The organism is Alloacidobacterium sp. (assembly GCF_035631355.1).
In the GTDB taxonomy this organism is placed as follows: Bacteria; Acidobacteriota; Terriglobia; order Terriglobales; family Acidobacteriaceae; genus Alloacidobacterium.
On record NZ_DASQIX010000003.1, the window covers coordinates 115,343 to 164,271 of the forward strand.

Annotated in this window: 45 protein-coding genes and 1 pseudogene (1 of these 46 cut by a window edge); 18 read left to right on the top strand and 28 right to left on the bottom strand. The window is 55.1% G+C overall.

Features of this window, described 5'->3' with window-relative positions:
* Positions 1–634 carry the 3' end of a hypothetical protein gene (locus VEV40_RS01040; RefSeq protein WP_324829514.1) on the top strand. The gene continues 1,001 nt to the left of window position 1, outside the view, so only the last 634 of its 1,635 coding nucleotides appear in the window; its start codon lies off the left edge, out of view; it ends in the stop codon at positions 632–634.
* 54 nt (positions 635–688) lie between these two features.
* On the opposite strand, the gene VEV40_RS01045 is transcribed toward VEV40_RS01040, so the two are convergent.
* The 5 genes from VEV40_RS01045 to lnt form a co-directional block, all read right to left on the bottom strand.
* Positions 689–4,234, bottom strand: coding sequence for a TonB-dependent receptor (locus tag VEV40_RS01045; RefSeq protein WP_324829515.1), 3,546 nt, complete (start codon positions 4,232–4,234; stop codon positions 689–691).
* Between the two features lie 345 nt (positions 4,235–4,579).
* The gene (locus VEV40_RS01050) at positions 4,580–6,634 is read right to left on the bottom strand and encodes a protein-disulfide reductase DsbD family protein (RefSeq protein WP_324829516.1); all 2,055 of its coding nucleotides are present in this window, start codon (positions 6,632–6,634) and stop codon (positions 4,580–4,582) included.
* A 148-nt stretch (positions 6,635–6,782) separates the two neighbouring features.
* Positions 6,783–7,199, bottom strand: a complete 417-nt coding sequence (locus tag VEV40_RS01055; RefSeq protein WP_324829517.1) for a CoA-binding protein — start codon at positions 7,197–7,199, stop codon at positions 6,783–6,785.
* A gap of 16 nt (positions 7,200–7,215) precedes the next feature.
* A protein-coding gene (gene prfB / locus VEV40_RS01060) for a peptide chain release factor 2 (protein WP_324829518.1) occupies positions 7,216–8,350 on the bottom strand; the annotation gives its coding sequence in 2 pieces (ribosomal slippage) (positions 7,216–8,280 and positions 8,282–8,350; 1,134 coding nt in all).
* The gene (lnt, locus tag VEV40_RS01065) at positions 8,351–9,982 is read right to left on the bottom strand and encodes an apolipoprotein N-acyltransferase (protein WP_324829519.1); all 1,632 of its coding nucleotides are present in this window, start codon (positions 9,980–9,982) and stop codon (positions 8,351–8,353) included.
* A gap of 55 nt (positions 9,983–10,037) precedes the next feature.
* On the opposite strand from lnt, the gene VEV40_RS01070 reads away from it, so the two are divergent.
* The 3 genes from VEV40_RS01070 (at position 10,038) to VEV40_RS01080 (ending at position 13,138) form a co-directional block, all read left to right on the top strand.
* Positions 10,038–10,163: a hypothetical protein gene (locus VEV40_RS01070; RefSeq protein WP_324829520.1), complete on the top strand. Its 126-nt coding sequence runs from the start codon at positions 10,038–10,040 to the stop codon at positions 10,161–10,163.
* Positions 10,164–10,283: 120 nt separating this feature from the next.
* On the top strand, positions 10,284–12,659 hold the full coding sequence (locus tag VEV40_RS01075) for an APC family permease (protein ID WP_324829521.1): 2,376 nt from the start codon (positions 10,284–10,286) through the stop codon (positions 12,657–12,659).
* Between the two features lie 251 nt (positions 12,660–12,910).
* Positions 12,911–13,138, top strand: coding sequence for a hypothetical protein (locus VEV40_RS01080; RefSeq protein ID WP_324829522.1), 228 nt, complete (start codon positions 12,911–12,913; stop codon positions 13,136–13,138).
* A 46-nt stretch (positions 13,139–13,184) separates the two neighbouring features.
* Here VEV40_RS01080 and VEV40_RS01085 read toward each other — a convergent pair whose 3' ends face one another.
* Complete coding sequence (locus tag VEV40_RS01085) at positions 13,185–13,895, bottom strand: metal-dependent hydrolase (RefSeq protein WP_324829523.1); 711 nt, start codon at positions 13,893–13,895, stop codon at positions 13,185–13,187.
* 144 nt (positions 13,896–14,039) lie between these two features.
* Here VEV40_RS01085 and VEV40_RS01090 point away from each other — a divergent pair, with 144 nt between their 5' ends.
* Entirely contained in the window at positions 14,040–15,110 is a 1,071-nt protein-coding gene (locus tag VEV40_RS01090) for an SPL family radical SAM protein (protein WP_324829524.1), read from the top strand.
* On the opposite strand, the gene VEV40_RS01095 is transcribed toward VEV40_RS01090, so the two are convergent.
* Positions 15,100–15,762 carry a methyltransferase domain-containing protein gene (locus VEV40_RS01095; protein WP_324829525.1) on the bottom strand — a complete coding sequence of 221 codons (663 nt, stop codon included), beginning with the start codon at positions 15,760–15,762 and terminating at the stop codon, positions 15,100–15,102. The two genes, VEV40_RS01090 and VEV40_RS01095, sit on opposite strands and share 11 nt — an antisense overlap.
* 57 nt (positions 15,763–15,819) lie before the next feature.
* Complete coding sequence (locus VEV40_RS01100) at positions 15,820–16,239, bottom strand: polymer-forming cytoskeletal protein (RefSeq protein WP_324829526.1); 420 nt, start codon at positions 16,237–16,239, stop codon at positions 15,820–15,822.
* Between the two features lie 391 nt (positions 16,240–16,630).
* Between VEV40_RS01100 and VEV40_RS01105 the strand changes: the two genes are divergently transcribed.
* A complete protein-coding gene (locus VEV40_RS01105) occupies positions 16,631–17,512 on the top strand; it encodes a hypothetical protein (protein ID WP_324829527.1) in 882 nt (293 codons plus the stop codon).
* A gap of 246 nt (positions 17,513–17,758) precedes the next feature.
* On the top strand, positions 17,759–18,574 hold the full coding sequence (locus VEV40_RS01110) for an FkbM family methyltransferase (RefSeq protein WP_324829528.1): 816 nt from the start codon (positions 17,759–17,761) through the stop codon (positions 18,572–18,574).
* 383 nt (positions 18,575–18,957) lie between these two features.
* Here VEV40_RS01110 and menC read toward each other — a convergent pair whose 3' ends face one another.
* From menC to mazG, 3 genes are read right to left on the bottom strand one after another with little or no spacing between them, the layout of a single operon-like run.
* Complete coding sequence (gene menC, locus VEV40_RS01115; RefSeq protein ID WP_324829529.1) at positions 18,958–20,079, bottom strand: o-succinylbenzoate synthase; 1,122 nt, start codon at positions 20,077–20,079, stop codon at positions 18,958–18,960.
* Between the two features lie 3 nt (positions 20,080–20,082).
* Positions 20,083–20,919 carry a GNAT family N-acetyltransferase gene (locus VEV40_RS01120; protein ID WP_324829530.1) on the bottom strand — a complete coding sequence of 279 codons (837 nt, stop codon included), beginning with the start codon at positions 20,917–20,919 and terminating at the stop codon, positions 20,083–20,085.
* On the bottom strand, positions 20,916–21,770 hold the full coding sequence (gene mazG / locus VEV40_RS01125; RefSeq protein WP_324829531.1) for a nucleoside triphosphate pyrophosphohydrolase: 855 nt from the start codon (positions 21,768–21,770) through the stop codon (positions 20,916–20,918). The genes VEV40_RS01120 and mazG overlap by 4 nt, the downstream gene beginning before the upstream one ends.
* A gap of 125 nt (positions 21,771–21,895) precedes the next feature.
* Between mazG and VEV40_RS01130 the strand changes: the two genes are divergently transcribed.
* Positions 21,896–22,339, top strand: a complete 444-nt coding sequence (locus VEV40_RS01130; RefSeq protein ID WP_324829532.1) for a RidA family protein — start codon at positions 21,896–21,898, stop codon at positions 22,337–22,339.
* A gap of 79 nt (positions 22,340–22,418) precedes the next feature.
* Here the strand turns inward: VEV40_RS01130 and VEV40_RS01135 are convergent, their stop codons facing one another.
* From VEV40_RS01135 to VEV40_RS01150, 4 genes are all read right to left on the bottom strand, one after another.
* A complete protein-coding gene (locus VEV40_RS01135) occupies positions 22,419–24,842 on the bottom strand; it encodes an ABC transporter permease (RefSeq protein WP_324829533.1) in 2,424 nt (807 codons plus the stop codon).
* 322 nt (positions 24,843–25,164) lie between these two features.
* Positions 25,165–26,133, bottom strand: coding sequence for an oxygenase MpaB family protein (locus tag VEV40_RS01140; RefSeq protein ID WP_324829534.1), 969 nt, complete (start codon positions 26,131–26,133; stop codon positions 25,165–25,167).
* Between the two features lie 408 nt (positions 26,134–26,541).
* Complete coding sequence (locus VEV40_RS01145; RefSeq protein ID WP_324829535.1) at positions 26,542–27,480, bottom strand: hypothetical protein; 939 nt, start codon at positions 27,478–27,480, stop codon at positions 26,542–26,544.
* A 424-nt stretch (positions 27,481–27,904) separates the two neighbouring features.
* Positions 27,905–30,001, bottom strand: coding sequence for a S9 family peptidase (locus VEV40_RS01150; RefSeq protein WP_324829536.1), 2,097 nt, complete (start codon positions 29,999–30,001; stop codon positions 27,905–27,907).
* Positions 30,002–30,197: 196 nt separating this feature from the next.
* Between VEV40_RS01150 and VEV40_RS01155 the strand changes: the two genes are divergently transcribed.
* The 3 genes from VEV40_RS01155 to VEV40_RS01165 all read left to right on the top strand — a co-directional run bounded on the left by VEV40_RS01155 (position 30,198) and on the right by VEV40_RS01165 (position 32,096).
* Complete coding sequence (locus VEV40_RS01155) at positions 30,198–31,184, top strand: UDP-glucuronic acid decarboxylase family protein (protein ID WP_324829537.1); 987 nt, start codon at positions 30,198–30,200, stop codon at positions 31,182–31,184.
* Positions 31,185–31,287: 103 nt separating this feature from the next.
* On the top strand, positions 31,288–31,671 hold the full coding sequence (locus VEV40_RS01160) for a response regulator (RefSeq protein ID WP_324829538.1): 384 nt from the start codon (positions 31,288–31,290) through the stop codon (positions 31,669–31,671).
* A 221-nt stretch (positions 31,672–31,892) separates the two neighbouring features.
* Entirely contained in the window at positions 31,893–32,096 is a 204-nt protein-coding gene (locus tag VEV40_RS01165) for a hypothetical protein (RefSeq protein ID WP_324829539.1), read from the top strand.
* Positions 32,097–32,115: 19 nt separating this feature from the next.
* Here VEV40_RS01165 and VEV40_RS01170 read toward each other — a convergent pair whose 3' ends face one another.
* From VEV40_RS01170 to VEV40_RS01205, 7 genes and pseudogenes are all read right to left on the bottom strand, one after another.
* Positions 32,116–32,616 carry a hypothetical protein gene (locus VEV40_RS01170; RefSeq protein ID WP_324829540.1) on the bottom strand — a complete coding sequence of 167 codons (501 nt, stop codon included), beginning with the start codon at positions 32,614–32,616 and terminating at the stop codon, positions 32,116–32,118.
* The gene (locus VEV40_RS01175) at positions 32,546–32,761 is read right to left on the bottom strand and encodes a hypothetical protein (protein ID WP_324829541.1); all 216 of its coding nucleotides are present in this window, start codon (positions 32,759–32,761) and stop codon (positions 32,546–32,548) included. The genes VEV40_RS01170 and VEV40_RS01175 overlap by 71 nt, the downstream gene beginning before the upstream one ends.
* A gap of 32 nt (positions 32,762–32,793) precedes the next feature.
* Complete coding sequence (locus VEV40_RS01180) at positions 32,794–33,033, bottom strand: hypothetical protein (RefSeq protein WP_324829542.1); 240 nt, start codon at positions 33,031–33,033, stop codon at positions 32,794–32,796.
* Positions 33,026–33,187 carry a hypothetical protein gene (locus tag VEV40_RS01185; protein WP_324829543.1) on the bottom strand — a complete coding sequence of 54 codons (162 nt, stop codon included), beginning with the start codon at positions 33,185–33,187 and terminating at the stop codon, positions 33,026–33,028. The genes VEV40_RS01180 and VEV40_RS01185 overlap by 8 nt, the downstream gene beginning before the upstream one ends.
* Positions 33,188–33,441: 254 nt before the next feature.
* Positions 33,442–34,245: pseudogene (locus VEV40_RS20625) on the bottom strand (FlgK family flagellar hook-associated protein).
* A 291-nt stretch (positions 34,246–34,536) separates the two neighbouring features.
* The gene (locus VEV40_RS01200; RefSeq protein WP_324829546.1) at positions 34,537–35,268 is read right to left on the bottom strand and encodes a sigma-54 dependent transcriptional regulator; all 732 of its coding nucleotides are present in this window, start codon (positions 35,266–35,268) and stop codon (positions 34,537–34,539) included.
* Between the two features lie 504 nt (positions 35,269–35,772).
* The gene (locus VEV40_RS01205; RefSeq protein WP_324829547.1) at positions 35,773–36,471 is read right to left on the bottom strand and encodes a response regulator transcription factor; all 699 of its coding nucleotides are present in this window, start codon (positions 36,469–36,471) and stop codon (positions 35,773–35,775) included.
* Positions 36,472–36,736: 265 nt separating this feature from the next.
* Here VEV40_RS01205 and lexA point away from each other — a divergent pair, with 265 nt between their 5' ends.
* The gene (lexA, locus tag VEV40_RS01210) at positions 36,737–37,336 is read left to right on the top strand and encodes a transcriptional repressor LexA (protein WP_324829548.1); all 600 of its coding nucleotides are present in this window, start codon (positions 36,737–36,739) and stop codon (positions 37,334–37,336) included.
* A gap of 47 nt (positions 37,337–37,383) precedes the next feature.
* On the opposite strand, the gene trxA is transcribed toward lexA, so the two are convergent.
* The 3 genes from trxA to thrC form a co-directional block, all read right to left on the bottom strand.
* On the bottom strand, positions 37,384–37,716 hold the full coding sequence (gene trxA / locus VEV40_RS01215) for a thioredoxin (protein ID WP_324829549.1): 333 nt from the start codon (positions 37,714–37,716) through the stop codon (positions 37,384–37,386).
* 262 nt (positions 37,717–37,978) lie between these two features.
* Positions 37,979–38,899 (bottom strand): homoserine kinase, encoded by a 921-nt coding sequence (gene thrB, locus VEV40_RS01220; protein WP_324829550.1) that lies wholly within the window; start codon positions 38,897–38,899, stop codon positions 37,979–37,981.
* On the bottom strand, positions 38,896–40,122 hold the full coding sequence (gene thrC, locus VEV40_RS01225; protein WP_324829551.1) for a threonine synthase: 1,227 nt from the start codon (positions 40,120–40,122) through the stop codon (positions 38,896–38,898). The genes thrB and thrC overlap by 4 nt, the downstream gene beginning before the upstream one ends.
* Before the next feature lie 618 nt (positions 40,123–40,740).
* Between thrC and VEV40_RS01230 the strand changes: the two genes are divergently transcribed.
* Genes VEV40_RS01230 through VEV40_RS01245 form a run of 4 tightly spaced genes read left to right on the top strand, consistent with a single transcriptional unit; the run spans position 40,741 to position 43,306 of the window.
* Positions 40,741–41,142 (top strand): helix-turn-helix transcriptional regulator, encoded by a 402-nt coding sequence (locus VEV40_RS01230; protein ID WP_324829552.1) that lies wholly within the window; start codon positions 40,741–40,743, stop codon positions 41,140–41,142.
* Positions 41,135–41,878, top strand: a complete 744-nt coding sequence (gene modA, locus VEV40_RS01235; RefSeq protein ID WP_324829553.1) for a molybdate ABC transporter substrate-binding protein — start codon at positions 41,135–41,137, stop codon at positions 41,876–41,878. Before VEV40_RS01230 ends, modA begins: the two co-directional genes overlap by 8 nt.
* Positions 41,878–42,540 carry a molybdate ABC transporter permease subunit gene (modB, locus tag VEV40_RS01240; RefSeq protein ID WP_324829554.1) on the top strand — a complete coding sequence of 221 codons (663 nt, stop codon included), beginning with the start codon at positions 41,878–41,880 and terminating at the stop codon, positions 42,538–42,540. The genes modA and modB overlap by 1 nt, the downstream gene beginning before the upstream one ends.
* Positions 42,533–43,306 carry an ATP-binding cassette domain-containing protein gene (locus tag VEV40_RS01245; protein WP_324829555.1) on the top strand — a complete coding sequence of 258 codons (774 nt, stop codon included), beginning with the start codon at positions 42,533–42,535 and terminating at the stop codon, positions 43,304–43,306. The genes modB and VEV40_RS01245 overlap by 8 nt, the downstream gene beginning before the upstream one ends.
* Here the strand turns inward: VEV40_RS01245 and VEV40_RS01250 are convergent.
* A complete protein-coding gene (locus VEV40_RS01250; RefSeq protein WP_324829556.1) occupies positions 43,248–44,285 on the bottom strand; it encodes a UDP-N-acetylmuramate dehydrogenase in 1,038 nt (345 codons plus the stop codon). The genes VEV40_RS01245 and VEV40_RS01250 overlap by 59 nt on opposite strands.
* A 104-nt stretch (positions 44,286–44,389) precedes the next feature.
* On the opposite strand from VEV40_RS01250, the gene VEV40_RS01255 reads away from it, so the two are divergent.
* Positions 44,390–44,815 (top strand): BrxA/BrxB family bacilliredoxin, encoded by a 426-nt coding sequence (locus VEV40_RS01255; protein WP_324829557.1) that lies wholly within the window; start codon positions 44,390–44,392, stop codon positions 44,813–44,815.
* 65 nt (positions 44,816–44,880) lie between these two features.
* On the opposite strand, the gene VEV40_RS01260 is transcribed toward VEV40_RS01255, so the two are convergent.
* Entirely contained in the window at positions 44,881–45,645 is a 765-nt protein-coding gene (locus VEV40_RS01260) for a hypothetical protein (protein ID WP_324829558.1), read from the bottom strand.
* An 83-nt stretch (positions 45,646–45,728) separates the two neighbouring features.
* On the bottom strand, positions 45,729–48,428 hold the full coding sequence (ligD, locus tag VEV40_RS01265) for a DNA ligase D (protein WP_324829559.1): 2,700 nt from the start codon (positions 48,426–48,428) through the stop codon (positions 45,729–45,731).
* 93 nt (positions 48,429–48,521) lie between these two features.
* On the opposite strand from ligD, the gene VEV40_RS01270 reads away from it, so the two are divergent.
* On the top strand, positions 48,522–48,929 hold a 408-nt coding region (locus VEV40_RS01270; protein WP_324829560.1), incomplete at its 3' end, for an FGGY family carbohydrate kinase.

Consider the following 48,929-nt stretch of genomic DNA (forward strand, 5'->3'; position numbering starts at 1 on the left):
GATAGATTTTCGCGGATACACGACAATCAATCTCTACGATGATGCAAACGCATTCTACACGCAGGGTGCGCACAAGCGCGTGCCGCAGCCTTCGATGCGGAATTATCTCGGGAAAACTCTCGCCTTGCAGCGAGACAACAGCGCATACGAACTGGCGCTGGGTGACCACGGACGCTCAGGCGAACAATACGACATCTGGCAGGCGGTCTTCGGTCCGGTAGGCGCGGACGGCTATCCGCAGCCAATCTTCGACAAGGAGACAGGCGTGATTGACTACAAAGTCGCCGAATACTGGAAGGAGCACTATGATCTGCGCGCCATCATGGAGAAGAACTGGCCGACTCTCGGCCCGAAGCTACAGGGCAAGATTCACATCTATGTGGGTAGCGCGGACACTTACTTCCTGAACAACGCTGTCTACTATATGGAGGATTTTCTGAAGTCGACGAAGAACCCTCCCTATGACGGCGAGGTGAAGTATGGCGACCGCGCGGAGCACTGCTGGAATGGCGATCCGACGGAGCCGAACTATCTGTCGCGGTTGCACTACAACACGATGTATCTACCAAAGATAATCGACCGGATTGAGAAGACGGCACCGAAGGACGCGGATTTGACGAGCTGGCGATACTAAAACCAAAAGCGCGGACCAGAAAGGCCCACGCTTTTAGAAGTTGCTCTCAAGCGATCAGAAATCCAGCCGCATCGAGACTTGCCCAGACCTCGCGCCGCCAAAGTCTGAACCGATAGCGCTTGAGATCAAGCCGAAGCTCGGAGAGCTGACATTCATATTCGGATCGCTCAGGTTAGTGTGGTTGAGCACGTTAGTGAACGTACCCTCCGCCTTCAGCTTCAGCCGCTCAGTTATGGAGAATGTCTTGCTAAGTCCGGCGGAAAGGTTGACGGTGCCTGGGCCAATGACGGAGCCGGGTCCTGCATTTCCAAAACGGCCAATCGGGTTCGGAAAAGGGCCGGAGCCACTGCCGGTGGTGCAGGCCGTTCCCGGCTGCCAACTGGCATAGCCGGGGCATGTAAAAGCGCCGGGATTGATCCAGGTCAAACGCGTTCTACTGGTTGGCTTGATGCTCGCGCTTTGCACTCGATCGGGATACTGATTCCGATGGCCGCCGTCGAAGCCTGAATCTGTTCCATTCAGCCCCGAGCCTGTGCCGGAGGGATCGCCCTGGCCGTTCGGGAAATAGGGCGATTCATACGGTCCACCTTGCCAGAGGAAGATGCTCGAAAGCCTCCACCCGCCGACAGCCGCGTCCGCAATGCGGGACATGCTAGATCCAAACATGCGTCCGCGTCCGAAGGGAAGGTCGTAGACCGCGGTGGTGTTCCAGCGATGACGGCGCGTGCCGAAGACGTTTCCGTAATCCACGTAGCGGGCAATGATTGAGGTGGCGCGCGAGCCTCCTGTTTCGCCGGCGAAGCCGGTGTTAGCCGGGCCCTGGTTATCCGAAAGCGCCTTGGCGTAGGTCCAGGATGAGTTCAGCTCGAGCCCATGCTGATATCGATGGTCAAACTCAACTTGAAGTGAATTGTAATTTGAATTGGCGCCAGTGGCGCGCGTGTTGATTCGTCCCCAGTTGGGGAAGAGCCGCGCGCTTAATGGCTGGAAGTTGGCTGAGGTCGTGTTTGAGAAAGGCAGGGTATTTTCATCCGGCGCCCAGACCAGTTCGTGCGTCACCGATCCAATGTAAGATAAGCGCGCGCCATAGCCTCTGCCAAAATCGCGGTCGATGCTCAAAGACCACTGCTCGGTATAGGGGTCCTTCCAGTTGGTGCTGTTGGCGGTCCCAAAGTAGTCCTGCCCATAGCACGTGGAGCAGCCGCCGCTGCCAGCCCCCGCATAGATATTTGGCCACTGATAGCCGACGGTGTGCGTGTTCGTGTCGAGCGTGTTCGTGTATTGCGTAGTCTGCGCCTGCAACGTGCCTGTCAGAGAGTAAAAGTTTCCACCGAGCACGGTGATGTTGTACATGCCGAAACCGGCGCGGACTGCTGTTTTGTCATCATGAAACGGACGCCACGCAAAACCGAAGCGCGGCATGAAGCGCCAATGGGGATATTTCTTCAGTCCCGAGGGGAAGCCTGCCTGACTATTGGTGAGAACAGGCATGCAGGGAGCGCCGTTGATGATGGCTGAGTTAGTGTTGTTTATTCCGTCGGGATTGCAGGCATTGGCGCTGGCCAGGAAGCCCTGCGCCAAAAGACTGGATTTGCCGTCAGGATAAATGGAGCGACCGGCGAGCGGGAGGCTGGGATCAAAGTTCCCAATGTCTCCGCCCTTGTCATAGTAGCCCGGGTGCAGTTCGTAACGAATGCCATAGCTGAGCGTCAGGTCCGGGCTGACCTTCCACTGGTCCTGGCCATAGAAGTGGTAGTGGATCGAAGTGCCGTCATTGTCCTGCTCTACGACATCGTAGAACGTCTGATAAGGAAGGCCCGAGAGGAAGTCGGCAAAATCCACCCCGGTAAAGAGGCCTGCGCTGCCCTGCGTGTTGTACCCGAAGGTGCCATAGTTGTCAGAGCCGTTGAAGCCTAGCGGGGTAATGGCTTCGAGCGTCCGGATATCAGCGCCGAATTTGAACTCGTGATTCCCCTTCGACCAACTCAATGCATCGGTATAGACATAGGTGCGAGACTTGTTGAGAGAAGTCAACCGGTCCGCGTTCAGCGCACTGATGTTGTTGAAGTCAAGCTCGGGGATACCGTTGTAGAAGAGATTTTCTAATCCGTTCAGCCCCAGTCCCTGCGTAAAGGACTTGCCGTCGAAGGTGTTTGATTGCCCCGAACTGTAAAGCGTAAAGCCAAATCCAGCTTCATTAATCACATGCGGAGTAATGGTCCAGTTTGCACTTACTTTCAGAACGCGTGATTGATTGGTATTTAAAGAAGATGGAACAGCGAGAGGCTCGGGGCTGCTGATCGGAAAGTTCTTCCATGTAAACCTGCCCCACAGAAGAAATTTCTGGTTTGCGCCGAAATACTGGTCTCCACGTATGTCGAATTGGTCAGAGTGGCCGCTGCTGTCTTTATTAACGATATAGTTGGCCGTTCCGTCATCAACATAAACGGTCGGATCGCCGACGTTCGGGTCAGGATAAAACGAGAGCAGCTTTTGCGCGGATGTATTGATGGAAGGCAGCTTGGTCCCATAACTTCCCCCAGTAAATGGATTGGTGAGCCCCGTAAAGCCTTCGGAGGAGTACTTCGAAAAATCCCCTTGTTTCATCAACGTACTGGGAACCTTGAAGCTTTCTGTTGACTGCGAGGGATGCCGCCACCCTTCATACGCGCCATAGATAAATGTTCTGTTGTGCCCGTTGTATAGGTGCGGGATAACAACCGGGCCACCGAAGCTGCCACCATAGGTGTTGCCGATGAGCTTCGCCTTGTGGAGGGTAGTTGGATAGGTGTACGGGATCGCGTCGAATGCTGCGTTCTGCTGATACCAGAATGCCGAGCCGTGGATCGTATTTGTTCCGGCCTTCGTCGTCACCGTCACCTCGCCAGGCTGACCAAACTCAGCATTGTTCTGCGCGCCATCGGCACGCAGTTCGGAAATCGACTCGCTTGAAGGAAATGCATCAGCTATCGGTGAATTCCCCGTCGCACTCTGGACTGTAATGCCGTCTACGGAAACTTCTGTCTGAAACGGCAAACCGCCTTGCAAAGAAAAGCTGCCGTGATCTGCCTGCACACCGGGCAAAGTGCCGACAATGCCCAGGGCGCTGGTGCCGCTGGCGCTGGCACGCGTATTCACTGGTAGGTTGGCGACATCTGCAGCGCTGTATACAGCGTTGATGGAAGGTGTCTCGGTGTCGATTGTGCTGATGGTATCACCGGAGACAGTAATCACCTGCTGGATGCTGCCCACTACGAGAGAGGCGTCCACGCGAAGTTGCTGGCGGACGGCAAGCGTAATGCCGATTGCCGACCATTTCTGGAATCCGCTCTGCGCGATCTCCACGGTGTAGACGCCGGCCTTCACGTCGGCGAAGACATAATCTCCTGTTTCATTGGTTTTGGTGGTGCGGACTGATCCTTCTTCGGTGTTCGTCAGGGAAACGTCGGCCCCGGCAACCACAGCGCCGCCGGCGTCTTTTACGTTGCCGAGAATGCTTCCTTGAATAGACTGCGCCCTGCTGCTTGCGCTGACAAGCAGGCAAACGGCAAGGATGATGACGGAGTTCAAGCTTCGTTGCAACAATCGCTGACTTTTCATGTGGGTCTACGGCCTCCTGTTTACAGCAACGCGTTCAAATGGACTGAGTTTGATACCGGACGGCATAAGAAACAACCGTCTGCGCGGTTGTGGGGAAGTTGCCGTCGTCAGTTCTCCAGAAAATCAGGGGCAGTGATTCAGGTTGCCGCTCATTGTGCACCAGAACCTTTTGCCCTGTCGAGCGCTTTATCAATGTAGAGAAGTCTCTGAGACAACATGCCAGAGATATGTGACGCGACAGTTACAAAATGCGGCCTGCCTCTGCATGGCCGGCATTTTCACCGGATCTTCATGGTTTCGTTGTGGAAAAACAGACTTGAATTGTGAGGAATATGCAGTAGAAAATCAGCGGGCGAGGCTTGCCTGTTTCTGCTGCGCCCGGTCAATCGCGTTGAGCACTATGCCCGGCGTCAATACTTCAGGGAGGACCTGTGGCGCGTCCTGTGCGGTACCTGAGTAGATGGCGTAAGTGGGCACGCCGCTGCGTCCGAGTGAATTGAGAGCCTGCGTGATGGTGGGATCAGCGTTTGTCCAGTCGGCGCGGACGAGAGCGAATCCGCCATCGCGCAGTTTCTGCTGCACATCAGTTCTGTTGAGAATGACGCGCTCATTTACCTGGCAACTGAGGCACCAGTCAGCTGTGAAGTCAATGAATACTGGACGCCCCTGCGCTCGATATTTTTCCACCAGTGCAGGCGAGAATGGCTCCCACTGCGACTTTGCTATTGTTGTGTTGGCATGCGCGGACGCCACGCTGCCCTTGCGCGCGCCGAGAACAGGAAGCGCGATTGCCAGAATCAGCACAAAAGTAGCAGCCGTGGTTGCAATTAGCCGGGCTGGCCAGCGTCCGAGTATCCAACCGGCGATGGCCAGCAACAGAAATGCGGACAGCAGATAAAAGAGCGCATTCGTTCCGGCAGACTGGACGAAGAGCCACACCAGCCAGATCACTGTAGCAAAGATAGGGATTGACGTGGCCTGTTTGAGAATTTCCATCCACGCGCCGGGGCGCGGCAGGAGCTTCGTCCATGCAGGATTGAAGGTCAGGAACAGATAAGGCGCAGCCAGCCCCAATGCCAGCGCCGTGAAAACCACAAGGCTGACAAGGGCCGAATGAGCGAGTGCATAGCCCAACGCCGCCCCCATAAATGGCGCAGTACAGGGAGTGGCGACGACCATCGCCAGCACTCCGGTAAAGAAACTGCCCGCGTATCCATGCTGCGCCGCAAGCCCGGAGCCTTTGCTGGTGAGAGAGAGACCAATCTCAAACTGTCCCGCAAGCGAGAGCCCGAGGAAAAAGAGCAGCAGTGCGATGATGCCAATAAAAATCGGCGACTGGAATTGAAAGCCCCATCCAAGCTGACGTCCGCCCGCACGCAAAATCAGCAGCAGCGCGACGACGATCCAGAACGAGACGAGGATGCCGAGCGTATACACCCATCCGTGTGCGCGCAGCCTGTGGCGCTCCTGTTGCGAGGACTGCAAGAGCGATAGGCCTTTAATGAAGAGCACAGGAAAGACACACGGCATGAGGTTGAGAATCATGCCGCCGATGAACGCAAGCCCGGCGATTTTGGCGAGGCCCGCCGTATCACTGCTTGAAGAGGATTTCGCGGCGGCAAGTGTTCCCTGCTCTGCGTTGATCTCGAAGGCATTGCCATCACCCAGAACAATTAGCCCATGCAGCCGACCTGGATTCTGCTTGAGGTTCTCGTCTTTCTTCAGGCTGATCTCGAATCCGTTGCCGAGCGGCGTTACCGGCTGTGGCGCGGCGTTGGCGAGCTGGTTCTGATCGAAGGGAAAGAACTGCGCCGCTGTCTCTTGCCTGCCGGTAATCACCGTCAGATTGAAGCCTGTGGCCGTCGGCATGAACTTCGCTTCCATGCTCGCGGGCGACGGCTGCGGCATGGTGTGTTGCAGACGCGCGATCAACTGCTGGTCCGCGCTGACAAAAGTAGGCGACGACGGAGGCGATGACAGCGCTGTGCGCTCAACGTCAAGAGTCGCTTTGCCGGGAATGCAAACTTCACGGCAGACGATCCAGTCTACCTTTGCACTTAACGTTGCCTCATTGCCTGTGGGCTTAAATGCCGGACTGACGTGCACCGGGACCGGAAACAGGACTTCATTCTCATAGCCGAAGTCCATTAAAGGGCCGAGCGGCAAACGCTTCGGCGCGGGAAACTGCATCCCGTCGGCGGTAACACCTTCGGGCAGCGTCCACCTGACGCGCGGCGGCTCACCGGAATCGCCAGCATTGATCCAGTAAACGTGCCAGCCGGGATCGAGCTTGAAATAAAGGCCCGCAGTAAAGTTCTGCCCCGGATAGATTTCCGCAGGCGGCACAACCAGTTGCACGGTCAGGTGCGGCGCCGTTGCTGTCGGCGCAGACCACGCCACAGACGTGAAAATCAAGATGCAAAGAATCGGAATTAGAGTGCGGACGCGCATTTTGCCGGTAACTCTATTGTAGGACGCACTGCAGAATGTTCCGGTTACAAGGTTGCCGAAGACACGCAGTGAAGTAGCACAGCGAAGGATCTGCTTTTTAGCCCCAGCCGGCAGCCATGCGCTCTTTCAGAATGCAGCGGTCCATCACCACCTTAATTCCAGCAGCCTCGGCCTGGGCAGCGGCTTCCTCGTGCACAACGCCTTCCTGCAGCCAGAGATACGGAATCTTCAGACGGATCGTGTCCTTCACGATATCGAGAACATATTTCGGCTGGCGAAAAACATTGACAACGTCGATCCTGCCCACTGATTCAAGCGTCGCATCGAGTGTAGAGTAAGCCTTCTCACCAAGCGAGCTTTCTATCAGCGGATTGACCGGGACAATGCGATATCCACGACTCTGCATAAAACGCGAAACACCCAGGCTGGCGCGGCCTTCCTTATCGGTGAGGCCAACGACAGCGATGATCTTCGCGTTATCGAGAATTTCGCGGATGGTGGCAGGTTCGTTCATATCAAAGGCCACGGCCTTATTCCAAATCGTCTCCCGCATCCACAGCCACAGACACTCCGCCATTCCGCCGCATCATCAGATATCCACGAATAAACGGTTCTAAGTAGCCATCGAGCACGCGATCCACATCGCCAACCTCGACTTTTGTGCGGTGGTCTTTGGCCATGCGATAGGGTTGCAGAACATAGGAGCGAATCTGCGAGCCGAAGTTAATGTCCAGCTTTGAGTCTTCGAGCTTCTTTGTCTCGGCTTTCTTCTTTTCCAGTTCGAATTCGTAGAGACGCGAGCGCAGCATCTTCATCGCCTTCTCGCGGTTCTTGTGCTGCGAGCGCTCGTTCTGGCATTGCACTACTATGTTGGTAGGAATATGCGTGATACGTACGGCGGAGTCAGTCGTGTTGACATGCTGGCCGCCTTTGCCGCCCGAGCGGTACGTATCTGTACGGATGTCTTCCGGTTTGATGTCGATTTCTATCGAATCGTCGATTCCCGGCGAGACAAAGACCGACGCAAATGAAGTATGGCGGCGCTTGGCTGCGTCAAACGGCGAAATGCGCACGAGGCGGTGCACGCCGGTTTCGCCCGAGAGCAGGCCGAAGGCATAGTCGCCGGAGACGGTGAAGGTCGCCGACTTGATGCCGGCTTCTTCGCCGTCCTGATAGTCGTTCATCTCCGTCTTGAAGCCCTGCTGCTCAGCCCAGCGCAGATACATGCGCATCAGCATCTCGGCCCAGTCCTGGCTCTCGGTGCCGCCCGCTCCCGGATGCACGGTCACAATTGCATTCAGCGCGTCAGTCTCACCTGAGAGCATGGTGCGCTCTTCGAGCTTCTCGACGTATTCGCTCAACGACTGAATCTCGCGTTCGAGGTCCGGCTCGACAGGCTCGCCTTCACGCGCGAGATCGAAATACGCCTCGATGTCTCCTGTGCGGCTTACAAGCTCATCATCTGAAGCAAGCCGCTCCTCGATGCGCTTACGATCACGCATCAGCGGCTGCGACAGCGCGGCATTCGACCACAGACCTGGATCAGAAAGTTTAGTTTCTATTTCAGCTAATTGTTTGCGAAGACGGGCAGAGTCAAAGATACTCCCGCAGGTCGCGGACTTTGTCCCGGACGGGCGTGTAGGCGAATTCGAGATCGTTCAACACTTAGGAGACCTGTCTTTTACGTGAAGATTGGCGGGCAAGAAGGCGCGCTGCCTTCACTGCGGCCGCTAATGTGATTATCCCACAGAGGATGGCGAAGAGGTCGCCGTAGCGTGCGTAGAAGGTGAGATCGTCGTTGTAGCTGAACCGCGCCACCAGCGAAGTCCGCACATTGCGCGGCGCGCTTACCGTCGCGCGGCCTCGCGGATCGATAGCCGTGGTAATTCCATTATTCGTGTCGAGCAGAATCCAGCGGTCGTTCTCAATCGCCCGCATCCGCGCCATATTCAGGTGTTGCCACGGTGCGCTGGTATCGCCATACCAGCCGTCATCAGAGATATTGACGAAGACCTGCGCTCCATTGATGGCAAACTGGCGCACCTCATCCGCAAAGATTGATTCGTAGCAAATAAAGATGCCGAAAGTATGTCCGCCGGCGCTGAAGACCTTACGATAAGTGCCGCGCTGCAAATCGACAAGTTGCTGCGTAAGATGCTTTGCGAAGAAAAAGACATTCCGATAAGGCACATATTCGCCGAAGGGAACGAGGTGGATCTTGTCGTAGCGGCCAAGAATGTTGCCATCCGGAGCAGTAAAGACGCCGGAATTATATGTGCCTGCCTGATCGTGTCCCAGCATACCTGCGACTACAGGAGCGTGCGTACTAGTCGCCATGCTGCGCAACAAAGCAACTGTGCGCGGCTCATCGCTGCGCAAAGAAGACTGCGCTTCCGGCCACACAACAACACCCGGAGGCGATACGTTCCCGCCGCACGACGGCTGCTGCATTTTTGCCGAGTGCCTCGGCAGTCCCATATAAGCAGGAGTGCAGGTGAGACGGCTCTGCTCCAGAATCCACGAAGCATTTTCATCCCACACCGGGCCAACCCATTCGTTGTCCGCACCTACATCGAGGTTTGGCTGCAACAGAACGGCAAAAGTCGAGGTTGGAGACGGCTTCGGCGCAAAAAATGAACCGAACTGAAGCAGCACAATCAGCAGCATGGCCCCTACGCTGATCCGGATGCGCATATGAATGGAGCGCGCAAGCAGCGCAGCCGCGAGCAATGCATTCCCCGCAGCAAGCACGAATGAAATTCCATAAACGCCGGTGAACGGAGCAAGGCGCGTGAGCAGGAAATTATCCACCTGCGAGTAGCCCAGTTGGTCCCAGGGAACGCTGGTGATGTGCGCGGCGGCCAGTTCAATCGCTGCCCAGAAGAACGGCGCCAGCACTAGAGGAAATACATTCGTACCAAACGCCTTGCGGCACAGCGCTACAAGAAATCCGAAGAGCGCGAAATACAGACCCAGCACCATGCTGTAGAGCACCAGAATGCCGACCGCGCCCGGTGGCGGCACATTTCCATAAAGGTGCATAGTGGCGTAAATCCAGTAGCAGTTCAGGATGTACCAGAACACTCCGCAGACATACCCGGCAAGTACGCTGCGGCGCAGGTAGTGTTCTGCTTCGACACTGCATTCCATAAGCAGCCCATAGAGCAGAGGGATAAGGGCAACCCAGGCAAAGGCCGCGCGCCATCGCGGCAGTGGTCCGGCAATGGGAAATGGCAGGTCGAGAAGGATAGCCGAGAGCAACCCGAGAAGAATGGGCCTGCGAATGAAGGAGCGCATTCAGGCTGAGTCTACCATCCAGACCAGCACATCGCGCTCGCGGTAGAATACTGCTGTGAGCGCACTCGTGTATCTCGGAATGCACCTGCTGACCTGGCTTTTTTTCATCGGACTGGCCGGCTCGGCAATTGTCGTTATCATCAGCTTTATAGAAGACTTGCGACAAATCGCCGGGGAATAAAGCCCACCACACGCTTCCTCATTGACTGCCGTTCAAACTAGACATAAACTCAGCGCTGAGCGTCCTTGCCGGGGGCAGTACTTTGCCCGGTGGTGAGAAGCAAGGTTTTCACCTTCATCCATGTCAGTCGGTCAAACGTTTAACGCTCCGCAATCGAACCGGGTGAGGCTGGTAGTTGCCTCCTCGGTCATGCTCACCTTCATATCCTTCTGGCGTGCGGCAGCCGTCGTTCTCAATGATTTGGGCTCCTCAGCTTTCTACGCAGGCGGCATTGCGGAAGAGGCGGTAGGCAAGGCCGCGCCCTGGTTCATCCTCGGCGTCATGGTGTTCGCCTTCGGCGTGCGCGCGGTGTATGTGGAAAGCTGCTCGATGTTCACCCGCGGCGGCGTATACCGCGTGGTGAAGGAGGCTCTGGGCGGCACATTTGCCAAACTGAGCGTATCGGCCCTGATGTTTGACTACATCCTTACAGGACCAATTTCGGGTGTGTCTGCAGGGCAATACATCACGGGCCTGTTGAATGAGTTGACGACCGTCGGCGCGGCTCACGGATGGCTGCCGGTTGCCCTTATCAACGCAGGTCATGCGCGCCAATTGCCGATGGATGCAACATCGGCGGTTTTTTGCATCGTGGTAACCATCTACTATTGGTGGCAGAACACCAAGGGCATTGAGGAATCGACCGACAAGGCTCTGGAAGTAATGAAAATTACCACCGTGATGGTGGTGCTGTTGCTGAGCTGGGGCATCTTCTCCGCCATTCATGTCAGGGCCGCGCTGCCGCCTCTTCCGATTCCTTCAAACCTGCACTTCTCGCATGATGCGCTCGGCTTTCTCGCCGGGACCAAGTTTGCGACCACTCTCGGACTCTTCGGCATCATCATGGCATTCGGCCACTCTGTGCTCGCCATGAGCGGCGAGGAGACGCTGGCACAGGTCAATCGCGAGATCGAGCACCCTAAGCTCAAAAACCTGAAGCGCGCAGCGATCGTCATCGCCATTTACAGCTTCGTATTCACCGGAATCGTCTCGCTGCTGGCGGTAATGCTGATTCCGGATTCGGTGCGTGTGCCCATATATCGCGACAACCTGATCGCAGGTCTAGCGATGTATGTCGTCGGACCGCTCACGCTGAAGATTATCTTCCGTGTCTTTGTCGTTATCGTCGGCTTCCTGATTCTCTCCGGGGCGATCAATACCTCCATCATCGGTTCGACCGGCGTGCTGATGCGCATTGCCGAAGACGGCGTTCTCACCGACTGGTTTCGCAAGCCGCACAAGAAATTCGGCACCAGCTATCGCATCGTCAACCTGGTCACGGCCCTGCAGCTTTTCACCATCATCGCCAGCCGCGGCAACGTCATTACCCTGGGCGAGGCTTATGCCTTCGGCGTGATCTGGAGTTTCACCTTTAACTCGCTGGCCATGCTGGTGCTGCGCTGGAAATACAAAGGCGAACGCGGATGGAAGGTGCCAATCAACATCTGCATCGGCAAAACCGAGCTTCCCATCGGCTTGTTTTCGGTATTCATCGTTCTGCTCTGCACGGCGGTCGTCAACTTATTTACCAAGAGCGTGGCCACGGAAAGCGGTATACTCTTTGCTGCTTCCTTCTACACGATTTTCACCGTTTCCGAAGCGCGCAACAAACGCAAGCATGCTGCGGCGGCGAAGCAGATGAAGGAGCATTTCCAGCTTGAGCAACCGGAGACCATCGGACGCGAGGCGCTGGAACTCCGTCCCGGCAGCATCCTGGTTACAATACGCGATGCTGCGAACCCATTCGCGCTAAAGTGGGCCCTTTCACGCACGAATACCGATGACCAGGACATTGTCGTGCTGACGGCCCGCATGATGGGCGCTGGCGGCCCAGCATATATCAGCGCATCCGAACAGCTCTTCAGCGAGCATGAGCAGATGCTTTTTACCAAAGCTGTGTCAGTAGCAGAGAGCTTTGGCAAACATATCTCATTGCTGGTTGTTCCCGCAGGCGATATCTTCGCGGCCCTGGTGCAGACGGCGAACTCACTTGAAGTTACGGCGCTGGTTTCCGGACTATCTACAAAGATGACCGCGCAGGAGCAGGCCTATCATGTGGGTCAGGCATGGGAGAACCTGCCGGAGCCAAAACGGCAATTTACCTTCTATGTCGTCATGCCGAATGGCGATGCGCAGGGCTTTCACATCGGACCCCATGCTCCTACGCTGCAGGCCGATGACGTACAGCTTGTGCACAGATTGTGGCTTAACTTCCGACGAGATCCTGAGATGCAAGGGTTGCATCATAGCGACATTGTCACCTATGCCCTTACGCGTCTCGCCATTGAGTATGCGCGTGACAAGCAGGAAACTTTGCGCGATATCCGTCGTTACCGCAAAGATGGAAGCAAAGGCGACACGCTGGATTCGCCTCTTGCACCCAGGCCAGGCAAGGGCCTGGACTATTCGATTCCTGCTCCCAGGCCATCTTCCGAACCATCCGACCATGACGCATAAACTGCTCTCTTAGAGACAGTGAACACGACTTAGCCTTCTTTTCTGCACCTCTTTTGACCAGCACATTTGTCAATTACTGATTTGTTCCCGTAGAGTAGGAAAGAGTTAGACGCGCTCTTGCTTTATGCCATTGTTGTTTTCGTACCAGTGCATGCAGCATGTTGGAAAAGTAGCGCACGCAATTGCTCCTGATACTTTGCTTCTCCTAACGCAACATAAAAATTAACTGTGATGTCCAAACGGAGGGAATAGTGGAAGTCAGCAAAATAATAGCTGAGTTGGACAATGAGATTTCACGCCTGAAACAGGCGCGCGCGCTGTTGGCTGGAACATCTTCTTCGCGCACCAGTTCGAGCAGCAGGAAAGTCGTAGTTAAGCGGCGCAAGCGGACGATGACCGCAGAAGGCCGCCGCCGCATTGCTGAAGCCATGAAGAAGCGCTGGGCGGAACGCAAAAAGCAACAGGCTGCCAAGAAATAATTACTTTACAGTTAGGGCAGCTTCAGAACCTTGCAGCTGCCTGCCTTCATCTCAGGCTTTCGCCCGGCGAAATTGCCTTCACTTCAATGCCGCTTCCATCCAGTAATTGCGATAACTCTTCGGGAGTTCCCGTAAGCACGGGAAATGTCCCATAGTGGATCGGCAGCACACTCTTGACTCCCAGATACTTCGCCGCTATCACTGCGCCCTTCGGTCCCATCGTGTAATGGTCGCCAATAGGCAGCATGGCGAGCTGCGGATGATAAAGGTCGCGAATAAGCTGCATGTCAAGGAAGGCGCATGTGTCGCCTGCGTGATACAGCACAGGTCCGTTCTGGATGGTGACAACAAATCCGATTGGCTCGCCCCCATAAACAGTCTGATTTCCATCGCTGATTCCAGAACTGTGTCTTGCCTCAACCATGCTGACAGTCACATCGTCGTGTTTCCACGAGCCACCCAGGTTCATGCCAATTGCGTTCTTCACACCCTTAGATTGCGCCCACCCGATAAGTTCAACCATGCCGACGACAGTGGAGTCGTGCTTCTTTGCTACCTCTAAGAGGTCAGCAATATGGTCGCCGTGACCATGCGTTGCTAGAATCAGGTCAATCTTTGCCGGAAGCTTGTAATTCTTGGGGAATTTCGGGTTCTGTTCGATAAATGGGTCAATGAGTATCGACGTCCCCTTCGCCGTCGCAATGTGGACTGTGGCATGTCCCAGCCAGGTAACAATCGTGCCCTGCAAATCAGCCATATATGCTCCTTTTTTACCTTAGGATGCGCCTAAAACTCGGTTAAATCATTGATTTTTCTGCCAAGAATTTCCACTCTTGACGGCCACTCAGCCCGGGAGTAGCGTAATTGGATGGGCGAATAAAAAGCGAATATATCCAGCTCATTGTCACTATTCGGGGAAGACGGACGGCAGCCCAGATTAGTCGGAATTGCGCGTCTCGCCAGCCATGCGGAGGTTGCCGATACCGGCCATTTGACAGAGTACCGCGCGATTCAGGTGCGGTCGATCCTCAACACGTCGGTATCGAAACGCGCACTTCCCTTCGGAAAAACCATCAACCCATACAGGGGTTGCGAGTTCGGGTGCCGCTACTGCTTTGCGCGCTACACACACGAGTTCATGGAACTGCGCGACCCGCAGCTTTTCGAGCGCCTCATTTTCGTCAAGCAAAACGCCGCATGGCTGCTGCGGCAGGAACTTCGCAAGCTCCGCCCCGGCGAAGAAATCGCGATGGGCACAGCTACCGATCCCTACCAGCCGGTTGAGCGCCGCATGCGCGTCACGCGAAGTCTTCTGGAAGTAATGGCGGAGTGTCGCGGACTGAAACTCGGCATCGTGACTAAGTCCACGCTTATCCTGCGCGATCTCGATTTACTCAAGAAATTCGCCGCGCATAACCAGCTTGCACTGCACCTTAGCATCACTACGCCTGATGCGAAGCTGGCGCGCATTCTTGAGCCGCGAGCGCCGCGTCCTGATTTGCGCTTCAAGACTGTCGCGGCTTTGCGTGAGGAGGGCTTGCGCGCTGGCGTGCTCTGCTGCCCCATCATGCCAGGCATTAACGACACACCTGCCGCATTCGATGCCATAGCGAGACGTGCCAAAGCCGCGCAGGCCAGTTTTCTCGCCGCGAATCCCTTGTTCCTTAAGCCCTGCTCCAAAGGAACGTTTTTGGCCTTTGTGCATGAAAATTTCCCCGCTCTCGAAGCTGCCTATGAAAAGCGCTATGCCGAGAATGCCTTCACCTCAAAGGCATATCATAAGCGCATCGCCGACATGCTGGCAGCGGCCGTAAGAAAATATGGACTGGGAAACCGGCGTGGAGAACTTCAGCCGGTTCGCAAGATGGATCCATCGGATGCAAGCCCGGTGCAACAGTCGTTATGGCCGGAGCAGGCAAAGCTCCCTCAGCCAGTCCAGGCTGAAGAACTCAGGCGAAGATTTAGCGCGTGATGATGATTTCGTAAAGATTGTCTTTGGCCAGGAAGAAGCGGGAGCTGCTGAAGGCTTTAAATAGCTGCTCGATTTTGCGGTTGGTATAGACCCGCTGGATGGGATGCGGTGCGCTTTCCTGCATCTCAATATCTTCGGTTTCTGTCAAATGGTACCGGCAAAAGACTGTCTCAGGGCCAGTCTGTTTGGTGTGAAATAACGCGAGAATCCGTCCGCCGGGAAGCACTGAGTGATAGAGTCGCTCAACCAAAGGTTCAATCAACCCTTCAGGGATGTAGTCGAGGGTCGTCCACAACAGCACAACATCGAACTCGCGCCGATTGAAATTCAGGTTCTGCTCGAAAAAGCCGTCAACGTCAAATCGTGGCTGACCGCCCGGTTCTGCAGGAGATAATATCCATTCGCTCTTCAGCGCTTCGTCGACAACATCAGCCATCCACACGCTATGACCCAAGCTGGTGAGGTAATTAATGTTCGACGGCGAAGTAGGGCCAATGTCGAGCACACGCAAAGATTGCTCCGCCTTCAGATGCTTCTGTAAGGCGGACCAGCCGCTTGAATGTCGCGGCAGTCGCGGTCCGGAGAGGAGAGTGGGCTTGTGACCGTGATCTTCGCTCTGGCCGCGGCTGAATATGCTTCGCAGCACGCTCATTCCATACCTTTGAGCAATTTCATTACCAGTAATCGTATCAGTGGTCCCGTGCCGGACTCAGTTTGCTGCGCCAAAGAGCGCTCCAGGCTTTTCAGTAGTGGTTTGCTGCGACGTAGAAGCGGTGTGCTTTTCCGTCGAACCCGATGCCTGTACTAAGTCTACCTTGCCACAAAAGACGGCGTTCTCCTCAATCGCTAGACGGGCCGCCTTAAGGTCACCTGTAACACGGCAGCCGACGCGCATTTCAACACGTCCCGACGCATTGATATTGCCGTTTAACGTGCCAAGAATCACCACGTCACGCGCCGCCACATTGGCCTGTACACGCGCATTGGAGCCGATCGTAAGCCTACTGTCGGTGAGCGTGATTGTGCCCTCGACAAGACCATCCACAAGAAGATCTTCACTTCCCTTGACTTCACCGCGAATCTGGACGGATTTTCCGATCGTGGCAGTTGCGCTGTCGCCTGCAGCCATGTAATTTTCTCCTGACTATTGAAAACCTGGGACGTTGCCACGAATATACGCAACGAAGAACTACCCTGCAACTACGCGAAGACGCTAAAGCTGTCCCGGCCGGTTCAAAAATAGAACCGAAGTGCTTGATTCAGGAAAACTTCGCTGCGAAACTGAGCGTCTAACTGTTCAGCGTGTTGGAAGATGCGCAGAAATGCTGTCACGATAAAGAATGTACGATGGAAAACAGGCCATGAGGAATGAAAGCGCGGTTCTTTGGCCTTCCCGGTTGCTGGAACGTGTTTCAAAATGTTGCTCGGCAGAAGCCTTGGGCTTTAGGCCAGTAACCCAATGCCCTACATCGGAAGGCTCCTATCCCAGTTCATCTATATCGATATCGATGGATTGGCCTTTGAAACATGTTTTAAGCTTCTCCCTGGTTGCTATTGTCCTATTGCTCCTTGCTAATGCGGCATTTGGTCAGAATGATAACGACGTGGCCCGCGATCCGGTTGCGCTGGTGCGCCGCGCCTCCCAGAACGAACTGAAAGCCTCGAATGGTAATCATCCCTATCGCTATGTCTTGCACAAGATCGACGACAACAAGATCACAACTAAAGAGATTATCGAAACCAAAGACGGAGATGTCGCACGCCTCATTGCAGTAAACGACAAGCCTCTCGCCTCCGATGCACAGCAGACCGAGATCAATCGCCTCAATAATCTTGCCGCGCACCCTGAACTGCAGGCCCACCGCCATAAGAGGGAGCAGGAGGACAGTAATCGCGCTAATGAAATGATTCGCCTGCTACCTGACGCTTTTCTTTACAAATTTGAAGGCATGGTGGATGGCCCGAATGGCCCATGCTATCGTCTCAGTTTCCATCCCAATCCTAACTTCGATCCGCCCGACCGCGAAGCCCAGGTGTACGCGGGCATGGCCGGCGAGTTGTGGATCGACAAGGCGCAGGAGCGCATGGTCAGGCTTGACGCGCATCTCATCGCGGACGTCGAATTCGGCTGGGGAATCCTGGGACGTCTATACAAAGGTGGCAGCATCCTCGTAGAACAAGCCGACGTAGGCGAACATCACTGGGAGACCACACACATGAAGCTGAGCCTCACCGGAAAAGCACTGCTGATCAAGTCCATCAGCTTCCAGACGACAGAGGATGCCTTACGCTTCGAGCCAGTCCCCCCCGAGATGGGCTATCAGAACGCCATCAAGATGCTGCTGAACAGCACTGCCACCAATGCGCAGTTGCGAGAGGGCATTGTGCAATCCGCGAAGTAGGCTTATATACTTTCACCGCAAGTTTGGCGATTATGAGAGCTGTCCGATCAATAGCAGCCGAAATGAATATTCCGCACCAAACGCCGGCTATTTCGCAATTGATGAATCGAAAGATCAAGGCGTACACACGGGATCAGCAAGCCTGTCTCATTGAGAGCTATCGTTATTTGACACAATCACTTGAGGTTATTGGAGCAGCGTCTGATTCAAAGACCAGCGTCTTATTTGCACGCGAAAGGACATTTCATGAACATGAATCGCGTAAATAATTTTGTCCATTATTGCGCCAGAGCCAGCCACACCGTTGGCATCATACCAACCTGCCAATGGATATTCGGCACCGTGCAATACAACCTAAATTTTTCGTCGCCAAGATTTGTGCGGGTGTGGCCGAGATTTCTCGACCATCCAGTAAAACTGCGCGCACGCACAAGCGATCCTTTTGTCTTCCGTCAGATCATGATTGAAAACGAGTATGCTCCGCTTGGCGACTTGAAAATATCGTCGATTCTAGACCTTGGAGCGAACATTGGACTCTCGAGTGCATGGTTTCTCAATCGGTTTCCGAATGTGCGGGTATTTGCCGTAGAAGCGGATGCGGACAACTACACCGTCTGTAGTGAGAACTTGGCCCCTTATCGTGAAAGGGCCCAAGTAGTACGAGGCGCCGCGTGGTCCAGACACGCCACTCTCGTGCTGCGTTGGAAAAGCTGTGCTGCCAATATCCACGTTCATGAACGTGGAACAGAAGATGTAAACGAAGTTTGCGTGGAAGCCTGGGACATCGCGAATCTAATCAGATTAAGCGGTTTCGAGCGTGTCGATCTTGTAAAAATAGATGTCGAGGGAGTTGAGCTGGAGATCTTTCGCTCTAACATTGATAACTGGTTACCGTTCGTGAGGAATCTCTGTATTGAGCTGCATAGCCAGGCTTGCCGCGATACTTTTTTCGCTGCACTGTCATCTTATGAGTACCAGCATCTAAAATCGGGAGAATTGGATATCTGCATGAATTTGCGGCCGAAAAATGATCCGCAAGGAGCGGTCCACCTCGCCAACTAACATGTCCGCCAAGAATCGTTCTCATCCCTTTACCCGATATAAGATCGGATTGCTTAGAGCTTAGGCAAAGTTGTTATCTTTCCGCGAAATCATTATCAAAGTCATCCATCTGCGAGTCATCGAATGAAGTTGGATCAGTGTCGGGCTGATAGCTGGCCGCTTCAAGACCTGCATGAGCTCGAGGCGATCATCGTATGCCGCTTCGTGTTCGCGATGTTCGGTGAAGCCGCCTTGCGCTGCGGACCGTCATAGCAGTTATTGATAATCGCTTCCTCAACTGTAGACACGCCAAAACGCATATGAACACACAACAGTGGCGAATTTTCCCGCCACTTTGTAATACAAATTGCATGCTGTTTTCGTTCCGCCGTTCAGATAGAGGGTCAGGCGAAGGCCAAGGCGCGAATCTCCTCTTTGCGAACAGTAAGCTGTTTGATCAAGTCCTCACGCACCCCGAAGCCTCGTCCTATGCTCTGCGGTACAGTGATTTCGCCTTTTGAAGAGACCGTCACTTCCGGCTCGATGATGTCTTCCTTCCAGTAGCGCTTTGAAGCCGATACGTCCCCGGGCAGCAAGAAATTTTCAAGTGACGAAAGCGCAATGTTGTGCGAGCGACCGATGCCTGTCTCGAGCATTCCCCCGCACCATACTGGAATACCGCGCTCCTCTGCCGCGTTGTGCACTGCTATGGCCTCGCTGAAGCCGCCGACGCGCCCGTTCTTAATGTTTATGATGCGGCACGACTCCATCTCAATCGCCGCCAGCGCATCTCGCCTGTTACGGATCGACTCATCAAGGCATATGGCCGTGTCAAGCCGCTTCTGCAGCAGAGAGTGGAAGTAGAAATCGTCAGACCAGAGCGGTTGCTCGATCATCAGCAGATCGAAATCATCGAAACTGACAAGATGCTCAATGTCGTTCATCCGGTAAGCGGAATTCGCGTCGCAGCTCAATGTGATGTTGGGCCAGCGTGTGCGCACAGCCTCAAACATCTTCACGTCCCAGCCGGGCTTGCATTTAAGCTTGATACGTTGGTAGCCCGCCGCCAACTCTTTCTCAATCTCTGAAAGCTGCTTTTCCATAGTTGACTGGATGCCGATTGAGACCCCGCACGGAATGACCTCGCGTATGCCGCCAAGCAGCTCGGCCAGTGGAATCCCGCGCATCTGCGCCTCAAGATCCCAGATCGCGTTTTCAAGCGCCGCCTTGGCCATGCGATGCCCGCGCACCTGGCGAAAGATGCCCGGGCACTTGCCGCCATGCTCCGGATCAGCGCTGGCAAGCGCAGGTGCAAGCTCCTGTGCCGTGACCAGCCACGCGGTGTCGATGGTTTCATCGCTGAAGTAGGGATGCTCGCCAGCCACGCACTCACCCCAGCCAATAAAACCTTCGGCTTTTATTTCAACCAGCATGATGCGGCGGTCAGTGGTGGTCCCGAAGCTGGTCTGGAAGGGCTGCACCAGCGGCATACGGATTTCGCGAAGAACGATTGCGTCAATTTTCATACGTCAGTCTCTCGGCTCCTGCCACTGTCCAAGTCCGAATATTCCGTTGCCTTCGTCGTCTGTCCTGAAGTCGATCACAGCCAGCCCGCGCGCAAATGCGTTCTCAAACCGTAGACGATTCGCCTCCTGAACAGCAAACGCGCGCTGCTGATCTTCTTCCGATGACTTCCACTTGCTGATTTGATGCGGGACTGTAATCGTCTCTTGAATCGAGTTCGTCTGTTTGACTTCAGAATTGCCTGCCAGAATTGCCTCGACGTCCCCCGACCGCATCCACCACTCGGCATGCAGACGGTCTGTAGGCAGCCCTCCTTGCAGTCGAGATGAGGATACACCATAAAAGTTCGGGGTATAGCGCCGAACGATCGCCCCCAGCCTGTGGATATTCAGGAAAGAATTCTTTATTTCCAACGGATCAAAGGTCCATTCCATCAGCCGGAAACCCCTGGTGATGGCATCGTCCCGCTGGGCCAGCTTCAATCTGCGCCCAATTCCGGAATTGCGGTAATCCGGCCGCACGGCCAGCATGTGCGAATGCAGATATGGCTCTGGGTGCCCCATGTCTCGCAGAGACATGGGATTTCTCACCGCCGGAAGCGCCATAGCAAACCCGACCAGATTCTCTGGAGTGTCTCTCCTGCCATCGGTTACGTCGAACGCTCCTAGCACCTGGCCGCCAATTTTCTGCGTCACCGTAAAGACGCGACGCGGGATCACGTCGCCATCCGAATAGCCCCACACGTCAATCTGCACCTGCACGCAGGCATCTAGTTCCTCAAACCCTTTACATGTACGAATCAGGACCGTGCGTTCTTGCGGAGTAACAAATGTCGCGCTCATCTCGTCCTGCGCTCCTGATCTTTGGCCTCTTCCCACAATTTTTCCAGCGACGCAGGCGGCAGTGATTCCAGCGGCTCCTTGCTGGCCTCTTCCATAGAGGCGAATCGGCGGCGAAACTTCGCATTCGTCTCGCGTAAGGCAAATTCTGGATCGACATGCAGATGACGCGCCAGATTCACCGCAGTAAACAGCAGGTCGCCCACTTCCGATGCTACCGCGGCGGCATCAGGCTTTTCGCCTAATTCCGCCTTAAGCTCTCCGATCTCCTCGTGCAGCTTATCGAAAAGGCCGCTCACATCCGGCCAGTCGAACCCAGCTTTTGCTGCTTTTGACCCAATCTTGGTTGCTTCAGCCAACGCCGGAAGTGCTCGCGGAACAGCGCCTAAACGCCCTTTGCTTTCTTCATGCTTTACTTGAGCACTTTTCTCTAGCTGCTTAATCTGATCCCAATTACGGAGAACTTGCTCTGCATCAATCCCATTCGTCTCCAGCCCTTCAGCGATATTACCTGCGGCCGCAGCCGCCTCGTCCCCAAAAACATGCGGATGACGCCGGATAAGCTTCCGGTTGAGCTCGGAAATTACATCTAAGATGGTGAAATCGCCCGCCTCTGCCGCCATCTCAGAGTAAAAAAGCACCTGCAAGAGCATATCGCCCAACTCTTCTTTCAGGCTGGTCCAGTCACGGCGCTCAATGGCGTCGAAAACCTCATAGGTCTCCTCCAGCGTATATTTGCGGATCGAATCAAAGGTCTGCTCGCGGTCCCAGGGACATCCACCCGGCGCGCGCAGACGCGCCATAATGGCAGCGGCTTCTGCAAACTGACTGCCTGCATCCTGATCTGTGGGCATGCCTTTACTCTAACCGATTCGTTTGTCTCGTTCGCTTATCCCGGAAACCAAAGCTCTTTCATCCGGAAAAGTGCGAACAGGATGAGAGAATTCCCTATCCATGATTTTTAAGGAGACCCATCCGTATGAAGATAAACTACCTGCAGACGGCAGTATGCGCTCTCTCGTTCGGACTCCTGACAGTCCTGACTTCAGGTGCCGCCCACGCACAGGCCGTGGGCTTTACCAAAGGTATGCCTTTCAGCGACGCCTACGTCGCCGGTAACACACTCTACGTGGCTGGCCAGCAGGGCCCCGATGATAACGGCAAGGTCACTGGAACCGACATCACGTTCCAGACCACTCGCGCCATTGCCGCCATCGAAAAAGTTGTAAAGCAGGCAGGTTTTCAGATGGCTGACATTGTCTCAGTCACTGTCTACGTCGCCGATCTGGCCGATGTGCCGGCAATGAACAAGACCTACATCAAGCTCATGCCCGACCCCAAGCCAGCCCGCGCCACCGTCAAAGTAGCCGGTCTCATCGGCGATGCCAAGATCGAAATCTCCGCCATCGCGGTAAAACACTAGAACGATTCAAAGGAACGTCATTCTGAGCGGAGAGAAGAATCCCAGTGATATCGAGCAATGCTGAGATTCTTCTTGCCTCTCAGCTTTCCCTCAGCGCCTCCACTGGATTGAGCTTCGTGGCCCGCCGCGCCGGCAAATAGCTGGCGAGCAACGCAACGACGAGAAAAATCAGTGGGGCCAGTACAAATGTCGTCACATCGCGCGCCCCAACGTCATACAGCAGTCCCGCCATCAACCGCGTCATCAGAAGTGCCGCAATCAGGCCCACAGCAATGCCGGCGACCGCCAGCAGCAGCCCCTGCCGAACCACCAGTCGAAGGATGTCACCGTGCTCCGCCCCTAGAGCCAGACGAATCGCCATCTCGTGCCGCCGCTGCGCCACCGAGTACGCCAGCACCCCGTAAATTCCGATGATCGCCAGCGCCAGCGCGGCCACTGAAAACACGCCCAGCAAGAGCATGGTGAAGCGCGGTTGTGCGCGCGAGCCGTCCATTAGTTCCTCAATCGTTTGAACGCCTGTCACTGGCTGATCGGGGTCGACAGCCGAAATCTGGCCGCGCACTGCGGACGTCATACTTTTGGGCGGTACAGTGGTGCGCACCAGTAGATTCATATTGCCCCAGGCCAACTGCGGAAACGGAATGTAGACCTGGGGCCGCGTTTCGTCCGCCAGGCCGTTGTTCCTGATGTCTCCGGCAACTCCAACCACTTCCGCTCCCTGCGGCCAGCGGCCGATGATGACGTGCTTCCCTAGCGGATTTTGGTTGGGCCAGAAGCGGCGTGCAAATGCCTCATTCACGATAACGACCTTTGGTGCCTGCTCATTGTCAGCCACAGCAAAGAATCGGCCATTGCGAAGAGGAACACGCATTACGGCAAACCACTGCGGACTGACGGCTTCAATATCAAGGAATGGCCGCTGGCCCAGTGGCATGTTTGGCTGACCCTCGGGCAGCATAGGTGTGATTCGTTTCGCGCTCAAAGGCAGGGCCGCAGAGATTGCCGCATTGCGTACTCCCGGCAGTGCGGCAACACGGCGAAGGACTTCATCGAAGAAGGCTATCTGCTGCTCCGGCTTCGAGTACTTCACCGTCGGCAGCGAAACATTCATGGTGAGCACATTGCGCACATCGAAGCCGGGATTGGTGTCCAGCAATCGCGCGAAACTGCGCAACAGAAGTCCTGCACCAATGAGGAGCACCAACGAGAGCGCCACCTGGCCCACAACCAAAAGACTTCGCAACTGCGTCCGCTCGCGAACCGCCGACGTGCTCGCGCCTTCCTCCCGCAACGTCGTATTCAGGTCTGCCTGTGCAAGTTGCAGCGCAGGCACAATCCCGAAACCCAGTCCGGTAAGCAGCGACACTCCAATGGCAAAAAGGAGCACTCGCACATCCATCGTAATCGGGATGCCTTGTGGCAACTGACTGGCGGATAGTGCTACCAGTGCCCGCGTCGCGCCCCAGCCCGCTCCTACTCCGAGCACGCCCGCAACGAGCGAGAGCAATACGCTTTCGGTCAGCAATTGCCGGACGATCACTCCCCGGCTTGCCCCCAGGGCCGTTCGCATTGCAATCTCGTGTTTGCGGGTCAGAGCGCGCGAAAGCAGCAGGCTCGCTACATTCGCGCAGGCTATCAGCAGCACCAGGGCAACTGCGCTTGACAACATCAGCACCCGTCCGCGCAAATCCGCAATGACCAGATCACGCAATGGGCTGGCGGTCATCTCCACGCTTGCATCTGCGTCCGGCGCTTCTGGATTCTGCTGCCGGTACTGCTGGTTCAGCACTGCCAGTTCAGATTGCGCCTGCGCAAGCGTAATTCCAGGCCGCAAACGCGCCAGAAAACTGAGATAGCCCACACCCAGGCTCAGCCTCTGCATGCTCATCAGCGTGAGTTCAAAATAGCGGGGCGTCCAGATGTCCGCCTGACCGACGAACGGAAACTTCGCATCGGCGGGAAGTATGCCGACCACCGTATGCGGCACCGTATCCAGCGCCACCGTCTGGCCGACGATGTTGGGATCACCGCCAAAGCGGCTGCGCCAGATCGCGTCGCTCAAGATCACGACATGCGTGCCGTCAGGCCTGCCCTCCGCTTCGCTGAACAAGCGCCCTAGTTGCGGTCGCACGCCAAGCATAGGGAAAAAGCTAGGCGTTACGCGCGCCACCGATACTTGCAACGGTTCCCCGTGGCCGGTTAGATCGAAGGTATCGTTCGTCCACGCAGCAACAGCCTGAAAAGACTTGTTCCGGTCACGCACCAACTCATAGCGCAGGAGCGTGCCACCGTAGTCCGTGATCTTTTCCTTTACGCTAAGACTCACCAGTTGCTGCGGTTCGTGATACGGAAACGGCCGCAGTAGCAGCGCGCTCGCCACCGTGAACATCGCCGTGTTCGCCCCAATTCCCAATGCCAGAATGATGATCGCCGCCACGGCGAATCCAGGATTCTTACGCAGAATGCGAGTGCTGAAATGGACGTCGCGAAGCAATGAAGCCATGATGCTGAGATTATAGGTCTCAAAAATCAGCCTTTTTTCAGCAAAGCATTTAGGGTCTGCCAACAATATTAATTAGGGCGACAGCGATGAGCGCCAATTTTTACGAGTTCTAGGAGCGCGGAGGGACGAATACCGGATCTCTTCCAGTGACGAGTGACAACGAAATCAGAAAAATTGGCCCGTCTTTCCGGGTTTCGGGGAAGGCGGGTCGTACTTCGTTGTCGTCCTCGAATTTGGAACCACCAAACTATTTGGACTCCGCCTCATCTGGGCGTTTTTCTCTCACAACGCTGCTCGTCCTTATAGTGTTAACAGCCCTAATTCAAGACTGCAAATCTCCAAGTTGTGAATAAAGCATGCGTGACTGGCCCATCCAGAAACAATTATTTCTGCGGGTTATGGGTCCTGGAGGGTGGCCGTGCAAACGCGCCTTGGCCTCGTGATAGGGACCGACAAACCGGAGGATGCCAGGAATGCATCGATACAAGAGACGCAACTTGCGAGCAGCTCGTTCCGCTGCCTTTGCTTCTTCTGCTCCAAACGGCATCTGAAAGTCTGCCTTGAACCGCGCTGGCATCCAGTGCGCGGTCAGCGCCAGATACCAGCGTGGCGGGCGCACCCATGTCCCCACTCCGGAGAGCACACAAGCGCCGAGCATACACGCGGCTTCGTCTACCACGAGCACCGGCGACTCGACCATATCCGCTGTGTACCGGGCAAATGCCGCCCAGCCTGCTGGCAGCGCATGGGCAGGAATGCCAAAGAGAGCGGCCATCCACTTGCTCTCGGTGTAGTACAGCTCGCGTTCGCTAGTCGTAAGAGGCGGCAGCACGCATTCGTACGCCAGAATGGCGCTCTCCACCAGCGTGGCATAAACCCAGCGAAGCGCGTTGATCTCATTTGCTTCATAGTGTTCGCCATGCTGGTGAGTCAGTTGTCCGCGGATGCCGGCATGCAGTTGATAGATCTGGCGCGAAGCGGCGACTGCCTGGGCACGGGTGCCGAACAGCATCGTGTAAATCACGCGGAAGGTCGAATGAAACCGCCCAATCGCATCGTTCCTCAGGTTCGAGTGCTCAATCAGCGAGGCCGCAACCCAGGGATGTGCTATCTGCAGCAACGCCGCGCGTCCAGCCCCAAGAAAGATGGCCGACTCCCTGTTCACCCGCCAGGTCACAGAGTTAGGGCCGAAGAATCCAAAGCGAGCCTCGCCCGGCAGTTTTTCCAACTCGGAGAGTAACTCTTCGATGTCTTCGCGAGAGACGTAATGCGGAGATTCGCCTTCCATCATTCTGTCTGCTTAGACGCGAAGAGTGACTGTGCGTGATGAAAGCCCGGAGAATTTCGCCAAACGCTCGGCCCCCACGCTTCAACAGAAATCATGCCGTTTTGCGCAGTAACGAACCCGACTTTGTCCACAATTTCCGCAAGGGTGGATGGTTTCTTTCAACACAAAACGATAAGGTGCTAATGAGTACGATCGAGCAGCCTGCAGTTCTGTCAATTTCTGACATAGCGTGGTCTTTCGTGATGTTGCGGGTGCTTGGACAGCAAGAGTTGGACCTAGCTGTCTGCCTCAGAAGAGAGCAACCGTATAGACAAGCAGTTGGCCAACGGGGATCGAATCGATACCCATTCCAGAAGCGCAAGAGCTTTCCGCGAACCTGGAAGAACCTTAGCCCGAATCTTTTTTCGAAATTTAGATCCGCACCGGCTCCGTGTTCCAGATGCGGGCAGCGCCATTTCCATTCGGGAAAATCTCGCGCAGGCACATAGGCCGGCGCTGGCTCTTCACCGCGCTGTAAATCGTCTCCTTTGCGCCAAGACCAAGCATTTTCCGTCTAACAGTGAACGTCCTGTATTGCACTGTGACCACTTCCTGCAGATAGAAAGTCCAGTTGCAGGTGTTATCGCGCACGCCGAAGACGTTCCCTTCGCCGATGAGACTGCGAATCTCCATATTTCCATGCGCTGAAGTTTTCAGATAATTCAAATACACCTGCAGGTCAGGATTGTTATCGAAGTCTGCCAGATACATCCCTTTATTCGCCTCGCCGCGCCCCGGTGTATTGGGCGAGTATCGGTCGAACAAAATCTGCCAGTGGCGGATGCTATTCGGGTCCTGCTTCGGATTTGCCGCGTAATCACGATTGCTGTCAAACCCGGCATGGTATGCCGTGGGAGAGTCGGCTGGTCCCTTCACGAAGATGCTGCACCCCGTCAATGCGCTGGTAAAGAACAGCGACGGATTCGGCAAGTCTCCCGGCATCTGGTTCGCCTTTAGAATTCGCATTTTCGTTACGCGGTCTTCCCACCACGGCAGATACCAGATAGGCAGCAGGTCTTGCTTCTGCGCCTGCGTAAGCTGATTGGTGTTGTAGCAGTGCAGGGCGTAGCTGTCGCCGCCACCGGGCAGGAGGTTGGCGTAGGCAATTTTGTGCTCCGCCTGGCTCATCGTCACCTGGCCGTCTATCTGGCGCTTCTGGCCCTGAAACGCATGTTCCCGTGAATAGAATGCAGGGTTTGTCGAGTCCGGCAGCTGGTTTACTGAATATTGGCTGCTCGGGGAAACCCAGTATTTTTTGAGAAAAGGCAGAGGAGCGTTTCGCAACAACTTCAGTTCATTTGACAATGGCATTTCGGATGCTTGCTCTCTTTCTTCGGGCCTGAAATGGAAATCTCTTTCAACGGCCAACTCCGAATCTTTTCTGGGTAGAATTCGATTGGATTGATTTGCCGCACCATTCTTCCATTCGGTCGGCATCCTTCGCAAGAGTGTGTCCAAGTTTAATCATCATTCTCGTCAGTTGAAAACAGACTCTCATTTATATGGGCATTGCTTCCGCAATGCCCATATAAATGAAACAACTATGCGGTAGACGAGACACAAGCCGCCGTTCTGCGCCCGATGCAGAAGACAATTACGTGTAGTTGTTTACTGCGGCAGCTCTTCGCCCGACTGTTCTCGCACCATTTACTCGGCATACCCCGTTCTTCCTTTCCGCGTCCAATGCGCACAGAGACATGGTTCCGCAGCAAGAGTTGCGCGTATAGCCGCTGCGCTATTTCAAATGCTTCGCAAAAAATGCAGCGCCGGCGGAATATGCTGCCAGCCAGTCACGATGCAGCAGGAAGTCGTGAATTTCGTCGGGAAAGACGAGCTCTTCGACGTCGACCTTCTGCTTGCGCAATGCTTCGGCCAACTGCACCGTCTGGGAGAACTGCACATTGCGGTCGTCGTCCCCCTGAATAAGAAGAACAGGCGAGCGCCATGTGCTTATGGACGCCAATGGAGACGAAAGCCATGCAGTCCTTGCAGCCTGGGGATCAGCGGCAGGATCGTAGGATGGCAGCCAGTTTCCCAGCTCGAGATTCCAATCGTGCACACCGTGGAGATCAACTCCGACGGCGAACATGTCCGAGGCCCGCGCCAGGGCCAGAGCCGTGAGGTAGCCGCCATAGCTGCCGCCCCAAACGCCAATATGCGCGGCATCCACATCAGACCGACTCCGCAAATACAGCCCCGCTCCGAGCACGTCGTTAAATTCGCTGGCTCCGGTTGCTCCGTAGTTGACGGCCTCGCGGAATGCTTCGCCATAACCGATGCCGCTACGGTAGTTCACGGAAAGGACGATGTAGCCCTGATTGACCAGATATTGATTCATGCCATAGGCGTTGGAGTAGTACTCCATGTAGTGCCAGCCAAGCAGCATCTGGCGTCTTGACCCTCCGTGAAAGAAGATGACCGCCGGATGCTTATGGCTGTCGGCATCATTTTTGGGCAGGAAGATCTGTCCATGAATGCGCATCCCGTCGGCGGAAGAAAATATTACCTGCTGGGGCACAACAAAATCCGCAGAGGGGAAGGCGGCTGGTTCAGCCTGCGTGGCAAAATCGCTGACATCCCCGTTTGCCCCGATGACTGCTGGACGAAGAGGTACGCGCGCATCGGAATGCAGGATGGCTATGTTCTCTCCATCTCCAGAGAAGACTGGCGAGGTCTCGATTCCATCCCCATGCGTCAATTCGACAATTTTTCCATTTGCAGTATCCAGCTTCCAGATGTGCCTACGGTCAATATCGTTCTGGTTGGACGAATAGGTGATGCTCTTGCCATCGCGGCTTGCAGCAACGCTGTCTACTTCGAAATCGCCGGGCGTCAGTAATTTTGCGGCTTCGTGATTCAACCCAACGGAGTACAAATGCAGCCAGCCATCACCCTCCCAAGGAAAGATGATGGAGCCGGTGCTCGTCCAGTGAAGCTGGCTCTGCCCTTGCGCTTCGTGGAAAACACTGCCCATGCTTTCCTTTGCGCGCCATATCTCGCGGCCTTTGCCGGTGTCTATGTCGGCCACCCGGATTGACCAAGGCAGCCCCGTGCGCTTCGGGCCAAAGATCTCTTCGTGTTTGCTGAACGGGACCCTGACAAAGGCGATGCTCCTGCTGTCCGGCGACCATACCGGATTGCCGTCGTGGTCCGTGCCGGGATCGAGATAACGAAGCGTTTTTGTCGCTGGCGTATACAGGCCGATGAAGGTGTGATCACCACGATCGCTGACGAATGCCAGCTCTTTCCCGTCCGGGGACCAGAGCAACGAAGAGGCTTTGCCACGTGTGTGCAGTATCTGTTCAGGCTTTTCACCAGTGTCTTTCAGCGATATCTCCCATATCTGATCTTTAAGGAGATAAGCCATCTCATCGCCAGTAGGTGAAACCGCAGGTGCTCTACCTGCTGTGAGCTTTCGTGCCTCACCCCCATGTGTTGAAATGACCCAAATCTCCTGATCGACGCCGCCTGTAAGCAGATCGGGGTTGGGAGCCGGCTTTTCTGGAAATTCGAAATCTCCGCCGCGAACATAGACGATGGACTGAGCATCAGGGCTCCATGTAATGTCTCCGATGTCGACACCATCGTCATCGGAGTAATTTGTGAGTTGGCTGGAGCTATATGTCTTTCGGTCCGCGCTGCGCGTAGACACCCATAGGTTACGGCGGCCTTGCAGATCCGTGACCCAGGCAAAGGTTCCTATTGTCGGCGCAGCTGTCAGTTGCGAACTGAACGGCGCGCTCAACGCCTGATCAAGTGTGAAGGTCTGCGCTGAAAGAGATACCGAAACGAGACATGACGACAACAAAACGGCCTTAGCAATAAATGTCATCTTTGTGTTTTCCTCGAAAATTATGAATCATGATATCTGCCGCGTATCACAGCAAGGGAGCTTGAGAAAAATCAGGCATAAATCTCACAGTATCGCGATGCTCCTGCGCTGATGGTTTACCATTAGGAACGAGCCGAGTCTACGCCGCCATCTGGTTGGAGGCGTCCCTCTTCTTAAATCCTCACGAGATTCCAGATTGACTAAACGAGTACTCATCACAGGCGTGGCAGGATTTTTAGGTTCTCATCTTACAGACGCACTTCTCTCCGAGGGCAATTCTGTAGTTGGTATCGATAACCTGAGTACAGGTTCTCTTGAAAATCTGAAGCATCTTCAGTCCGAGCCACGCTTCGACTTTCACCAGCATGATATCTGCGTCCCGTTCGATTTCGACAAGATCGATTACGTCTTCAACTTTGCGTCTCCGGCAAGTCCAGAGGACTACAGCCGCTTGGGGATCGAGACGCTTGAAGTAGGGTCCTCCGGTACGCGTAATGCACTGGAATTGGCGAGCAAGTATGGCGCCAAATTTCTTCATGCTTCCACTTCTGAGTGCTATGGGGATCCTACAATACATCCGCAACCAGAAGAATACTGGGGCAATGTGAATCCAGTAGGCCCACGATCGGTTTACGACGAGGCCAAGCGATTTTCAGAGGCGCTGGTCATGGCATACCATCGCTATCGTAAGGTCGACACAAGACTCGTCCGCATCTTTAACACTTATGGCCCACGGCTCCACGCTGAAGATGGCCGCGTGATTTCCAATTTCATTGTGCAGGCGCTTCAGCGGGATGACTTGACAGTGTATGGTGACGGTAGCCAGACGCGCAGCTTTTGCTATGTTTCCGACGAAATCGACGGATTTCTTCGTCTCGCGCATTCCGACCAACATCTTCCGGTCAACATCGGCAACCCAAGTGAGTGGACCATTCTGGACTGCGCCCGGGCAGTACTTCGAGTCACTGGATCTGCAAGCAGAATCGTCTTCAAGCCTCTGCCAGTTGACGACCCCACGCAGAGGCAACCCGATATAACTCGAGCCAGACAGTTGCTGGGATGGGAGCCGAAGATTGACCTGGAAACCGGCCTGCGGCTTTGTCTTGAGTATTTCCAATCGCGCGTTGCTATGAATATCTCAGCACATGAGAAGACAGAATTCGAGAAAGGACTACGGCGCTGACTCTTGATCGCTTTCAATATGGCTTGTCGCAAAGCCTTGAGCAACCACAATATTGACCAACCGCATCATAGTTATGACAACATTTCTTCATTAAGCATGAGCTATGGCATTTACCGTACTTCTTGTTGACGACAATCCAGTGCAGGCCGCTACTCGACAGGCGATACTGACTTCGGCGGGGAAAAAGGTATCTGTAGCAACAAACGCAAGCCATGCGCTCGCGCTGCTAGAGGATCCCGTATTAGCAGGGAATGTGCGCTTGGTCATCACCGACCATTTGATGCCAGTGATGAATGGCCCACAATTTGTCGCTAAACTACGCGAGCAATTTCCAAACTTAGCAGTTCTGGTTTTGAGCGGTCTGCCCGATGCAGAAATCGAATATGCCGGATTGAACGTTTTTTATCGGCCTAAACCGATTGCTCCGGAAGAGTTGATTCGGCTAACAAAACTGTTCTGCCAGGAGGCCCTGCGCCGGACAGCCTGATTTCTGCCTTATATAAATAACGGCGCGATATCTGCCGTCAATTTCCTTTCCCACTCTTCTGCGCTCCCGGTTTTCTTCTTGCAGCATCATCAAAAATCTATAAAAACTCGTAAATAGCCCCTCAACGCAATCAAAAGCGGACGGAACTCAGGTCTTGCATCTCGTTAGAGTTGAGAGTAATTATTTCTTTTTGTTGTGCCTTGGAGTCCTAGAGCGGGAGAATGAGCAAAAGCAAGCGTCGCTGTCCGAATTGCGGCAATATTGAGATGACCCGCGTGGCACGACGCGGCTTCTTGCAGGAACGTGTTTATTCGAAGATGGGCCTTTACCCATGGGAGTGTCCATTCTGCCGCGAAGTCTTTCTTCTCAAGAGCCGTGGACGCAGCTATCGCAGGTCTAACCCCAATCCGGAAGGACACAAATAAACCCCAGAAGGGATTTTATTTATAAGAGGCTAAACAGGTCTCCATTGTTCTTTTCGAGGATATTGAGGACCTGAGTCAATGCGGCCTGCTGCGTTTCCGCTGTGCTTAGTTGAGTGGAAACCTGCGCGACGTCTGTCTGCATGAGGTTCGTTTGGGCTGAAGTAATCTGTGTTCTCTGGGTCTGGACATAGCTTTGTGCGGCCTGAAGCTGGGTAATCGAATTGTCAATGACAACCCGTTGCTGGCTTACATAGTTCAGGGCGGAATTCAAGGCCGTCGTGTCAGAAATGGCGGTTGTCGAAGCTGTTCCGGATGAGAAATCCGCCACCAGATTGTTCAGCGTTTGCAGGACATTGCTGGTGGGGTCACTGAAAATCTGGCTGCCCGGAACATTGGTCCGAATCTTCTGGCCGTTCGGTGTCATGACATAGGACACGACCGTATCGCCGTTATAGGTGGCTGTGTTCGGCGTTACTGCGGAGTCGAGGGTATACGGCGACGTGCCCCTGGCTTCCCGCAAAAATATACCGGTTCATATAGGTCGTGTTCGCCAGAGAGAGCACCTCATCGCGGATTCCTGAGATCTGCGTAGCAATCGACTTCAGGTCGCTCGCATTGAGAGTCCCATTGTTGCCCTCAGTCGCCAGAGACAGGGCCTGCGTCAACTGTGAAACGACGCTGCTCAGCGTTGAATCCGTTACCTGAGCATTCCGACTGTCGAGTTTTCCGCTTGTGAAAACCTGTCGTCCAGCCTCAACTGCGAACCGAGCAGGGCGTTCTCGCCGACGGCGACAGGATCGTCGCTTAACGAATTGACGCGCGTTCCGCTGGAAATCTCATTCGTCAACTGCTGCTCGATTGCCGAGGTCTGGTCGAGCGATGCTACAGCGCTATTCAGATAAAAGGGATCGAATCGCATCATCTGGTCCTTAGGCAACTGTCGTTTCCACGCCGAGGTTGATGGCCGAGGCCATGACCGTATCGAGAATCGTAAACACCTTTGATGCGGCCTGATATGCCTGCTGCAGATTCTCCAGCGCCGCCTCGTCATTCAGGTTCACGGCAGAGAGTGAGTCGCGCTGCGTCTGCAACTGCGTCAGGGACGCCTGCTGTGCCGTATTCTCGACTGAGACCTGGGAGACTAGTACCGAGGGCCGACACAAAACTAGAATAGTAGTTTGATGGAGTCGTTCCGCCTGCGATTGCCTGGGTCTGTAGCTGAAGCATCGTTTCGAGATTAGTATCGTCAGAAGAACCATTGCCCGCCGCAGCCGCTGCAAATCTCGCGCGGTCTGTGATAGCTAAGGAGATTGTGCTCGCCGCTCCTGACTCAGTTCCGGGAAGGTTAAATACAGGGCCGCCGGCAGCGCCGTTCGCGTCCGAGCCGAGCGCATTCTGGTTGTTCACCGCCGTGCCCAGATCGAAGGCCAGCGTATCCAGAGCTTTGTAACTGGGGAATGTCCTGGTCGCGGACTGTGAGAATGCCCCCAAGTTGTCCGCCTCCACCTGCCAAGATGACGGTAATGTCATTGCCCTGATCGTCGGAGATACGGGTCACTCCTCCCGACACCGAAGTGCTGAGAGAGAACGTCTGGCCCTTTGAAACGAGCAGAACGCCGCTGGAAGTTGTGATGGTCAGGCTGTTGTCTTCCGTCTTGATCTGGTGAATGCCCACCAGCTTTGAAAGCTGCTGCAGGTCATATTGCCGCTGGTCTTCAAGCTGTCAAGCATCGCCACTCCTCGAAGTCTGGGATATCTGGCTGTTCAATTGGGCAATTGCCTGGGTCAGCGAATTCACCTGCGTCACAATCGTTGTGCTCTGCTGGTCAAGCGAACCTTGCTCCGCCGTCGACTGCGATGACGCGGACTGAAAGGAACCAGCCAGAGTAGTGGCCGCATTCAATACAGATTGGCGCAGAGAGATGTCGGCGGGATTCGACTGTAGTTGCGAAAGCGCGCTGAAGAAACCGGAGATACTCGCGCCGATATCGAGCGAAGACGCCGACGCGAAAGCCGAAGTGGCGCTGCTGAAGATGTTCTGCACAGACCGGAGGGCAGATTGCCTCGCATCGGTCCCCTGCTCCAATTGCGTTTGCTGCTGGATTCGCTGCTCCAATATCAGATCACGCTGCGAGGACGGCCCCGTCATGGTCACGCCCTGTCCATAGCTGGTTCCATCGATCGTCACCGGATCGTTCGCCGCCACTCCGGCAACTGGTTCGTGTATCCCGTCATATTGGCGTTCGCCATGTTCTCGGCGGTCAGCTTCAACTCAAGGCTGATAGATTGAGATACTGTTCCAGCGCATCGCTCATTGGGGTTGTTATCTGCATTCGCTCACCTTCACCTGAAATTTGCCGATGGTCAGGACAGAGATACGGTTCCGCTGTTTTCTGTTGCAGACGACGGCCCGAACTTGCGCCCTGAGATTAGAAAATCCTCAGAATGCTCCGGCCTCTTCTCCAAACTCAATTTCATCTATGCCAATCTCCGGCCGATTTTCAGCGAGAATCCATGCGCGTTCAAGCACATGTTCCAGCTCGCGCACATTGCCGGGCCAGCCATATCCTTCCAGCTTTGCCATTGCCGGTTCTTTGATGGACTTCGCCGGGCTGGTTTCCGCCATCGCCGCAAGAAAATGCTGCACCAGCAGAGGCAGGTCTCCCTTATGGGATTGCAGGTCCGGGGTTTTGATAAGGAAAACGGCAAGCCGGTAATAGAGATCAGCGCGAAACGTTCCTTCAGCCGCGAGCTTCGCCAGTGAGCGATGCGTCGCGGCAACGATCCTGACATCGACCCGCACCGGGTCGTTATCGCCCACACGTTGCAGCTCTCCACATTCGACAAAGCGAAGCAGCTTCGCCTGTAGCTGCAGCGGCATCTCGCCGATCTCGTCGAGAAACAATGTCCCGCCCTGTGCTGCTTCAATGCGGCCCACGCGCCCCTGCACGGCACCGGTAAAAGCTTCGCGGGTATGTCCGAAAAGTTCAGTTTCGAGCAGCGCTTCAGGAATTGCGGCGCAGTTCAACGCGACAAACGGACGTGATGAGCGCGCGCTTAACCGGTGCAGGGCCTTCGCCACCATTTCCTTGCCGGTTCCAGTCGGCCCCTGCACCAGCACCGGTGTGCTGCGTTGCGCAACCAGGCGGATACGGCGGCTTACTTCCAGCATTGCCGGATGGTTCCCGATAAACTCCGGCAGTCTGCACAATGGGTCGGGGAACATGCGTTCGCTTGTTGAAGCGAGGTTTTCGAGCGGCGCGGCAGCCTGCGCAGTCGCGCCACTCGATAACTGGCGCGCCATTCCATATTGCACCGTCCTCGTCCTGGGCCTGCCGCAGTGCGAACAGGATCTCGTTCCGGCGGGGACTGCGCGGTGTTTTTTCCGTGTTGGTTCCGTCGACCGTCACGAGATCGGTTGCAGGATAGAGCCGCCCGAAATCTTCAATAAATTCCTGCACTTCAAGATCGGGAAGCCATGAATCGAGAATCACCACCTCGGCCGGAGCGCTGTCCAGATATGCCAGCGCCTCTGCCCCACCGCCAGCTTCCCGAATCGTCCAGTGCAGGCCGGCCAGTGTTTCCCTTACCCGTTGGCGAAAAGAGACATCGGCGCTGGCAAGCACTGCCGTTCGCATCGGGGCCACCGCCTCGCGTTTCATCGGGGGAGACAAAGTCACCATTCAAGATCTCCTTTCTCGGTCATGTTCAGGCGCGCAATCGCATACCCCTGGCCCCGCACCGTTTGGATCAGTGGGTTGGCGCCGGTATCGTTCAGCTTTCGGCGCAAATAATTCACATATACATCCACAATGTTTGTGTTGGCGCTCGTTTTCGCCTCCCAAACGCGCTCAAGCAGATCTGTCCGTGAAATCGATTGCCCACGGCCTTGCAGCAGGCATTCAAGAAGGGCAAATTCCCGATTGGTTAACACCACCGCTACGCCGTCGCGCTTCACTGAGCGATTTATGCGATCCAGCTCAAGATCTGCATACCGCAGCACAAGTCCAGTTTCTCGTTTGCGCCGTGTCAATGCCCGGCAACGAGCGCGCAGCTCCCGCAGGGAAAACGGCTTCTGCATGCAGTCATCAGCCCCCATGTCGAGGCAACGGACCTTTGTGTCCAATTCGATCCTCGCTGTAAGAATCAGAATGGGAATTTCGTCATTGATCGAGCGAATAAACTTGAGGACTTCCGCGCCATCTTTGCGCGGAAGATTGAGATCAAGAATGATCAGATCGGGCGCGTCCGAGGCAAAGATATCGGCTGCTGTTTGACCATCACCCGCAACCATGACTCGATGACCGTCAGCCTCCATGGCTTTCCGTAATAAAACCTGAAGTGCGCGATCGTCTTCCGCAATCAACAAACGCATTCAGTGGCTCCTTGTCGTGTCTCCACCTTCTCCTGTAGCGCAGGTGGAACACAATGCAATCTTGAGCGCAAAATTGCGGAGCGTTCAGAAATGGAAATGACTTGATCGAGCAGTTCCAGAATGGGCAAGTGAGAAATTAAAGCGCGAAACGATCTTGACTCGGATGGCCCTTATCGTGACGGCTATCCGCGCATACAGGAAATAACCCAGTCCAGCCCGCAAAAAGTTGTCTATGATTCGCTTTTTATTCGCTACAATGCGATCTATGGCGGTAACACGAAGGCAAAAGGAAGTGCTGGATTTCATCTCCGGCTTTGAGCAACGCAATGGCTACTCGCCCTCCTTTGAAGAAATTGCACGCGGACTCGACCTCAAATCGCTGGCTACGGTACACAAGCATCTCACTAACCTGGAAAGCAAAGGTCTTCTGCGTCGCGCGCATAATCGCAGCCGCTCAATCGATCTGGTACCGGCCCAGAGTAAAAACGAGCGCTTGATTCCATTGATGGGTACCATTTCCGCAGGATTTCCTCTGGAAACCTCGGAAAATGTCGAAACTATATCTTTCTCCGACCTGATCGGCCGCGACAATGCATTTGCGCTTAGAGTTCGTGGCGATTCGATGCGAGACGAACACATTATTGATGGAGATTATGTATTAGTTGAAAAGACACGCACCGCGCACCAGGGAGACATTGTTGTCGCCCTTGTGAACGGTGCGGAAACCACACTGAAGCGCTACTATCTGGAAGGATCTATGGTTCGTCTGCAGCCATCCAATATCGAAATGGATCCTATTTATGTGCCGGCGGCCCAAGTAGCCATTCAGGCGCGCGTACATGGTCTTCTCAGAAAGTATAGATAGCAAAGCCCGGCTTCCCGCCGGGCTTTTCCCGATTTCAAAACGAATGCTTATCCAATCACGCGGGAAATGCTGCGCGCAATGGTGTCCTTTGGAACATATCCAACAATCTGGTCGGCGACTTTTCCACCTTTGAAGAGCAGTAGCGCTGGAATACCGCGGATTCCATAGCGCATAGGGGTGGCTTGGTTCCGGTCCACGTCCATCTTCATCACCTTCAGCTTGCCACTGTACTCTGAAGCGACCTCATCGACAATCGGCGCCAAAGCCTTGCACGGCCCGCACCATGCCGCCCAGAAATCAACCAGAACAGGCTGATCCGACTGAAGCACCTCCTGCTCAAAACTCGCATCGTTTACTTCTACCACCGCCAGACCTGCCATGCTCCTCCTTCATACCCTTCCGACTCTCTTGAGTCCACAAAGCAACTCATTTGATGATAAATGGTGCGCAAAGGTCGCAACAGGATACGGTTCCGGAGTACTCGAATTGTCTCAAAAAATAAAAGCGCCCGGACTCACGTTATGAGTCACGGGCGCTAGAGCAGCCCTCCCCCAGAACTGCCCACGAAAGCGAAATTAACTGTTTGCATGGCCCGTGTAAAGAAAACTTAGGTAACGCAAAAAGTAACCTTGAATCAGGTAGCTATCTCGTCAGGCGCTCAATCCGGCACAGTGCTGGATTCAGTTGAAGGCCGCATTCCAGTATCTCTATCTGTTCACCATCTGCATGCTTTCGCACAAGTTCTTTTGTGGCATCGTTACCAATGCCCGGCTGCACCAGCAACAGAACGGATGGTCCAGCCCCGCTCAGCGTGACACTAAGGATGTCTCCCTGTCCTGATAGCGGCAGCAGTTTCTTCAAAAGCGAACAAACTTCCGCGCGATAAGGTTGATGTAGTTTGTCCTCAACCGCTGTTGAGAGTAGTTCCCCATATCCGGTGGCGAATGCGGCTGTCAGCAGCGCCACCCGCTGCAGGTTGGCGACTACGTCGGCACGGCTGAACATCTCAGGAACCACCTTGCGCGAGATCGTTGTTGCCAGCGGCTTCAGCGGCATCACGACAAATGCCTGCCATTGGTTGCGAGGCGTCAGCGAAATGGCTTCCACTTCATCGCCATGCCAGCATGCCACGGTAAATCCCCCCAGCCAGCAGGCCGCCGTGTTATCGGGATGGCCTTCTAAACGAGACGCTTCCGCGAGGATACGGCGCCGGTCCCAGCCAAGCCCGCCGAAGTGTGATGCCAGCGCCACACCAGCCAGCCGTGTTGCAGCCGACGAACCGCAGCCCATGCCCAGAGGAATCCCGTTCCGGACTTCGAGCTGCAGCGGTATTTCCGCAGCGTTCTGTTTCTGCAGAACTGTCTTGTAAGTGTGTAGCAGCAGGTTCCGCTCCAGCGCGCCGCACACATCGGCATTGCGTCCGCTCGCGTGAATCGCATAGCGCTCTGCTGGAGCAGCTTCGACCTCAAGATACAACGTCAGCGCAAGGGCAAGCGCATCAAACCCCGGCCCCAGATTGGCCGAAGTCGCCGGCAGTCGCAGATGAAGCCGCTCTTTACTCATCGCCCCGCGGCCCTTTCGAGTTCCTTCAGTACATTGTCCGCTGACGCATCCAGCTCGACCGCATTGCGCCGCGTCAATTCAATCTCAGGACGCAACCCGCCAACCTCATACGCCTTCAGCAGTTCGCCGCGATGGTAAGCGATCGTATAGTCCGAATCTTTGAGCGTATGCCCGGTAAGCAGCAGCACGACCCTCTCGGCAGATTGCACTTTGCCCTGCCGTGCTAATTTCTTCAAACCGGCGAGCGTCACCGCAGACGCAGGCTCGCACCCGATGCCTTCCGCCCCGATTTCGGCTTTCGCCAGCGCAATCTCGGCTTCGCTCACCTGCTCACAATACCCGCCGGTCTGCTGGATGACGCGCACTGCCTTCTTCCACGACGCCGGATTGCCAATGCGAATGGCCGATGCCCGTGTCTGCGCTTCCACAGGTTCCAACGTCTCGCCGCCGTTCTCCTGCAAACTTCGGTACAACGGGTTCGCACCCTCCGCCTGAATCACGGAAATCTTTGGCAGCTTTGCCGTCAGTCCCAGATGCTTCATCTCCAGGAACGCCTTGCCCAGAGCAGAGCTGTTAGCAAGGTTTCCGCCGGGAACGATCAGATGATCAGGAACTTCCCATTCGAAAGCCTCGGCAATCTCCAACGCAGGAGTCTTCTGCCCTTCCAGACGATACGGATTCACCGAATTCAGCAAATAAACCGGAGCCCGCTTCACCACATCATTCAACACGCGCACGCAGCCGTCAAAATCCGTGCGCAACTGCAGCGTAAGCGCGCCATAATCCATGGCCTGCGACAGCTTGCCCCACGCAATCTTTCCTTCCGGAATCAGCACCAGACTGCGCATACCCGCCCGCGCGGCGTAAGCGGCCATCGCCGCCGATGTGTTCCCGGTTGAAGCGCAGGCCACCCACTCAAAGCCAAGCTCATGCGCCACAGAAAGCGCCGCCGTCATCCCAGCGTCTTTAAATGAGCCAGTCGGATTCATTCCCTGATGCTTGGCGAAAAGCTGCTCAATACCTGTCGATTTCGCGACCTTCCGCAGTTGATAGAGCGGAGTGTTTCCCTCGTGCAGCGAGACGATGTTCGCCTCATCGCGCAGAATGTGCAGTAATTCGCGGAAGCGCCACACACCGCTCCGATCAGCGTCGGACTGAGAAACGCAGCGCTCTTTCCACAGCCAGCGCAGCGCGCTCGCGTTGGGCTTGCGAATCTCGGCCATGCCCGCGCTCCACGAGGGGTACACAACTTCATACAAGTCGCCGCATTCGCACCGAAAGTTCTCTTTCAACTCGCCCTGTTCAACGACACGCCCACACCCCGTGCACCGCAATTTGTGCCCAGAATTTTCCATGGATGTTCTTAGCCTAGCATCCGCCCTCGGAAAAGCTCGCCAGATGATAATGGGAGCCTAGAAGTATCGGGCCTTTTAGGCCAGTGAATGAAAACCGGCTCGAAGAGCCATACCTCTCTGCCGCAGGCTGGGGCTCCAAGGGCCACCCCAAAATCTTGTCAAGTCCCTAAGGCGGTGGAGATCTTCTAACCCACACATTCCAAAAATTAAAAACAATGGCCAATTTGACCGGTAATTATGCCCTGAATTGTTAGAATAGGAATAGAGAGAAGAAGCCCGCTAATGATGCGGGCTTTTCCTTTTTGCGAAGCAATTCTGAAAGAGCACCTAAACCATTGAAAACAGACAATCTTCGTACAGAATTGCATCTGTAAACTGCTGAAAACAAAGGATCTTTGTACAAAATAAGGGGGGTACAACTCGATAAATAATAGAAATTCGACTGATATGAGCGGCCAAATCGACAATATCGTATAAAATCGCCGCATGGCATCGCTCCTGACTCCGCGTGAAGCCGCATTGCGACTCGGCATTTCCTATCCGACGGTCAAGCAATGGCTGTATCACGGAAAAATCAAGGCGGTGAAAACGCCCGGAGGACACTACCGCATTCCCGAAGGGGAACTGGATAGCCTTCTTCACAAAGCGAAACAACCGGACACGCCAAAGCGGCAGATGATGCGCGCTCTGAGCGGGCGCAACCAGCTTGTGGGCCGCATTGTTGAAATCAGGATCGACGGGCTGCTCGCGCAAGTCAAGCTCTCGATCGGCGGGCAGATCATCAACTCCATCATCACCGCCGAGGCCGCGCGCGAGATGCAGCTCAAAGTGGGAGAAACCGTCGCCGCGCTCATCAAATCCACAGAGGTCATGGTGCTGCGTGTATAGGCTCCTCCTGCTTCTGCTCTTCGCTCCTCTGGCAAACGCTCAGGCCCTTCGGCTGGCCGCCGCCGCCGATCTCCAACCCGTCCTGCCGCCGATACTTGCGGAGTTTGAGGAACAGACACACATCCACGTTGATGCGTCGTACAAATCGTCCGCGACGCTGGCAACGCAGATTCAGAACGGCGCGCCTTTCGATCTCTTTATGGCTGCTGACCTCTCATTTCCGCAGCGGGTGATCTCAGAAGGACTCGCTGACGCTGATAAGCCCGTCGCGTATGCGCGCGGTACGCTGGTCCTCTGGGTGCGCAATGATTCGCCATTCCGCCCGCTTTCCGTGAATACGCTGCGCGATCCAGCGCTGAAGACACTGGCCATCGCCAACGCGCAACACGCTCCCTATGGACGCGCCGCTGAAGCTTCGTTGAAGAATCTCGGCCTTTACGACCAGCTCAAATCGAAGCTGGTCGTTGCGGAAAACATCGCGCAAACGGCGCAATATGTGGATTCAGGCAACGCACAAGCTGGATTAATTTCTCTCACCTCCGTGCTCTCAGAACGGCTAAAAGCAAACGGTCACTATATCGCGATGCCACATGACTCCTATCCGCCCATCCTGCAGGGCGCCGTTATTCTGAAAAACTCTGCTCATCGGACGCAGGCGCATGAGTTCCTCGACTATCTGCTGTCGCCTCCTGTCCAGAAGGAATTGGCCGCGCGGGGACTAGAGCCTGCAAGCTGATGGACGCGCAAACGCTCTGGCTCACATTCAAGCTTGCCGTCCTGACTACACTTCTCCTGCTATGCGCCGCTATTCCGCTTTGCCACTGGCTCACGTTCGGCAAGGCGCGATGGAGACCAATTGTCGAAGCTGTTGCAACTTTGCCGCTCCTTCTGCCGCCAACGGTTCTCGGCTTCTATCTGCTTGTTCTGCTCGGCCCGCGCACTGCTCCCGGACGATTGCTGATTCACATCATCGGCCATCCTGTGGCCTTTTCCTTCAGCGGACTGGTCATCGGCTCGATGATCTATAGCCTTCCCTTTGCGGTGCAGCCCATCACAGCGGGATTCTCTGCCATTTCCCCGGAGGTCCTGGATGCCGCGACGCTCCTCGGCGCAGGTCGCCTACGAATTCTCTTCGATCTGCTGCTGCCGCTGGCTCGCCGCTCAATCCTTACCGCCGCAGTGCTCTGTTTTACGCATACTGTTGGCGAGTTCGGCGTTGTGCTTATGATCGGCGGCGATATTCCCGGCGCAACACGGACGCTCTCCATTGCGATCTACGACCAGGTGCAGGATTTCCGCTACACCCAGGCCAACCACACCGCCATTCTGCTGCTGAGTGTTTCGCTGCTGGCGCTCATCCTCGTCTATGGATGGGGAAGGCAGGCGCGCCGTGCCTGACATTCCCTTTCTCAGCGCGGAGATTGAACACCGAATCGGTACGCTCGACCTGCGCATTAGCTTCAGCCTGATGTCTCCATGGACGGTGCTCTTCGGTCCTTCCGGCGCGGGAAAAAGTACCATACTTCGCATCCTTGCTGGCCTCATCCAGCCGCAGAACGGGAGACTCATTCTGCTGAATCACGCGCTTCTCGACGTGCTGCGAGGCTTGAATATTCCAGCTGGCAAACGAAAAATCGGCTATGTCACCCAGCAGCCGACGCTCTTTCCGCATATGACAGCGCGGCGCAATGTGGCCTTCGGGCTTCACGCTCTCGCTCCAGCCGAGCGAGAACAGCGCGTCGAAGAGATGCTGCGCCTCTTCCGGGTAGAGGCGCTGGCAGAACGCCTTCCCAAAGAATTGTCCGGGGGAGAATATCAGCGTGTCGCCTTGGCTCGCGCACTGGCGCCGGAGCCAAAGCTGCTCATGCTCGATGAGCCTTTCTCAGGTCTGGATGCTGATCTGAAGGAGTCGATACTTGGAGAGTTGACCACATGGCTGGCAGTCCGCAAAGTGCCCGCTCTTTATGTCTCACACGACCTGGCCGAGGCGTATCAGACCGCCGCTGATGTAATTGTGATTGAGAATGGCCGATTAGACGTACAAGGACCAGTGCAGCAGGTGCTCGCATCCCGGCGAGAGCGGCTTCTGCGCCAGCTTGGAGCTATCAACCAACCCACACAGGCTCGGGCTCAAGATGAATCGCAAACTTCTCGACAACCATAGCGATAATTACGTCTCTCAATGCGGCAATGTCGCTCGCAGATGCTCCATCACGGTTGATGAGCGCCAGCGTATGCTTGCTCGAAATGCCCGCCCGCCCCAGCACATATCCCTTATGAAAACCAGCCTGATCGAGCAGCCATGCGGCAGGAACCTTTACTTGTCCGTCTGCTACGGGATAATGCGGCACATTCGCGCCGTTCGAACTCGTCACGATCTGTTCAAAATGCTCCGCGGAGATAACTGGGTTTTTGAAGAAGCTGCCGGCACTGCGGCAATCCGGGTCGCCCGGCACAATCAGCATCCCTTTGCCTCGGCGAATTTCGCGCACTGCTGAACTGACTTCAGGCAAGGCTGGCGAGAATTTCCAATTCTGGAAGTATCGCTTTAGATCTGCGTAGGAAACTACTGGATCTACGCCATTTTTCAATTCATATTGAACACTGGTGACGATATATCGATCACGGTGCGAAGAGTTGAAGATACTGCGCCGATAGGCAAATCCACATTCTGCCGCGCTCAAGTCAACAAAGCGCGTTGCCTGCAAGTCCAGAGCACGAACGAGACGGATTGTCTCCGCCACCTCCTGCCCGTAAGCACCGACGTTCTGCACCGGAGTACCGCCTACGCTGCCAGGGATTCCGGCCAGGCACTCAATTCCGCCACAGTTTTGACAGACGGCCACGGTGACAAATGCGTCCCAGTCTTCTCCCGCAGCGACAGAGAAACCAGTCGCAGCTCCGAGATGTTGCTGCTCAATTCCCTTCAGAGCTATATGCAGAACGACACCGGGAAACCCAGCGTCACTTACCAGCAGATTGCTGCCGCCTCCCAGCACAAAAAGAGGTGCGTTCTGTTCGCGAGCGAAGCGAACGGCCTCAAGGACATCCTCTTCCGTCGAAGCCTCAATGAACCATCGCGCCGGACCGCCAATGCCAAACGTCGTGTATGGCGCGAGATTAACCTGCTTTAAAACCTGCATCAGCTTCACAATACATCAGAGGATATTTCTGGGGTGGCGCGAGGCTTGCGGCCTTCGTACAATAGAGATGCCGGGCTTCGTCCAGGCTGGAGGAACAAAAGCGAATGTACCCAGAGATCATGGTCATACCGATGCGCGAAGAATTGTCTCGCGCAGGAATTAAGGAAGCGCGCACGGCGGAAGACGTGGACGCAGCGCTGGCAAAGCCTGGAACGACGATGCTTGTAGTTAACTCGATTTGCGGATGCGCCGCGGGCAAAATGCGCCCCGGCGTGCGTCTTGCGCTGCAAAACGCCACGGTTCCAGACCAAGCGATCACCGTCTTTGCCGGACAGGACCGCGAAGCCACCGAGCGCGCACGCTCTTACTTTGAGGGAAATCCACCAACGTCACCGGCGATTGCGATTTTGCGCGACGGCAAGCTCGTTTACCTGATGCAGCGGTTCATCATCGAAAACAATACTGCCCAGGGCATTGCCCAGGAACTTGCCCGTGCTTTCAACGAACTTTGCGCAAAGGCAGCCGTCTAGTTTTCACCACGCAGGGAAAAAAGCCCGGTCTAGGCCGGGCTTTTTTTATTTCTGGTTGTGAAAGCTCAGTCTGCGCCAATGGGCACAGCAAAATCGACGCCTGCTGCCTGGTTCGTTTTCTCAGTCGCTGACACATTAATTTCGTCAAGTGGAATTTCCGGCCTGCGACCGGAACCAACTTCATCCAAAACGTAGAGTGTCGTCCTGGTCATCGCATAATTGCGAATCTGCTGCGAGTGCCCATCCTTGAAGATGAGCGTTAGGGGAGCCTGCGGAGTCGGCCCCCCTGAATCGGGAGGCGGCGGCGGAACATCCTGCATTTGCTGCGGGTCGTACTGAGCGGTTTCGGGGCCGTAGTCGTTGTTATTTTCAACCTGGCTCTGAGCGGGATAAGAGGCAGTCTGGTCGTCTGAATACTCTGAGCTATACGGATAGTCCCAATAGGAGTTCAGCAACCCGGGAACTAGGTAAGTCGAGCGTGCATAGAAATACGGAACATACGGTTGCCTGTAGCGGGAAATAGGATAGGTATGCTTTCCATGATGCCAATCTGGAGCGGGAGGAGAATATCGATTTCCACTTGGCGAATAAGAAGGTCGGTTGCCGAATGTGCTCCAGCGATATTGCGGCGGTGTGTTGAAATTCATCCGGGACATCACAGGGGGAGATGCAAAATGACTGCCTGAACCAAATCCTCCGCTCATATGTGGCGCCGGAAATCCATGTGACGCGGAGAAGCCTCCTGCATACCCAGTTGAAGTTCCGCGTTGCGCCGAAACAGGAGCCACAACAAGGCCGGCGATAAGAGACGCAGTAAGCACCCAACGCATACCCCACCTCCAACTGTTTATTAGACGCCTTTTGGAGATACATTGCTCGGAAAAATTGCCGCGCACTTCATAGCAGGAAACCGCTATTTAGCTGATTCCGTCAGGCTGGCGGCAGCGCGCATTGCTTTTTCAGTAAGGGATTGTCGCGTATGAGAAAGCTCAGCCCACGGATCATCCTTGAGGCGTTTCTTCCAGGTATCGAAATTGGCCACGGCAATCTGTGTAGGATTGCCTTTACGCAGTTCTTCCCAACGCAATGGGACCGCAACACGCACGCCCTTCCTGGCACGTGGTGAGTATGGCGCAACGGCGGTCGAGCCGCGATCATTTCGCAGATAGTCGAGAAAAATGCGCCCTTTACGCGCGGATTTGGTCATTTTGGTGAGATATCGTTGAGGACGACTGGCTTCGAGCGCCAGCGCAACACTGTGGGTAAAGTTCTTGACCTCAGCCCACTCATGCTTTGGCTGGATGGGCGCAACGACGTGCAATCCTTTTCCGCCGGTAGATTTCACGAACGATACTAATCCCAGCTCTTTCAGGACGTCCCGCACTTCATTCGCGCCTTCTACCAGAACTTTCCAGTCAATCGCCTCATCCGGATCGAGGTCGAAGATGATTCGGTCAGGTGTTTCCAAAGAATCGTTCCGAGAGCCCCAGGGATGGATTTCCAGCACGCCCATCTGCGCAAGCGCAATCAGACCTTCCCGGGTTGAAACGGTAATGTATTCTTCCGGCTCTCCACTTTTTTTGTCTGGAACGGAGACAGCATCAACTCCCTTTGGAACTCCCTGCCCGATATGCTTCTGAAAAAAACATGGCTTGCCGCTGCCTTCCGGGCAACGCACGATGCTCAAAGGCCGTCCGGAGATATGCGGCAGAAGATGTGCGGCAACTTCAAAGTAGTATTCGGCAAGCTGCTGCTTTGTGAGCCTTGAGTCTTCGTCGAGAATCTTGTCCGGATGGGTTAAATGAAAGCCTTCGAGGACGTTCGCCGACTTCCTATTTGGCTTCTGAGTAGACTTAGCCTGCGGCTTCTCTTTAGGGGATCGAGGAGGTTTCGGCACAGCAACCGGCTCCTCGCGGCGAATCTCTTTCGGCTCTTTGTCTTCGCGCAGGCCCTGAAAAGAAGCCTGACGCACGCGATGGTCTCCGGTCCACGTCGCAAACTGCACCTCTGCTACCATCTCAGGTTTCACCCATAAGGCATCTTTCTTCTCTTCGGCAGCCAATTCTCTCGAAAATGGCGATCTGGTCTGCTGTAATTCATCGAGGCGCTTTCGCAGCATCTTCTGCGTGGCCTGCGTAAACCCCGTTCCTGTGCGCCCCGCATATTCCAGCTTGCTGTCCTGGTAATAACCAAGCAGCAATGAGCCTATGCCGCGGCCGCCGTCTCCGGGCGGGGTAAAACCGCCAATCACAAACTCCTGCCGATGGACGCACTTTGCCTTGAGCCAGGTCTTGCTGCGTCCCGAAGAGTATTTTGAATCAGCCAACTTGGAAACAATGCCCTCAGTTCCAATCTTGCAGGCATTTCTAAATGTTTCTTCGCCGCGTGAGCGGATGTGCTGGCTGTAGCGCAAGGTACTGTCTTCGTTTAATTCACCGAGCAAACCTTCAAGCATTGCTTTACGTTTATCGAGCGGGAGCCCGCGCAGATTGTGCCCGTCGAGGTGCAGCAGATCGAAAGCAAAATAGGTGAAATGCGCGTGCTTTTCGTTCTGGAAAGCGGCTTGCAGATCGGCAAAGCTCGTTTTGCCTGCCGCGTCCAGCACGACGACTTCACCATCAATGAGCGCACTTTTTACGGGTAGCTGCGACGCTGTTTTGGCAATATCTGTCATGCGATGGGTCCAGTCCAGACCTTTGCGTGTATAGATTTTGGGTTCGCGCTGGCCTGATTTTTCTTCTATGCGTAACTGGATGCGATATCCATCGAGTTTGAGTTCATGCAGCCAGTCGTCCCCTTCAGGGGGTACCGACACCGTTGTTGCCCGATGCGGCGAAACAAAGTCCGGCAATTTCTCTTTGGGTATTTCGCTCAGGACGCTGGAGCGATCAGGAGCTTGCTTCTGCTCTTGTCTGCGGAATTGCAGCTTTTGTTGCAGACGCGAGAGGTTCCGCTTTTTCGACGTTGCTTTCGATTGCCACACATGGTCTTCCTGCGCGCCAATCGCTTCCAAATCGCGCCCAGTGACTGCACTATTCGGCTCGCTCTCGGTAATCGGCTCCTCGTCAGCGCTGCGCTCGTATTCATCATGTTCTTTGATCAGCAGCCAATTCGGCTTCGCTTCATGTGCGGCGCGGCCGCCCATGCGGACCAGTGTCCACTTCCCTTTCAGCTTCTTGCCGTGCAGGATGAATTTTAGTCTGCCGGTCTTGAATCCTTCCTCCGCATCGTCCTGCGGTTCCCATGTGCCCTGGTCCCAGACCATCACTGTGCCGCCGCCGTATTGGCCCTTCGGGATGGTACCTTCGAAGCCACCGTACTCCATCGGATGGTCTTCGACCTGCACTGCGAGCCGTTTGTCGCCGGTGTAATAACTCGGCCCTTTGGCAACTGCCCAGCTCTTCAAAACACCATGCCACCCGAGGCGAAAGTCGTAATGCAGCCGCGTGGCGGCGTGTTTTTGGATCACGAACGGCAGCTCATTCCCACTTTTTCTTTGCGCGTTGCCGCTCGGTTCAGCGGTCATCGAAAAATCGCGCATGGCGCGGTAACGCGCCAGTTGCTCATCAACTGCTTCGGAGGGAGAAATTTGCTGTGTTTTCTTACGGGCCATAAATCTCAAGATTCCTGTTTCGAGTTGAAGGCTGCTTGCCACACAGCACCCCACCATTGTCTACTCAACTGGCTGTCAATTTTGAGAGAAACGATGCCTTATATCCTTTCACTTGACCAGGGAACGACCAGTTCACGCGCCATACTTTTTGGACAGAACGGCGAGATTGTCGCCTCTTCACAAAAGGAATTCAAACAGATATACCCCAATTCCGGATGGGTTGAGCATGACCCGTTCGATATTCTCACCACACAATTAGGTTCGGCCATCGATGCTCTGGCCCGCGCCGGGGCCAGGCCGCGAGACATTTCCGCGCTTGGCATCACGAACCAGCGCGAAACAGTGATTGTGTGGGACCGCGAGACGAGCAAGCCGGTCTATAACGCGATTGTGTGGCAAGACCGCCGTACGGCCAACACTTGCCAGCAATTGGTCAGCGATGGAATGGAAGATACAGTTCGCAGCAAGACGGGGCTGCTTATCGACCCATATTTTTCTGCC

Excerpts from the sequence above, each read along its gene's own strand:
- VEV40_RS01045 (WP_324829515.1), bottom strand. The coding sequence starts at position 4,234 with ATGAAAAGTCAGCGATTGTTGCAACGAAGCTTGAACTCCGTCATCATC.
- VEV40_RS01055 (WP_324829517.1), bottom strand. The coding sequence starts at position 7,199 with ATGAACGAACCTGCCACCATCCGCGAAATTCTCGATAACGCGAAGATC.
- lnt (WP_324829519.1), bottom strand. The coding sequence starts at position 9,982 with ATGCGCTCCTTCATTCGCAGGCCCATTCTTCTCGGGTTGCTCTCGGCT.
- VEV40_RS01075 (WP_324829521.1), top strand. The coding sequence starts at position 10,284 with ATGTCAGTCGGTCAAACGTTTAACGCTCCGCAATCGAACCGGGTGAGG.
- VEV40_RS01085 (WP_324829523.1), bottom strand. The coding sequence starts at position 13,895 with ATGGCTGATTTGCAGGGCACGATTGTTACCTGGCTGGGACATGCCACA.
- VEV40_RS01095 (WP_324829525.1), bottom strand. The coding sequence starts at position 15,762 with ATGAGCGTGCTGCGAAGCATATTCAGCCGCGGCCAGAGCGAAGATCAC.
- VEV40_RS01100 (WP_324829526.1), bottom strand. The coding sequence starts at position 16,239 with ATGGCTGCAGGCGACAGCGCAACTGCCACGATCGGAAAATCCGTCCAG.
- VEV40_RS01110 (WP_324829528.1), top strand. The coding sequence starts at position 17,759 with ATGAACATGAATCGCGTAAATAATTTTGTCCATTATTGCGCCAGAGCC.
- menC (WP_324829529.1), bottom strand. The coding sequence starts at position 20,079 with ATGAAAATTGACGCAATCGTTCTTCGCGAAATCCGTATGCCGCTGGTG.
- VEV40_RS01120 (WP_324829530.1), bottom strand. The coding sequence starts at position 20,919 with ATGAGCGCGACATTTGTTACTCCGCAAGAACGCACGGTCCTGATTCGT.
- mazG (WP_324829531.1), bottom strand. The coding sequence starts at position 21,770 with ATGCCCACAGATCAGGATGCAGGCAGTCAGTTTGCAGAAGCCGCTGCC.
- VEV40_RS01130 (WP_324829532.1), top strand. The coding sequence starts at position 21,896 with ATGAAGATAAACTACCTGCAGACGGCAGTATGCGCTCTCTCGTTCGGA.
- VEV40_RS01135 (WP_324829533.1), bottom strand. The coding sequence starts at position 24,842 with ATGGCTTCATTGCTTCGCGACGTCCATTTCAGCACTCGCATTCTGCGT.
- VEV40_RS01140 (WP_324829534.1), bottom strand. The coding sequence starts at position 26,133 with ATGATGGAAGGCGAATCTCCGCATTACGTCTCTCGCGAAGACATCGAA.
- VEV40_RS01145 (WP_324829535.1), bottom strand. The coding sequence starts at position 27,480 with ATGCCATTGTCAAATGAACTGAAGTTGTTGCGAAACGCTCCTCTGCCT.
- VEV40_RS01150 (WP_324829536.1), bottom strand. The coding sequence starts at position 30,001 with ATGACATTTATTGCTAAGGCCGTTTTGTTGTCGTCATGTCTCGTTTCG.
- VEV40_RS01160 (WP_324829538.1), top strand. The coding sequence starts at position 31,288 with ATGGCATTTACCGTACTTCTTGTTGACGACAATCCAGTGCAGGCCGCT.
- VEV40_RS01165 (WP_324829539.1), top strand. The coding sequence starts at position 31,893 with ATGAGCAAAAGCAAGCGTCGCTGTCCGAATTGCGGCAATATTGAGATG.
- VEV40_RS01200 (WP_324829546.1), bottom strand. The coding sequence starts at position 35,268 with ATGCTGGAAGTAAGCCGCCGTATCCGCCTGGTTGCGCAACGCAGCACA.
- VEV40_RS01205 (WP_324829547.1), bottom strand. The coding sequence starts at position 36,471 with ATGCGTTTGTTGATTGCGGAAGACGATCGCGCACTTCAGGTTTTATTA.
- lexA (WP_324829548.1), top strand. The coding sequence starts at position 36,737 with ATGGCGGTAACACGAAGGCAAAAGGAAGTGCTGGATTTCATCTCCGGC.
- trxA (WP_324829549.1), bottom strand. The coding sequence starts at position 37,716 with ATGGCAGGTCTGGCGGTGGTAGAAGTAAACGATGCGAGTTTTGAGCAG.
- thrB (WP_324829550.1), bottom strand. The coding sequence starts at position 38,899 with ATGAGTAAAGAGCGGCTTCATCTGCGACTGCCGGCGACTTCGGCCAAT.
- thrC (WP_324829551.1), bottom strand. The coding sequence starts at position 40,122 with ATGGCCGAGATTCGCAAGCCCAACGCGAGCGCGCTGCGCTGGCTGTGG.
- VEV40_RS01230 (WP_324829552.1), top strand. The coding sequence starts at position 40,741 with ATGGCATCGCTCCTGACTCCGCGTGAAGCCGCATTGCGACTCGGCATT.
- modB (WP_324829554.1), top strand. The coding sequence starts at position 41,878 with ATGGACGCGCAAACGCTCTGGCTCACATTCAAGCTTGCCGTCCTGACT.
- VEV40_RS01250 (WP_324829556.1), bottom strand. The coding sequence starts at position 44,285 with ATGCAGGTTTTAAAGCAGGTTAATCTCGCGCCATACACGACGTTTGGC.
- VEV40_RS01255 (WP_324829557.1), top strand. The coding sequence starts at position 44,390 with ATGTACCCAGAGATCATGGTCATACCGATGCGCGAAGAATTGTCTCGC.
- VEV40_RS01260 (WP_324829558.1), bottom strand. The coding sequence starts at position 45,645 with ATGCGTTGGGTGCTTACTGCGTCTCTTATCGCCGGCCTTGTTGTGGCT.
- ligD (WP_324829559.1), bottom strand. The coding sequence starts at position 48,428 with ATGGCCCGTAAGAAAACACAGCAAATTTCTCCCTCCGAAGCAGTTGAT.